This window comes from Anabaena sp. FACHB-83, assembly GCF_014697485.1.
Classification (GTDB): Bacteria; Cyanobacteriota; Cyanobacteriia; order Cyanobacteriales; family Nostocaceae; genus Nostoc_B.
The window spans coordinates 403,700-461,370 of sequence record NZ_JACJRY010000002.1 but is presented as its reverse complement, the minus strand read 5'-3'; the positions used below and the strand labels follow the sequence as shown (position 1 = coordinate 461,370).

The 57,671-nt window shown below is 40.2% G+C and carries 51 protein-coding genes, 2 pseudogenes and 1 CRISPR repeat array (2 of these 54 running past the window's edge); of the genes and pseudogenes, 18 read left to right on the top strand and 35 right to left on the bottom strand.

All coding sequences use genetic code 11. The annotated features are described in order from the left end of the window. The 3 genes from H6G79_RS04150 to H6G79_RS04140 form a co-directional block, all read left to right on the top strand. Positions 1-1,049, top strand: the 3' portion of a protein-coding gene (locus H6G79_RS04150) for a hypothetical protein (protein ID WP_190589718.1). It extends 1,165 nt beyond the left edge of the window; the window shows 1,049 of its 2,214 coding nt (coding positions 1,166-2,214); the start codon falls outside the window, past its left edge; the stop codon is at positions 1,047-1,049. A gap of 392 nt (positions 1,050-1,441) precedes the next feature. Then, entirely contained in the window at positions 1,442-2,227 is a 786-nt protein-coding gene (locus H6G79_RS04145) for a PIG-L deacetylase family protein (protein ID WP_190589719.1), read from the top strand. 127 nt (positions 2,228-2,354) lie between these two features. Next, positions 2,355-3,494, top strand: coding sequence for a glycosyltransferase family 4 protein (locus H6G79_RS04140; RefSeq protein WP_190589720.1), 1,140 nt, complete (start codon positions 2,355-2,357; stop codon positions 3,492-3,494). Positions 3,495-3,560: 66 nt separating this feature from the next. Here H6G79_RS04140 and H6G79_RS36310 read toward each other — a convergent pair whose 3' ends face one another. After that, positions 3,561-3,734 carry a hypothetical protein gene (locus tag H6G79_RS36310; protein ID WP_199333954.1) on the bottom strand — a complete coding sequence of 58 codons (174 nt, stop codon included), beginning with the start codon at positions 3,732-3,734 and terminating at the stop codon, positions 3,561-3,563. 240 nt (positions 3,735-3,974) lie between these two features. Here H6G79_RS36310 and H6G79_RS04130 point away from each other — a divergent pair, with 240 nt between their 5' ends. Then, positions 3,975-5,159 (top strand): AGE family epimerase/isomerase, encoded by a 1,185-nt coding sequence (locus H6G79_RS04130; protein ID WP_190589721.1) that lies wholly within the window; start codon positions 3,975-3,977, stop codon positions 5,157-5,159. Positions 5,160-5,178: 19 nt separating this feature from the next. Here H6G79_RS04130 and H6G79_RS04125 read toward each other — a convergent pair whose 3' ends face one another. Next, positions 5,179-5,787 carry a transposase gene (locus H6G79_RS04125; protein ID WP_190589722.1) on the bottom strand — a complete coding sequence of 203 codons (609 nt, stop codon included), beginning with the start codon at positions 5,785-5,787 and terminating at the stop codon, positions 5,179-5,181. Between the two features lie 42 nt (positions 5,788-5,829). On the opposite strand from H6G79_RS04125, the pseudogene H6G79_RS04120 reads away from it, so the two are divergent. Next, positions 5,830-6,069, top strand: a pseudogene (locus H6G79_RS04120) (cytochrome c oxidase subunit 3); the annotation flags it as partial. Between the two features lie 392 nt (positions 6,070-6,461). On the opposite strand, the gene H6G79_RS04115 reads toward H6G79_RS04120, so the two are convergent. Beyond that, positions 6,462-8,453 (bottom strand): AarF/ABC1/UbiB kinase family protein, encoded by a 1,992-nt coding sequence (locus H6G79_RS04115; protein WP_190589723.1) that lies wholly within the window; start codon positions 8,451-8,453, stop codon positions 6,462-6,464. Between the two features lie 382 nt (positions 8,454-8,835). Here H6G79_RS04115 and recN point away from each other — a divergent pair, with 382 nt between their 5' ends. From recN to H6G79_RS04100, 3 genes are read left to right on the top strand one after another with little or no spacing between them, the layout of a single operon-like run. Then, on the top strand, positions 8,836-10,581 hold the full coding sequence (gene recN, locus H6G79_RS04110; RefSeq protein WP_190589724.1) for a DNA repair protein RecN: 1,746 nt from the start codon (positions 8,836-8,838) through the stop codon (positions 10,579-10,581). Positions 10,582-10,628: 47 nt separating this feature from the next. Then, complete coding sequence (locus H6G79_RS04105) at positions 10,629-10,913, top strand: hypothetical protein (RefSeq protein ID WP_190589725.1); 285 nt, start codon at positions 10,629-10,631, stop codon at positions 10,911-10,913. Beyond that, a complete protein-coding gene (locus H6G79_RS04100; protein WP_190589726.1) occupies positions 10,910-11,362 on the top strand; it encodes a PIN domain-containing protein in 453 nt (150 codons plus the stop codon). The genes H6G79_RS04105 and H6G79_RS04100 overlap by 4 nt, the downstream gene beginning before the upstream one ends. Before the next feature lie 529 nt (positions 11,363-11,891). Beyond that, positions 11,892-12,907: direct repeats of the CRISPR family, unit length 37 nt; unit sequence ATTGCAATTCAAACTAATCCCTATTAGGGATTGAAAC. 180 nt (positions 12,908-13,087) lie between these two features. Here the strand turns inward: H6G79_RS04100 and ahcY are convergent. The 3 genes and pseudogenes from ahcY to H6G79_RS04085 all read right to left on the bottom strand — a co-directional run bounded on the left by ahcY (position 13,088) and on the right by H6G79_RS04085 (position 14,950). Next, positions 13,088-14,365 (bottom strand): adenosylhomocysteinase, encoded by a 1,278-nt coding sequence (ahcY, locus tag H6G79_RS04095; protein WP_190589727.1) that lies wholly within the window; start codon positions 14,363-14,365, stop codon positions 13,088-13,090. Between the two features lie 140 nt (positions 14,366-14,505). Beyond that, positions 14,506-14,652, bottom strand: a pseudogene (locus tag H6G79_RS04090) (DUF4351 domain-containing protein); the annotation flags it as partial. Between the two features lie 25 nt (positions 14,653-14,677). After that, entirely contained in the window at positions 14,678-14,950 is a 273-nt protein-coding gene (locus H6G79_RS04085) for a hypothetical protein (protein WP_396019786.1), read from the bottom strand. 103 nt (positions 14,951-15,053) lie between these two features. On the opposite strand from H6G79_RS04085, the gene H6G79_RS04080 reads away from it, so the two are divergent. Further along, on the top strand, positions 15,054-15,707 hold the full coding sequence (locus tag H6G79_RS04080) for a glycoside hydrolase (RefSeq protein WP_396019787.1): 654 nt from the start codon (positions 15,054-15,056) through the stop codon (positions 15,705-15,707). A gap of 49 nt (positions 15,708-15,756) precedes the next feature. Then, positions 15,757-16,335 carry a Uma2 family endonuclease gene (locus H6G79_RS04075; RefSeq protein WP_190589729.1) on the top strand — a complete coding sequence of 193 codons (579 nt, stop codon included), beginning with the start codon at positions 15,757-15,759 and terminating at the stop codon, positions 16,333-16,335. A 140-nt stretch (positions 16,336-16,475) separates the two neighbouring features. Here the strand turns inward: H6G79_RS04075 and menH are convergent, their stop codons facing one another. Next, entirely contained in the window at positions 16,476-17,285 is an 810-nt protein-coding gene (gene menH, locus H6G79_RS04070; protein WP_190589730.1) for a 2-succinyl-6-hydroxy-2,4-cyclohexadiene-1-carboxylate synthase, read from the bottom strand. A 23-nt stretch (positions 17,286-17,308) separates the two neighbouring features. Between menH and H6G79_RS04065 the strand changes: the two genes are divergently transcribed. Further along, positions 17,309-17,827: a dihydrofolate reductase family protein gene (locus tag H6G79_RS04065; protein ID WP_190589731.1), complete on the top strand. Its 519-nt coding sequence runs from the start codon at positions 17,309-17,311 to the stop codon at positions 17,825-17,827. A 30-nt stretch (positions 17,828-17,857) separates the two neighbouring features. Here H6G79_RS04065 and H6G79_RS04060 read toward each other — a convergent pair whose 3' ends face one another. The 10 genes from H6G79_RS04060 to H6G79_RS04015 form a co-directional block, all read right to left on the bottom strand. Continuing rightward, entirely contained in the window at positions 17,858-18,310 is a 453-nt protein-coding gene (locus H6G79_RS04060; RefSeq protein ID WP_190589732.1) for a DUF3592 domain-containing protein, read from the bottom strand. Between the two features lie 24 nt (positions 18,311-18,334). Continuing rightward, positions 18,335-19,303 (bottom strand): glutathione S-transferase family protein, encoded by a 969-nt coding sequence (locus H6G79_RS04055; protein WP_190589733.1) that lies wholly within the window; start codon positions 19,301-19,303, stop codon positions 18,335-18,337. 62 nt (positions 19,304-19,365) lie between these two features. After that, positions 19,366-20,526 carry a hybrid sensor histidine kinase/response regulator gene (locus tag H6G79_RS04050; protein ID WP_190589734.1) on the bottom strand — a complete coding sequence of 387 codons (1,161 nt, stop codon included), beginning with the start codon at positions 20,524-20,526 and terminating at the stop codon, positions 19,366-19,368. 135 nt (positions 20,527-20,661) lie between these two features. Further along, positions 20,662-21,108, bottom strand: coding sequence for a response regulator (locus tag H6G79_RS04045; RefSeq protein ID WP_190589735.1), 447 nt, complete (start codon positions 21,106-21,108; stop codon positions 20,662-20,664). Further along, positions 21,056-23,359, bottom strand: coding sequence for an ATP-binding protein (locus H6G79_RS04040; RefSeq protein WP_190589736.1), 2,304 nt, complete (start codon positions 23,357-23,359; stop codon positions 21,056-21,058). Before H6G79_RS04040 ends, H6G79_RS04045 begins: the two co-directional genes overlap by 53 nt. Positions 23,360-23,764: 405 nt before the next feature. After that, complete coding sequence (locus H6G79_RS04035) at positions 23,765-25,216, bottom strand: dolichyl-phosphate-mannose--protein mannosyltransferase (RefSeq protein ID WP_190589737.1); 1,452 nt, start codon at positions 25,214-25,216, stop codon at positions 23,765-23,767. 479 nt (positions 25,217-25,695) lie between these two features. Next, the gene (locus tag H6G79_RS04030) at positions 25,696-26,055 is read right to left on the bottom strand and encodes a XisI protein (RefSeq protein ID WP_190589738.1); all 360 of its coding nucleotides are present in this window, start codon (positions 26,053-26,055) and stop codon (positions 25,696-25,698) included. Next, the gene (locus H6G79_RS04025) at positions 26,025-26,462 is read right to left on the bottom strand and encodes a XisH family protein (RefSeq protein ID WP_190589739.1); all 438 of its coding nucleotides are present in this window, start codon (positions 26,460-26,462) and stop codon (positions 26,025-26,027) included. Before H6G79_RS04025 ends, H6G79_RS04030 begins: the two co-directional genes overlap by 31 nt. Before the next feature lie 458 nt (positions 26,463-26,920). After that, positions 26,921-29,485, bottom strand: a complete 2,565-nt coding sequence (ppsA, locus tag H6G79_RS04020) for a phosphoenolpyruvate synthase (protein WP_190589740.1) — start codon at positions 29,483-29,485, stop codon at positions 26,921-26,923. 41 nt (positions 29,486-29,526) lie between these two features. After that, on the bottom strand, positions 29,527-29,871 hold the full coding sequence (locus H6G79_RS04015; protein WP_190589741.1) for a hypothetical protein: 345 nt from the start codon (positions 29,869-29,871) through the stop codon (positions 29,527-29,529). Positions 29,872-29,873: 2 nt separating this feature from the next. On the opposite strand from H6G79_RS04015, the gene H6G79_RS04010 reads away from it, so the two are divergent. After that, a complete protein-coding gene (locus H6G79_RS04010) occupies positions 29,874-30,029 on the top strand; it encodes a hypothetical protein (protein ID WP_190589742.1) in 156 nt (51 codons plus the stop codon). Between the two features lie 666 nt (positions 30,030-30,695). On the opposite strand, the gene H6G79_RS04005 is transcribed toward H6G79_RS04010, so the two are convergent. From H6G79_RS04005 to H6G79_RS03970, 8 genes are all read right to left on the bottom strand, one after another. Beyond that, positions 30,696-32,606, bottom strand: coding sequence for a CHASE2 domain-containing protein (locus H6G79_RS04005; protein WP_190589743.1), 1,911 nt, complete (start codon positions 32,604-32,606; stop codon positions 30,696-30,698). Between the two features lie 286 nt (positions 32,607-32,892). Further along, positions 32,893-33,570, bottom strand: a complete 678-nt coding sequence (locus tag H6G79_RS04000) for a response regulator transcription factor (protein ID WP_190589744.1) — start codon at positions 33,568-33,570, stop codon at positions 32,893-32,895. Positions 33,571-33,751: 181 nt separating this feature from the next. After that, complete coding sequence (locus H6G79_RS03995) at positions 33,752-34,459, bottom strand: hypothetical protein (RefSeq protein ID WP_396019785.1); 708 nt, start codon at positions 34,457-34,459, stop codon at positions 33,752-33,754. 12 nt (positions 34,460-34,471) lie between these two features. Then, positions 34,472-35,884, bottom strand: a complete 1,413-nt coding sequence (locus H6G79_RS03990; protein WP_190589745.1) for an HlyD family secretion protein — start codon at positions 35,882-35,884, stop codon at positions 34,472-34,474. 24 nt (positions 35,885-35,908) lie between these two features. Further along, positions 35,909-38,059 (bottom strand): peptidase domain-containing ABC transporter, encoded by a 2,151-nt coding sequence (locus tag H6G79_RS03985; protein WP_190589746.1) that lies wholly within the window; start codon positions 38,057-38,059, stop codon positions 35,909-35,911. 121 nt (positions 38,060-38,180) lie between these two features. Further along, positions 38,181-38,510, bottom strand: coding sequence for a hypothetical protein (locus H6G79_RS03980; protein ID WP_190589747.1), 330 nt, complete (start codon positions 38,508-38,510; stop codon positions 38,181-38,183). A 154-nt stretch (positions 38,511-38,664) separates the two neighbouring features. Further along, complete coding sequence (locus H6G79_RS03975; protein ID WP_190589748.1) at positions 38,665-38,901, bottom strand: CTB family bacteriocin; 237 nt, start codon at positions 38,899-38,901, stop codon at positions 38,665-38,667. 130 nt (positions 38,902-39,031) lie between these two features. Beyond that, on the bottom strand, positions 39,032-39,268 hold the full coding sequence (locus tag H6G79_RS03970; protein WP_190589749.1) for a CTB family bacteriocin: 237 nt from the start codon (positions 39,266-39,268) through the stop codon (positions 39,032-39,034). Positions 39,269-39,675: 407 nt separating this feature from the next. Between H6G79_RS03970 and H6G79_RS03965 the strand changes: the two genes are divergently transcribed. After that, the gene (locus H6G79_RS03965; protein WP_190589750.1) at positions 39,676-42,246 is read left to right on the top strand and encodes a PAS domain S-box protein; all 2,571 of its coding nucleotides are present in this window, start codon (positions 39,676-39,678) and stop codon (positions 42,244-42,246) included. Here the strand turns inward: H6G79_RS03965 and H6G79_RS03960 are convergent. Continuing rightward, positions 42,227-42,529: a hypothetical protein gene (locus H6G79_RS03960; protein WP_242048188.1), complete on the bottom strand. Its 303-nt coding sequence runs from the start codon at positions 42,527-42,529 to the stop codon at positions 42,227-42,229. The two genes, H6G79_RS03965 and H6G79_RS03960, sit on opposite strands and share 20 nt — an antisense overlap. 59 nt (positions 42,530-42,588) lie before the next feature. On the opposite strand from H6G79_RS03960, the gene rnhA reads away from it, so the two are divergent. After that, positions 42,589-43,497 carry a ribonuclease HI gene (gene rnhA / locus H6G79_RS03955; protein WP_190589752.1) on the top strand — a complete coding sequence of 303 codons (909 nt, stop codon included), beginning with the start codon at positions 42,589-42,591 and terminating at the stop codon, positions 43,495-43,497. Between the two features lie 376 nt (positions 43,498-43,873). Here the strand turns inward: rnhA and cruG are convergent, their stop codons facing one another. Continuing rightward, positions 43,874-45,061 carry a 2'-O-glycosyltransferase CruG gene (gene cruG, locus H6G79_RS03950; RefSeq protein ID WP_190589753.1) on the bottom strand — a complete coding sequence of 396 codons (1,188 nt, stop codon included), beginning with the start codon at positions 45,059-45,061 and terminating at the stop codon, positions 43,874-43,876. Positions 45,062-45,269: 208 nt separating this feature from the next. Here cruG and pstS point away from each other — a divergent pair, with 208 nt between their 5' ends. The 4 genes from pstS (at position 45,270) to pstB (ending at position 49,424) form a co-directional block, all read left to right on the top strand. Beyond that, the gene (gene pstS / locus H6G79_RS03945) at positions 45,270-46,454 is read left to right on the top strand and encodes a phosphate ABC transporter substrate-binding protein PstS (protein ID WP_190589754.1); all 1,185 of its coding nucleotides are present in this window, start codon (positions 45,270-45,272) and stop codon (positions 46,452-46,454) included. 180 nt (positions 46,455-46,634) lie between these two features. Continuing rightward, entirely contained in the window at positions 46,635-47,585 is a 951-nt protein-coding gene (gene pstC, locus H6G79_RS03940; protein WP_190589755.1) for a phosphate ABC transporter permease subunit PstC, read from the top strand. 20 nt (positions 47,586-47,605) lie between these two features. Next, on the top strand, positions 47,606-48,487 hold the full coding sequence (gene pstA / locus H6G79_RS03935) for a phosphate ABC transporter permease PstA (RefSeq protein WP_190589756.1): 882 nt from the start codon (positions 47,606-47,608) through the stop codon (positions 48,485-48,487). Positions 48,488-48,617: 130 nt separating this feature from the next. Beyond that, positions 48,618-49,424 (top strand): phosphate ABC transporter ATP-binding protein PstB, encoded by an 807-nt coding sequence (gene pstB / locus H6G79_RS03930; RefSeq protein WP_190589757.1) that lies wholly within the window; start codon positions 48,618-48,620, stop codon positions 49,422-49,424. A 166-nt stretch (positions 49,425-49,590) separates the two neighbouring features. On the opposite strand, the gene H6G79_RS03925 is transcribed toward pstB, so the two are convergent. From H6G79_RS03925 to H6G79_RS03890, 8 genes are all read right to left on the bottom strand, one after another. After that, positions 49,591-52,164 (bottom strand): bifunctional serine/threonine-protein kinase/ABC transporter substrate-binding protein, encoded by a 2,574-nt coding sequence (locus H6G79_RS03925; RefSeq protein WP_190589758.1) that lies wholly within the window; start codon positions 52,162-52,164, stop codon positions 49,591-49,593. Between the two features lie 343 nt (positions 52,165-52,507). Next, the gene (locus H6G79_RS03920) at positions 52,508-53,275 is read right to left on the bottom strand and encodes a phycobilisome rod-core linker polypeptide (RefSeq protein WP_190589759.1); all 768 of its coding nucleotides are present in this window, start codon (positions 53,273-53,275) and stop codon (positions 52,508-52,510) included. A 111-nt stretch (positions 53,276-53,386) separates the two neighbouring features. Next, on the bottom strand, positions 53,387-54,100 hold the full coding sequence (locus H6G79_RS03915; RefSeq protein ID WP_190589760.1) for a phycobilisome rod-core linker polypeptide: 714 nt from the start codon (positions 54,098-54,100) through the stop codon (positions 53,387-53,389). 316 nt (positions 54,101-54,416) lie between these two features. After that, positions 54,417-55,160, bottom strand: coding sequence for a phycobilisome rod-core linker polypeptide (locus H6G79_RS03910; RefSeq protein ID WP_190589761.1), 744 nt, complete (start codon positions 55,158-55,160; stop codon positions 54,417-54,419). A 56-nt stretch (positions 55,161-55,216) separates the two neighbouring features. Further along, the gene (locus H6G79_RS03905) at positions 55,217-56,056 is read right to left on the bottom strand and encodes a phycobilisome rod-core linker polypeptide (RefSeq protein WP_190589762.1); all 840 of its coding nucleotides are present in this window, start codon (positions 56,054-56,056) and stop codon (positions 55,217-55,219) included. Positions 56,057-56,097: 41 nt separating this feature from the next. Then, positions 56,098-56,697: a HEAT repeat domain-containing protein gene (locus H6G79_RS03900; RefSeq protein ID WP_190589763.1), complete on the bottom strand. Its 600-nt coding sequence runs from the start codon at positions 56,695-56,697 to the stop codon at positions 56,098-56,100. Between the two features lie 73 nt (positions 56,698-56,770). Beyond that, entirely contained in the window at positions 56,771-57,601 is an 831-nt protein-coding gene (locus tag H6G79_RS03895) for a HEAT repeat domain-containing protein (RefSeq protein ID WP_190589764.1), read from the bottom strand. 10 nt (positions 57,602-57,611) lie between these two features. Further along, positions 57,612-57,671 carry the 3' end of a phycobilisome linker polypeptide gene (locus H6G79_RS03890; protein ID WP_062292420.1) on the bottom strand. Its footprint extends 183 nt past the window's final position, so 60 of the gene's 243 nt are visible here — the last part of the coding sequence; the start codon falls outside the window, past its right edge; its stop codon occupies positions 57,612-57,614.

Sequence of the window (57,671 nt, the reverse complement as noted above, 5' to 3'; positions counted from 1 at the left end):
ATCCCCAAACCGATGGTTTAGAAGTGTTCACCAAACAAGAACACTACTTGATTGACTATAACCAACCAGCAGGGAAGCAATGGACTTACAAAGCTTACACCTTAAATCCCTTTAAATATCCCCAAGATCCCCGCTTACATACTTCCCCAGATGCTACCTTTGTTCGCCGCATTCAAGGTAAGCGATTTTTGTTTGTGACAAATATGTATGCTAGTTTTATGCAAATTTACCGCTTTGACTCTGCAAAGGATGGTAAGATTGCGATTCCGGCTGGGATGTTTGCTGGGACAAATGGCGGTGGAGAAAAATCAGTTAGCGGAACTTGGCCGCCTTATCAACCAAATAAAGGAGAATGGATTTGGGGCGATCGCAACGGTAACGGTAAATTTGATCAAGGTGAGTATGATCAAAGTGAAGATTATCCCTACTTAGGTGGTTGGTGGGTTGATAGTAAAGGTGATATTTGGAAAACTTTACGCACTCAAGATGGAATTGGGATTCGCCACTATCCCCTACAAGGACTTGATAAGTATGGAAATCCCATCTATAGCTATAGTTCTATGGAGAAGCAGAAAACTCCTAGCATGATTACCGATGTCCGCCGCATCGAATACTTTCCCGAAACTGATACGATGTATTTATCAGGCTTTACGGTTGATCATCCTGCGATCGGTGATGATGCTGGAGTCGTTGGTTCCGAAATTCTCCGCTTTGATAATTGGCGTAAAGGAAATAATCCCACACTGCGTTGGCGCGTTGTTGTTCCCCACGACACCACAGGTAAGCGCGAAGTTTCTACCGCCGCTATGAGTGTTGCTGGTGATTATGTATTTGCGGTGAAAATGAAAACCGCCGAGGTTTATGTTTACAATGCCAAAACAGGTGCTACTGTCAAAACATTAAAACCAGGCGCAGAAGTCGCAGGCGAAAGTGGTTGGATTGATATACCCCAAGGTATCCGCGCTTTTCGTCGTTCTAATGGGGAATATGTAGTGTTTGTAGAAGAAGATTGGAAAGGGAAAGTAATTATGTATCGCTTCAAAAGTTAGCTTCTCTGCTCAAAATTAGTGTTTTTTAGATACCCGACTTCTTGAAGAAGTCGGGTATCTGTTTATGCAAACCAATCTAGAAAAATTGTATTACATTGCTACCACAATTCAATATTTATTAATAATAGAAATTGCTTTATATTGAATGCTATTTTTTCATCAAATAAATAAACAAATTACCTTCCCTCTAGATCAGAAGTGAATTATCATACTAAATATATTTCACTAGAAACACCGCATAAAGTTTATGTACAGTTGCCAAAAACAAGCTGAAAAAGCAGAAATAAAAAGTATAGAGAATATAGCTCTAATTTAATTGGCTAATCATCATAGATTATCAGTTATTGAAAGCATCAAAAATTAATATGCCCAGATTATTTACCTAAATGTATATGAAAATTAAACCTTATTTACAACAATTACAAAAACTAGTACCGAGTATTTTGCTGGAACGGATGCAATATATTCATTCCAACTTAATAACTCGTTGGATTTTACTGCAAGGCAGTCAGCAATTAAAATTTAACCAAAAATCTGTGATGGTATTTTCTCCCCACCAAGATGATGAAACATTTGGTTGTGGAGGGATGATTGCTTATAAACGTGAGCAAAATATTCCAGTAATAGTAGTGTTTCTCACCAATGGTCAAGGTTCAAAAGATATAGATACAGAATCGAGAAATAAAATTATTCAAACCCGTAAACAAGAAGCAATTAAAGCCTTAAATATATTGGGTGTAGAGACATCAGCAATTCACTTTTTAGATAAAGCTGATGGGTATTTACAAGCTTTAAACGGTGACGAAAAACAAACAGCGATCGCCCAAATAGCTGAACTCCTCAAACATTATCAACCAGAGGAAGTTTATTTACCCCATCAAAAAGACTGTCACCGAGATCATGAGGCGACATATCCTTTAGTAACAGCAGCAATTAACCAAGCAGAAATTCAAGTCGAACTATTCCAATATCCTATTTGGTTATTTTGGCGATCGCCATTATTTATCATGCTCAAATTATCAGATATAGCCGCCGCGTATAGCTTTTCCATTACCTCAGTACAGCAGAAGAAAAATCAGGCGATCGCAGCCTATACCTCTCAGCTTGAAAGCTTACCGTCTGGCTTTGTTAATCGCTTCTTAGGTGCTTATGAGATATTTTTTAAAGTTGAATCTTAATTATTTTGGCTTATTTCTGTCCGTTTTATGTCAGGAAAAATAATATTTTTACTCCTGCTTCCGGTTGGTGAGTGCAGCCGAACCACTGCCTTCTAACTATCAATTACATCTATAGAGAAAAAATCCTATGAAAATCTTACATATTACAAATCACGTCGAAAAAATTGGTAATGGCATTGTTAACGTAGCCGTAGATTTAGCCTGTCTACAATCACAAGATGGACATGATGTAGCTGTTGCTTCGGCTGGCGGTGGATTTGAAATTTTACTAACACAACATAACGTCAAACATTTTCATCTCAATCAATGCAGACAACCCCTCAACTTAATTAAAGCTGCTTGGCGTTTTAAAGAGATTATCCAGCAATTTCAGCCAGATATTATCCATGCACACATGATGACAGGCGTTGTACTCGCCGGAGTTTTACGCAAAGCTTACAACTATCATTTAGTCTCTACAGTTCACAACGAGTTTCAACGTAGTGCCGTATTAATGGGATTGGCAGATCGAGTCATCGCCGTCAGCCAAGCCGTATATAATTCTATGGTGCGTCGTGGTATCCCTGAGAATAAATTATGCGTAGTTGCCAACGGCACATTAGGTAGTCCCCGCCACCCCAGCATTCAAGATTACCAACCCCTACCCTTACATCGTCCAGCCATCACCACCGTTGCCGGGATGTATACTCGTAAAGGCATTGCAGAGTTAATCACCGCATTTACCAAAATTGCTCCCAACTTTCCCGCAGCACACTTATATTTAGTTGGTGATGGCCCAGATCGTTCTATCTTTGAAGCAATAGTAAACAACATACCCTGCGGCAAACTACGTCAACGCATTCATTTTGAAGGTTTTCAGCCAGAACCCCAACGTTATATGCTGGCTAGTGATATCTTTGTTTTGGCTTCCTACTGCGAATCTTTTGGTTTAGTCTTAACAGAAGCGCGAGAAGCGGGTTGTGCCATTGTTGCCAGCGATGTAGACGGCATTCCCGAAACATTAGATCATCGTCAAGCTGGCATTCTTGTACCACCAAAAGACAGTCAAACCTTAGCCAATGTTCTCACGCAATTACTTGGTGATCCTGTGCAACTCCAATATTGGCAAAACCGCGCCAAACAAAATTTAGAACGCTTCAAAGCAGCAAGAGTGTATGAAGAAACAATGAATGTGTACCGTGAATTAGTCAAAAACTATAGCACCCGTACCGTTATGAATACACAAGAAGTCTTACTCATCAAAACTCCCACCGCCCCAATGCGTTAAATTAACTGGGAAGTTCTGGTGATGTTGCGATCGCCACGCAATTAGGCTAATTTTGTGGAGACTCATTCAGTTGTTGTTGAAGTGTTGTTGAAGTTGTTGGACTTCTGCGATCGATAATCCAGTAATACGAGCCACAACTTCAACTGGAAAACCTTCTCGTAAAGAATTATTGGCAATTTCTCTTTGCTTTCTTGCCTCTGCTTCTTCCTGAATTGAACGGTAAATCACAGATTCTTGCATAATGTCTCTCCGTACTAGACTATAAATTACGTTTTGCTCTAATCTTAACCCAGCCAAAATTGCTGAGGCTGCTATCAGATTTGCCTGTATCGTTGAGTCTTCAATTTTTATTGTGAGTAAATCTAAAGTTTGATGAGGTATGGTAGGGCGATCGCTCCCATACTCCCACCGATCATGCTTAATTCACTCTCTGCATGAGATAATTTAACCCTGTTGGTGTTGATACAAGAGCGGAAATTTATGGAGTACGACTTCAAAGCATTGGCGGAACTGTACAAAAACGCACTCCTGAATGACGTACTCCCATTTTGGGAAAACCACTCCTTAGACTCGGAACAAGGAGGTTACTTTACCTGCTTAAATCGGGAAGGCCAAGTTTACGACACCGACAAATTTATCTGGTTGCAAAACCGCCAAGTCTGGACTTTTTCAATGTTGTGCAACCAATTAGAAAAACGCGAAAATTGGCTTGAAATTGCCAGTAATGGTGCAAAGTTCCTCGCCCAAAATGGCAGAGATGACAAAGGAAATTGGTATTTTGCCCTGACGCGCGAAGGTCAACCCCTAGTTCAGCCTTACAATATTTTCTCTGATTGCTTTGCGGCGATGGCATTCAGCCAATATGCTTTAGCCTCCGGTGAAGAGTGGGCAAAAGATGTGGCAATGCAAGCTTACAATAATGTCTTGCGTCGTAAAGATAATCCCAAAGGTAAATATACTAAAACTTATCCCGGTACAAGACCAATGAAAGCTTTGGCTGTGCCGATGATTTTAGCTAACCTGACTCTCGAAATGGAATGGTTACTTCCCAGTGAAACTTTAGAGAGTGTTTTAGCCACAACCGTTCAGGAAGTGATGAGTGATTTCCTCGACCAAAAACGAGGATTAATGTATGAAAATGTTGCCCCCGATGGTTCCCACATCAATTGTTTTGAAGGCAGATTAATTAATCCCGGTCACGGTATTGAAGCGATGTGGTTTATTATGGATATCGCCCGCCGGAAAAATGATCTTCAGACAATTAACCAAGCTGTTGATGTGGTGCTGAACATTTTAAATTTTGCGTGGGATGAAGAATACGGCGGCTTATATTACTTTATGGATGCAGATGGACATCCACCACAACAATTGGAATGGGATCAAAAGTTGTGGTGGGTACATCTAGAATCGTTAGTTGCATTAGCAATGGGTTATCGCCTGACAAAACGCGCAGCCTGCTGGGAATGGTATCAAAAAATGCACGATTATGCCTGGAAGCACTTTGCAGATCCCGAATATGGGGAGTGGTTCGGCTATCTCAATCGGCGTGGAGAAGTATTATTAAATCTCAAAGGCGGTAAATGGAAGGGATGTTTTCATGTACCCCGCGCTTTATACCTATGTTGGCAGCAATTTGCGGCTTTGAGTTCTGAGTCTGTCAAATAGTGCTAAGTACAGCTTTGCATTAATTCGTAGCGAATTTCTCCATCATCTGCGCCACTGTATATGACCATTTTATGGGTTGTGCAGAGTCATTGTGGCGAATAATAAAATCGGTGATACGTTGCTGTAATGTATTAAGGTCAGGAAAATCATTCGGAGTCAGTAATTTTCGCTGTAAAACGCTGAACCAAATTTCGATTTGGTCTAACCAAGAAGCGTATTTTGGCAGCCAGACAACTTCGACCGTAAAATTCCAACCTTCCTCTTTTTGTTTCTGATTCAACCAAGCCTGTAATTGTTTTGGTGCATGAGTAGAGCCATTGTCAAGGATTAAATAGATATGGCGTACACCACGACGAATGGCTTCTGGGATTAATCCGGATAGTAGAAAAGTCTGAAAATCGATAAATGTTTTCGTGGGACTACAATAACCATAAATCAAACCCTCAGCAACACTTAAAGCTGCAAAAAGATGTGTTGCTCCTTCCCTGATATATCGGGCTGCAAAATGAACTGGTTGTTCTGCACCTGCTGGTTTATTCGGACGCTTGAAAAAGACTTGGACGACCAGAACGTGGTGCTTCTTCCAGACTACGGGTTTGACACCAACGTTTACGCCACTTACGTACAAGACCTGATGAACACCCTATTTCTCCGGCTATTTGAGCATCCGTCCAATCTGGGTTTTCGTCAACTTTTATCAAAATTTTTGCTCGTCTGGCTTTGCTTTGCCCTGTTTGGTCTACACGTTCTGACTGGTGTGATTCTTCAAATTACGATGCTGGTTCGTTCTTTCCTTCCAGGTAACTATGAAAAAGGTCACTTTGGGGTGAGTGCTGCTACTTTGTTTTGGCACTTTGTTGATATTGTTTGGGTTTTTCTATTCTCGCTTCTCTATGTTTGGCAAGCTTAAAAAGTCTTACTCATACCATTTTGGATTTTAGATTTTGGATTTTGGATTGGGAAATTGCTTACTGGTGAGCTTTTCAGTAACCCATTTGTCGCAATCATTTTTCAAATTGGTATCACATAGCAGTTATAAATAATTATTGAACTAAAAGATCCCCGACTTCTTCAAGAAGTCGGGGATCTGCGCCTCTCGATTTTCACAAATCAAATAGGATGGCCATACAACCAGGACTTACGTAAGTGTCACAATTGGTAGTTGGTGCGTGACGCTACCAATGTTATGACTACGTTCAAAGCTTCTCGTTGCGTCACACACCCTACAGAAACAATATGCCAGTTGCGTAAGTCCCAACAACATCTCTACAGGATTTATGGAGTGTATGGCGTATATGCGAGTTAAGCTTTAATTCCTGCTCTTGGCGTTCTGATTTGTTCGATATCTTCTGCTGCTAATAACTCCCGAATTAGATGTGCTAAAGATTTTTGAACTAAACGTGTCCCGATTTGTTGACCTAAACGCTGCACGCCAGGGTTGAATAATAATTGAGCCAACTGAGGAGCCATTTGCATGGGGTCAAAGCCACGGGTTTCTTGCAGAATTTTCAAGATATTTTTGATATGCTCTAAGGTCTGCTGTTGTTCGACTGTGGCGGCTGGTGTTTCGTTGACTGCTGTTAAACCTACCTGTTCGCGCAGTAAATAGGTGAAGTTGTGCATCACGTTTTTACCGACAGCGTTAACTCCGTTGACAAATTCATCTACTAATCTGTCACGAATAAATGCACCTCGTTCAGAAGAGAGAAAATCTAAACCTTGATTTAACACTAAATTAAAGTCGTAATCTTCATTATTTCGCGCATTTCGTAACAAGTTTTCTAAACGATTCCAACGGAATTTGCCTTCTTTAAACAGTAAATCTCTCAGTGATGTTCTCAGTTGTGGTGCGGGGTCGGTTAACAGGCGCTTGGAAACGTAAGGATAAGCTTCGCTGAGAACTTTGAAGTTAGGATCAATAAAGATTGCTATTCCTTCTAAAGTTACCAGAGAGCGAATAATTAAAGCGTAGTAGGGAGGAACGCGGAAGGGATATTCATACATTAAAGCTGAGAGTTCATCGGTGATGCTTTTAATGTTGAGTTCGGCGACACTCGCACCTTGAGCATCAGCAAATACTCTGGCAAATGCGGGGATAATTGGGGTTAAGTCTGTATCTGGTGTTAAAAAGTCTAGTTTGACGTAATCTTGCGCTAAACCTTCAAAATCACGGTTGACGACGTGAACGATCGCCTCAATTAAACCATATCTCTGGGGCGGCTGAATCTCGCTCATCATCCCAAAGTCGAGATAGGCTAATTTTCCATCGGGTGTGGCTAACAAGTTCCCTGGATGGGGGTCAGCATGGAAAAAGCCATGTTCTAAAAGTTGCCGCAGCGAACACTGCACCCCAACTTCAATTAAATAACGTGCATCTATACCTTGAGCAGCAATTTCGGCTGCTTGCGTTAATTTTGTACCGTTAATCCATTCCATCGTCAGTACACGACGATTGGTATATTCCCAGTAAATTTTCGGGATATATATGTCTCTAATATGACCATATAACTGAAAGAAACGCTCGGCATTTTCACCTTCATGGATATAATCCATTTCTTCAAAAATGCGATCGCCTAATTCATCTAAAATACCAACTAAATCACTCCGCACTCGTTTGACGTTTCTTTGTACCCAACCAGCAATGCGGCGCAAAATATACAAATCAATCGTAATTCTTTCTCTTAAATCCGGGCGTTGCACTTTGACAGCAACTTCTTCACCAGTTTTCAGTTTACCTTTATAAACTTGTCCCAAGGAAGCGGCGGCAATGGGCTGTGCGGATAATTCTACATAAATTTCTTCTGGTGGTGCGCCCAGTTCTTCTTCAATAAACTGGTAAGCAATTTCATTAGGGAATGGCGGTAACTGGTCTTGGAGTCTGGTTAGTTCTTCTAAATATGTCGGCGGAACTAAATCAGGTCTGGTAGATAAGGCTTGACCAATTTTGATGTAAGCAGGCCCTAGTCGCGTTAATAACTCCCGTAACTGCACAGCGCGACGACGGTCATTTTTGATGACGACTCCGCGTTTGCTGTCCCACCACAAACCGAAGAAAAAAGCCAAGGTCGGACGCAGTACAGTAATAATTCGTTGTAAAACCTGTAGAGGTCGGCTTTGATAATGTTCCGCTATTTCTGCGGCGTTATATTTCACTGCTTCCGGTTCGGTACTTGGAATCAGCCGATTGGGCGATCGCACAACTAAAGCTGGTGTACCATTGTCTGATACTACTTCAGTCTTATATATTTCACCCTCAATCGTTTGGGAGGTTGGGGGAAGTGTCTTAACCATCATGAAGAAAGCCACCAGTCAAATGAAACATGTTAAGTATTGTAACAATATGTTTTGCTGTCCACATCCCTAAAATTGGGGATCAGCTTAATTAGCATTTTCCGCATAATATAGCTGTGGCTACTAAGACTCAAAATATTTATTTACACCAGCAGAGGCAAAGGCTAGGTTTGCTACACTGAAAACGTACTAGTTCCATTTTAAGTGCTGAGTAGAAAGTGCTGAGGAGCCAGTGCGTTGCGGAGGTTCCCTCCGTTGTAGCAACTGGCGTTGCTGAGTCAGGGCAATGAGCGCCTACGGCACTTTTGATTATTAATATTATTCTGGCTAACAAAACACTCAGCACTCAAAACTCAGCACTCAGCACTAACGAGGGAGAAGCTTGATGTTGCTTGGTCTGCGAATTGAAAACTTTGCCCTAATTGACCAACTGGAACTAGAATTTGGCGTTGGGTTAAATGTTTTGACAGGTGAAACCGGCGCGGGAAAATCGATTATTTTAGATGCGATTGATGCAGCCTTGGGTGGTAAAGTTTCCAGTCGAGTTATCCGCACTGGAACAACTCGCGCAATGGTAGAAGCAACCTTTAAATCTCATCATGCCCTAGCCGCTTGGTTAACGGAACAGGAAATAGATTTAATTGATGATCACTCAGTAGTAATTAGTAGAGAAATTACCGCCACAGGTAGTAATGTCCGCAGCCGATCGCGGGTGAATGGTGTATTAGTGAATCGGCAAATCATGGTAGGATTACGCGATCGCCTCGTGGAAATTACCGCCCAAGGTCAAACAGTCCAAGTCGGACAACCAGCCCAAGTCCGGGAATGGTTAGATGTGTATGGTGGCGATGCTTTAATTCATCAGCGTCAAGTGATTGCCACAGCTTATCATGCTTACCAACAAGCCCATCTTGCCCTAGAAAAACGCCGCACATCCGAACGGGAACGTCTGCAACAACTCGACTTGCTGACTTATCAAGTGCAGGAATTATCCACCGCCAACCTCAGCGAACCGCAAGAATTAGAACAACTGACCCAAGAACGGGAACGCTTAAATCATGTTGTTGACTTGCAACAGATGAGTTACAAAATCTATCAGGCTTTGTATCAAAACGACGGTGATACACCAGCCGCCGCCGACTTACTCGGAGATAGTGAAGCCACCTTAAATGATATGGTGGAATATGATAGCCAACTGCAATCATTATTAGAATTGGTCAGAGATGCTCAAACGGCAGTTGTGGAAGTTGGCAGACAAATTAACGCCTACGGGGATAGTTTAGAAGCCGACCCCCAAAGATTGGAAGAAGTCGAAGAAAGAATCCGAGAATTAAAGCAAATTTGCCGCAAGTATGGGCCGACGCTGACAGAAGCGATCGCTTATTATCAACGTATCCAACAAGAATTAGCCGAACTCAACGATAGTGAACAATCAATTGAAAGTTTAGAACAGCAAGAAAAAACTTGTTTTGATAAACTAACCCAAGCTTGTCAAAAATTAACCAAATTGCGCCGTCAAGCTGCGAATAATTTAGAATCGCGGTTGATTGCAGAACTCAAACCATTGGCGATGGAAAAAGTACAATTCCAAGTGGAAATAGTACCCATCGTTCCCACTGCGGCGGGTGCAGATAAAATTACCTTTGTGTTCAGTCCCAACCCTGGCGAACCATTGCAACCATTGACCGAAATTGCCTCTGGTGGTGAAATGAGCCGCTTTTTACTAGCACTGAAAGCTTGTTTTTCGCAAGCAGACTCCGCCGAAACATTGGTGTTTGATGAAATCGATGTCGGTGTTTCTGGGAGAGTTGCCCAAGCGATCGCTGAAAAATTATACCAACTCGGTCAACACCATCAAGTATTGTGCGTGACGCACCAACCCTTAGTAGCAGCAATGGCTGACCGTCATTTCCGGGTAGATAAGCAAATTATTACCCAAGGTAAAGGTAAAAAAGCTAACAATGGCAGCACAGAACAGCGTACCGTTGTCCGAGTTACTTATTTAGATAATATTAGTACGCGCCGGGAAGAACTAGCGCAGTTAGCTGGGGGTAAATCTGCCACAGATGCGATCGCATTTGCTGAGTCTTTGTTATTGCAAGCCGCTAACCACCGCCGCCGCGAAAGTTGACCATGAAATTTAACGCACCTGCATATAGTAGTCAAAATTAGGAATGTATGACATTAACCCTTAATCTCTCACCAGAGTTAGAACAGTATCTTGCACAAGAAGCCACTCAGCAAGGGCTTTCAGTAGAAGCATTAGCATTGCAGCTTTTGACAAATTCTATCCTACTGAAGCAAAAACAAGCCCAAGCAGTTAACTTACTTCAGTCGTGGATAGATGATGAGGATGGAGAGGAACAGCAGGAAACAGGTCAATATTTGATTCATGCTTTAGATAATGATCGGCTGTCAGAACGCAAGTTATTTCCGTCTGAGCTCAAAGGTATAACTTGGTGAGTCGAGTTATTGTGTTAGATACAGGAGTGCTTGGTTTAGTTACCAATCCCAAGCTTTCTAATGAGGGTGTTGCTTGTACTCAATGGCTCCAATCTCATGTTACATTGGGAAGCCGTATTATTATTCCAGAGATTGCAGATTACGAGGTGCGCCGCGAATTATTACGAGCGAATAAGACCAAAGGTATTGCTCGTCTAGATAATTTAGCTAAATTTCTTGAGTATTTGCCACTGACAACAACTGCAATGCGTCAAGCAGCTGAATTTTGGGCGCAAGCTCGTCAGCAAGGACAGCCAACAGCAGGTGACAAAACGATTGACGGTGATATGATTCTAGTGGCTCAAGCAATAGTTCTCGGAATTCCAGATATTGTAATTGCGACAACAAATGTGGGTCACTTGTCGAGATTTGTAGTAGCCGAGTTGTGGCAAAACATTACTTGCAGTTGATTACTACCTAATACTGCTTTAGCACAGACAATACATAATCCTCTATCTTAAGAGAAGTTGAGGCGATCGCTTTTGCTGAGTCTTTGTTATTGCAAGCAGCCAACCACCGCCGCCGCGAAAGTTAACTCAGCAGCAATTGTAGGAACTGGCTTGATTTTTGAAATTATCTTTAAAGGCTGGGAGTAGGAAAGAGGATTTTTTTGGTGTACTGTATTTTTTATGCAAATCCAATGTTGTTCCTAATAGATACCCGACTTTTTGAAAAAGTCGGGTATCTGAGCAGCACGACAAAATTAGTCAAAATGCGCGGATGGGTAGGTGTACAAAATCGCCCTTGAATCAGAATGGCTGGATTCCTTGGAGAGTAAGGTTTTGCAGAAAAATTTAATTAAAATCGTCCGCGCACCTTACGCAGTATGAGTTTCAGCGATTTCATGTAAATCAATTGACATTCCACCATGTTAAAATTATCCCATCCGCGAAACCGCACCTTGAAAACTAAATATAGTAAGCTTTTCCGGCTCCCGCGATTGCAATTCAAACTAATCCCTATTAGGGATTGAAACAAAGACTATATTTCGACCTTCTGGAAATTTGCCTATTGCAATTCAAACTAATCCCTATTAGGGATTGAAACCAAACACTAAATCTAGATGAGCATTTACCCACACATCATTGCAATTCAAACTAATCCCTATTAGGGATTGAAACAGAAAATACAGTAAATAAGGTTAACTACATTAAACCCGATTGCAATTCAAACTAATCCCTATTAGGGATTGAAACGATTTAGTAAGTTTATCTAATTCAAGATTACAACTAATATTGCAATTCAAACTAATCCCTATTAGGGATTGAAACATTAGGAGTAAATAAATAAAGTTCTTTATCATGTTATTGCAATTCAAACTAATCCCTATTAGGGATTGAAACCATAGTCGTATCTTGTGATATAGTGACAAACATAGTTTACAGCAATTGCAATTCAAACTAATCCCTATTAGGGATTGAAACAGCTTTGATAATGCTTGGCAGTGGTTAGGGTATAGCATTGCAATTCAAACTAATCCCTATTAGGGATTGAAACCTTTGTATCTATCCTAGCTCTATATCCAATTCCGTTATCCGGTATTGCAATTCAAACTAATCCCTATTAGGGATTGAAACATAATTACAGCCTACTGAGTGTTATACTTGGTAGGCATTGCAATTCAAACTAATCCCTATTAGGGATTGAAACATGCTTTTTCTCCAATAAAAAAGGAGGTGAGTATACCTCCTGAAATTGCAATTCAAACTAATCCCTATTAGGGATTGAAACCTTTAAATTAGATGGTTGTTTGCCCCATTCATAGCGAACATTGCAATTCAAACTAATCCCTATTAGGGATTGAAACCTCGCCTTCAACAACTTATCCACAGGCGCGATCGCAAATTGCAATTCAAACTAATCCCTATTAGGGATTGAAACATTATCGCTCATGGAAATTTTCAAGAGTTAGTAAATGATTGCAATTTAAACGATGAATTGTCTCACACAGAGGCACAGACGCGACAAGGCGTTTTATGTTTGAGTCCATGAAATTTCATCTCTTGATTCAGCAATACCAAGTCTTTATTAGTCAGACGATGGAGTTAATTATTCAAGGTGTTGGCAAAAATTAAAACGGGATAGGCGAACCTATCCCGTCAACATATACTAGCGTTTAAACTTTAACGCTGAGTTTAAGTTCCACTAGTCCAAGAGTTGATGTACTCAATTTGATCTGGTGTCAAGCTATCGATATAAATGCCAATAGCTTCCAACTTCAACCGCGCAATTTCTTGATCTACCTCAGTAGGAATCGAGTGTAAACCAGGTTCCAATTTACCTTGATTCTTCACCAAGTATTCACACGCCAAGGCTTGGTTTGCAAAACTCATATCCATTACCGCGCTAGGATGTCCTTCGGCTGCGGCGAGGTTGACTAAGCGTCCTTCACCCAAAACAATCACTGATTTACCACTCTTCAGTTTATATTGTTCGGTAAAGGGGCGGACTAGCTTAATTTCTTCAGCTTGACCAGCCAAATATTTCAGGTCAAGTTCGATATCAAAGTGACCGGAGTTACAAACGATCGCACCGTCTTTCATAACATCGAAATGTTCACCGCGAATGACGTGCTTGTTACCGGTTACGGTAATAAACAAATCACCTTGGGGTGCAGCTTCAGCCATTGGTAAAACGCGGAAGCCATCCATCACCGCTTCAATTGCTTTGATGGGGTCAATTTCGGTGACAATCACGTTTGCACCCAAACCACGGGCGCGTAATGCAGTACCTTTACCGCACCAGCCATAACCAGCAACAACAATAGTTTTGCCAGCTAAGAGAATATTTGTCGCACGGATAATCCCATCCAGGGTTGATTGTCCTGTACCGTAGCGATTATCAAAGAAATGCTTGGTGTCTGCGTCGTTAACATTCACAGCCGGGAAGGTGAGAACGCCATCTTTGAACATCGCGCGTAAGCGCACAATTCCGGTTGTGGTTTCTTCTGTTGTCCCAATTAAATCAGCAATTTGATGTTGACGCTGCTGAACTAGAGTAGCAACCACATCACTACCATCATCAATAATAATGTTAGGACGGTGGTCTAAAGCAATTTGGACGTGGCGGTTATAGGTTTCGTTGTCTTCGCCTTTGATAGCAAAAACGGGAATTTCATGATCAACAACAAGACTAGCAGCTACATCATCTTGAGTTGATAAGGGGTTACTCGCAATTAACACTGCATCTGCACCGCCAGCTTTGAGCGCAATGGCTAGATGTGCTGTTTCGGTGGTGACGTGGGCGCAAGCAACAAGACGCAGCCCAGCAAAAGGTTTTTCTTGGGCAAAGCGATCGCGGATTTGCCGTAAAACTGGCATTTCCCGTCCAGCCCATTCAATGCGCTGTCTTCCCAAGGGAGCGAGGGCGAGGTCTTTAACCTCGTGCTTTAATCGGGGAGAAGTTGCGGTCATAAGTTCCTCAAAAACGTAAAAAATGTACGTAAATATCGGTTACGTACTTTATTTAGTTTATTGTACGACTAGGATTTTTGGGTTGTTTAGTTCGGATTTAGAATTGGAGGGGATGAAGGGCGATCGCTCCTGAGTTTCATCTATCGCTTGTCTAACCAAGCCTGTAAATCAGCCAAATTAGTAAAATCTAACAATGCTTCGCTTACCTCTTCCAGAACAGGCAAAGACAAACCAGCAATTTTAGAGCGCATTTCTTCTGATAATTCGCCAAACCGCTTGGTTAAGTAGTTAAACATAATTAATTACACAAAGTCATTGCGAATGGAGCGAAGCGAAATGAAGCAATCGCAAGGGCTGGGATTGCTTCGCTTCGCTCGCAATGACTGTAATTAATTTTGCGTGGTTACTTAGCAATCGAAGAATCAGATTAACTGTTGCTTGTTCTCGACCTTCTTCACGCCCTTGTTCTCTACCCTCTTCCAGTCCTTCTTCTTTAATTTCTCGGTAAACTCTGGTTTCTTTGAGTGTAATTCCCAGCATTGGCTCAACCTCCGTTCTGGTTAATTGTTCAAACTTGTACACCATAATCGTGAGAAATGTAACCAGTGTTGCATTAGTTAGTATTGAAGAAAGTCAAGTGAGGAGTCGGATTCTGAAAAAGTTTGAATTGAAAGGGGTTGAAAAATTAATTGGGCCGATCGCGGCGCTATTGGCTTTTATATGCTTGTTACAGTGGTATATCTTTGGAGACTTGCGATCGCCTTCTGATCCTGTCTTTAATGATAATCAACCACCCCTAGTCATGAAAGGCGGCGACCCCTATATTCGCGCCTTGATGCGAACCATTTCCGCCAGCGAAGCTAATGGGAACCGTCCCTACTCTCTGTTGTATGGTGGACAACAAGTTACAGACTTAAGTCGTCACCCAGAAATCTGCGTCACTATCGTTACCGGGCCAAACACAGGTAATTGTTCTACAGCTGCGGGCAGATATCAAATTATCAATACTACTTGGTTTAATATCGCACCCCGATATCATCCCAGCCCAGCGAGAATGGTGTTTTGGACTTCTTATAGTTTTGAACCAGAATTTCAAGATGTAGTAGTTTATCGTTGGTTAAACGATAATCAAGTTTGGGGTGTGGATATTTCTAAACTTTTGCGTCAAGGCAAAATAAATGATGTTTTACGCCGTTTATCTCCGACTTGGACAAGTTTAGGATATGGAATTGAAACAAATTCTATCAGTAGTTCTTTACCTAAGATTTATCAGAAAATGTTAAAAGAAGAATTAGCCGCAGCTAATCAATCAACATCAGTAAATGTCGCACCAACTCCTTAAGTAAACGTCTTAAATTTCTCAGTAAATAAATGAAAATGGTAATTTTCCAATGACAGCAATAACATTAAATCTTGATTCTGTAATTAAACTCACAAGAGAGGAATTTTACCGCCTATGTACAGAAAATCCAGATTTAAAATTAGAACGCAATGTTCAGGGAGAATTAATTATTATGCCCCCAACGGGAGGAGAAACAGGCAGAAGTAATGTTAATTTAATTCTGCAAGTCGCTTTGTGGAATGAACAAACACGAGCTGGAGAAGTTTTTGATTCTTCTACTGGATTTACTTTACCAAATGGTGCTGACCGTTCTCCTGATGTTTCTTGGGTAGAAAAATCTCGTTGGGATGCTTTGAGTAAAGAACAAAGAGAAAGGTTTATTCCCTTGTGTCCAGATTTTGTCATTGAGATTATGTCACCATCTGATTCTTTGGCAAAAATTCAAGCTAAAATGACTGAATATATGGCAAATGGCTGCCGATTAGGTTGGTTATTTAATCGCAAGCAACAAGAAGTAGAAATATATCGTCCAGGACGAGAGGTGGAAGTTTTAAAATCGCCTCAAGTTCTTTCTGGTGAAAATGTATTATCTGGATTTGTCATCAATCTGCAAAAAATTTGGTCTTAAAGATATTCCTGGACAAATAAAGAGTAATTAACCGCCGATAGACGCAGCGAAAAGTTGCGTGGGCGGCTCTGCCGACTTGAGCAAACTTTTCAAGACAGATGGACGCAGATATTTTTTACATCAACAGGCTATAAATTTAATTATCCTGCTAAAAAGTCTTGAATATACTGCACAAATTCTGGAGTATTTTCTAAATGAATATTATGAGCAGAATTACTAATTATTTTTAATTGAGCAACTGGGCATATCCCGGACATTTGGATATTGATATTGATAAACTTTTCATCATTATGACCTACTAGTAAAAGCAAAGGTACTGTATTATCTTTAAGTTTATGCCATAACGACAGTTGACTACCTGTCCCCATAATTCTGAGTGATTTAGCTAACTCCAGTGGTTGATTTTGTAATCGGCTGGCTAACATTCTGTCAAATCCTGGATGATTTTTGATAGAACCAAAAATTGGCTGATTATACCAGTTTAATAAAAATTCTCGAAATTCACTCTTAGAAACACATCTTAAGAGTTTTCTGGCTATTTGTTCATCTTTTTTAATTCTTTCTATTCGTTCTTGTTCTGTAACTAAACCTGGAGATGCTGATTCTAAGATAACTTTGTCAAAACGCTCAGGAAAATATAAAGTTAGGTATAAGGCTAATCTTCCACCCATTGAATAACCAACTAAAAAGCATTTGGGTATATGCAATTCATCTAATAAATTAATTAATGCTTGAGCAGTTTGTTCAATGTTATAGTATTTATCTTCACCAAATACTTGAGTTTTACCATGTCCGGGAAGGTCAACAGTGAGATAAGAAAATTCTGTACCCAGAAGTTGTAGAACTTCGTCAAATTCATCTAGCTGACCAATAAAACCATGTAGAAAAATAATATATGGTTTATTTGGATGGCTAACTAATTGATAGTGAAATTTATAATTTTCTCCCATACTATTAAATTTATACAAATTTTATGCGAAAAATTAGTTTATTTATTGCGTCTAGCCTTGATGGATATATTGCTAGAGAATCAGGGGAAATAGATTGGCTATTTACAGACCAAGACTATGGTTACTCTGAGTTTATTGCTGAAGTTGATACATTAATTATGGGTCACAAGACTTATCAGCAAGTACTGGGTTTTGATGAATATCCATACAGTGAACAAGAAGTTTTTGTACTTTCTCATACTCTGCAAGGTAAAGCAGAGAATAACGCAATATTTATCAATGATGATTGGGTTAATTTTATAACAAATTTACGTCAATCTCGTGGTGGTGTGATTTGGTTAGTTGGCGGAGGGCAGACAATTCATTATTTTTTACAGCATAATTTGATTGATGAGATAATTCTCTCAATTCATCCCATTATTTTAGGCAGTGGGATTCCATTAATTATTAAGGACTCAAGTATCGCTACAAAACTGGAGTTGCGAAATGTGAAAAGTTATGATTCAGGGTTAGTGCAAGTTACGTATAATGTGAAAACTTAAGATTAATATTATCAGCGATCGCTCTCTGTTTTAGCTTCTAGGTAGGAATGATTTTATTAATGGGATTCCCCCAATTACAACAAACAGTGAACCCATACCAATAAACATTGTAGGTAAAAACCATAAATCAAACCAAGAGTGAATAGCAGCAGATTCTGGCTCTTGGGGATTGTAGAGAATTTTTACTTGTTGTCCTGGAGAATATGCTGGGGGGTTGCTGCCACTACCAGCTTCAAATTCTACTACTTTACCAGAATTTGCTGTAAATTTGATGACTGGATAATAAATAGTAGAAGAACGCCCTTTACTATCTCTAGATTTATGTTTGACTACGTTAATCACAGTTCCTTGGGCGGGGATAGAATTTTTAGAGAAACTGCGAGTATCTATAGCAATGATGATACCTGTGATCAAAAAAATACTACCAATCCCCGCAAATATAGAACCAAATATGCGAAAAAAGGTGACATCTTGATTTGGCATATATTTGAGACTTGAGTAAAATATCTAGATTTGGCGATCGCGGCATTTATAAGGTAAGTCAAAATTAATTATCGGGCCTACTGGCATCACTCCACTCGGATTTAATTCTGGTAGACCTACATAATACAGTTGTTTGATATGACTAATATTACACCATTGTTTCACACCAGGATATTGATATAGCTCCCGGCAATAATTCCAGAGATTGGGATATTCCACTAACCGCTTCAAGTTACACTTAAACAAGCTATAATATGCTAAATCATATCTAAACAAAGTCGTAAACATACACCAATCGGCTAAGGTAATTTCTTCACCGCAGAGATATGGCTGTTTACCTAAAACATTTTCCCAATGTTCCATAGCCAAGAATAATTCTTTCATGGCTTGTTCATAAGCCGTTTGGGTTGTGGCAAAACCAACGCGATACACACCATTATTGATCGGCTGGTAAATAGCATCAATGGTTTTATCAATGACAGCTTGTAGGGATTTGGGATAAAAATCAACCATTTTCTCAGCAAAGAAATTAAATTCTGTATTTAATATTTGGATAATTTGCCGAGATTCATTATTGATAATGCTGTTTGTATGTTTATCCCACAGTACTGGAACGGTAACTCTTCCGGTATAAGTGGGATTTGCCTTGGTGTAAATTTGCCAAAGATAATCAGCTTGGTTAACTTTGTCTCGAATACATCCTTGTTTATCAGAAAATTTCCATCCTTGTTCACTAATTACAGGGTCAACGATAGAAAGACCAATCACTTTTTCTAACCCTTTTAAAGCACGTAATAAAACAGTGCGATGCGCCCAAGGACAACCTAAAGAAACATACAAATGATATCTATCGGCTTCTGCTCTAAATCCACTAGCGCCATCTGCGGTAATTTTATGATGAAACTGTGTTGGCATTCGCTGAAATTCGCCTTTCTCATTCCGTTCTGTCCAGACAGTTGTCCATTGTCCGTTAACTAATCTACCTAATGCCATATTTTTTCCCTATATTAATTGATGGAATGATTTGGCGATAGTTTAACAGACTTTTTTGGCGTTTACAGCTTAATCAAAGGTAGAGTGACGATAAAAGTTGTGCCGACTCCTACCTCGCTGTTGAGCATAATTTCGCCGTTATGGGCATCGACACACTTTTTTACAATTGCCAAACCTAAGCCAGTCCCAGGAATTCCCCCGACGTTTTCGGCACGTTGGAAAGGTTGGAACATCCGCTTTTGGTCTTGTTTCGGGATACCGATTCCCCAATCTTGAAACCGGAACATGACGGAGTTTTCTTGGCTAATTAGTTCAAACTGAATTTTGCCATTAGGTAGAGAATATTTAATGGCATTGCCTAATAAATTGCCTAGAATGTGGCGTAGTAGAGTTTCATCCCAAACTGCTTCAGCTAATTCTCCATAACTGGTAAATACCAGATTTAAATTTTTTTCTTTGATATTTAATTGCGCTTCATAAACTAATTGGCGACAAAATCCTTCTAAATCTAATGGCTCAAGGTCACAGGGAAATTTCCCAGAGTCAACCCTATCAATTACAGACACTTCGTCTAACATTCGCGCCATGTTCTTAATAGCTGCGCGAATCATTTGTAAATGATTGCGTTTTTTTTCTTGAGTTAATTTATCTTCGTTATTTTGAAGTAATCCGGCGGCTAAGAGGATAGTATTTAGCGGTTGACGAATATCATGAGAAAGCATGGAAACTAATTCTGATCTGAACTGGTTAATTTCGTTAGCTTTCACTAGTTCGGCGGTACTTTCTTTAACTTGTACTTGTAATGTTTGATTAACTTGGCGTAATGTTTCTAAAAGCTGTTTACGCTCGATCGCATAACAGATAGAACGAACTAAGGTATGAACATTGACTTGGCGCTTGACTAAATAATCTTGCGCTCCTTCTCTGACTGCTTCAATCGCTAGTTCTTCGTCGTTAGTATTTGTGAGTACCACAATTGGCACGCTGGGCGCACAATTAATCAAGACTGGCAAAGATGATAATCCTTGACTGTCGGGTAGAGTCAAGTCAAGTAATATGATGTCGTAATCGCTGCTTTTGAGTTTATTGATTGCTTCTTGTAATCGCTTGACATGAACTAGCACAAATTCTTTAGCGTCGGCTTGCTGCAAAAACTCTTGCAATAACCTAGCTTCTGCCAGATTGTCTTCAATTAACAAGATTTTTACTAAGCTTCCAGCCATAGTTTTTTATTTCAAGCCCTGGGAAGTGGGAGGGGGAGTAGGGAGTGGGGAGTAGGGAGTGGGGAGTAGGGAGTAGGGAGTAGGGTAAATTTCTCCTCTGCACCCATGCACCCTTACACCCTTACACCCATCTAATTACTCTGAAGGTAAGGTGACGGTAGATAGCCAAAAATCTTCGATACCTTTGACGATTTGGAAGAGTTGGCTGAGGTTGCGAGATTTTGTAATGTAGCAGTTAACGTGTAAGTCGTAGCTGTGAAAAATATCATCCTCGTTTTTTGAGGTTGTCAGCACAACTACGGGGATACGTTTCAGGAGTGGGTCGTTTTTAATTTCTGCTAAGACTTCTCGACCATCTTTTCTAGGCAAGTTTAAATCTAGCAGAATCAGGTCGGGGCGGGGAGCATCGGCGTATTCACCTTCTTGGCGTAAAAAGGCCATTGCATCCACACCGTCCCTGACTATCACGACTTCGTGCGGGACTGCGCTATTTTTCAATGCTTCTTGAATTAAGCGGATATCGGCTTTATTATCCTCGACCAAAAAGATGGTTTTGGGCTTGTCTTCCGTTTCTACGCTCACGCTCGCGCCCTCCAACTGGAATTGTAAAGTAGAAGGTAGCTCCCTCACCAAGTTGTGATTCTACCCAGATGCGACCTCGATGACATTCGGCAATTTTTTTACATATAGCTAAACCCATACCCGTACCAGGATACTCGTCTCTGGTGTGTAGGCGTTGGAAGATGACAAAAATGCGATCGCTAAATTTGGGTTCTATACCGATACCATTATCGCGTACCCAGAACAACCATTCATCTTCTAATCTTTCTGCACCTACATGAATGCGGGGTGGTTGGTCGCTACGGAATTTGATGGCGTTAGCAATCAAGTTCTGGAATAGTTGCATTAACTGGGTACTACCAGCCATGACTGTGGGTAAGGGATCATAGGTAATTACCGTACCAGTTTCAGCAATGCGCTGTCGTAAGTTGCTGAGGGCGTGTTCTAAGGCGGTTTCGACTTCTGTTAGTTGAAATGCGATCGCTTGAGTATCAACTTTGGAGTATGCTAGTACGTCATCAATCAAAGTCTGCATTAAACTCACACCCTGAACGGCGAAGCCAATAAATTCTTTCGCATCTTCGTCCAGTTCTTCGTTGTAGCGCATTTCCAATAACTGCACATAATTCGCCACTTGATTGAGTGGTTCTTGCAAGTCATGAGAAGCAACGTAGGCAAACTTTTTCAATTCGGCGTTAGAACGTTCTAAATCTTGGGCTAATTGAGCCAGTTCATCGGCTTGGCGCAAGACAATATTTACAATTGCTTTTCGCAATTCCAATGCGGCTTTAATTTCCACATATTGCCAAGGTAAAGATGTCAGTTTGACTGTTTCTTTCCACAATTCAAAAGATTTGCGGGGACACAGACGCACATTACCATCTGTTTGACTAACTTCAAACGCTTTATTAGGATCACCACCCCAATTCACGGTCTGAATGACTTCGGGACGGAACCACAAAACATAATTGCGTTTAGAAATGGGAATTGCTAATAAACCACTCGCAACGTTTTTAAATCTTTCGGCATCGGGATAAACTTCTGGCAAAGAATTGGTATAGAAAACTTCTTCATCGACGTTATTCTTTAACCACTGCACCAAAAAATTCAAGTCTTCTTCGGCGGGAGTCTCACCTATAAGTGTACAGCGATCGCCAAAACAAACAGCCGCACCTTGGGCGCTGGTTAAATCTAATAAATTCGGCTGATGTTTAACTAAACCATCAATGAAGTTTTCTTCCTGAGACATATATTCAACCAACAGCGATTGAATATGTGTCAAATTCATCCGATAGTCGTAATCTTCTGTTTCTTCTCTGGCAGAAATTTCTGCAAATATCACTCGTCCTAAAAATTCGCAGGCTTTCCGCAATTCATAGGAGACAAATTTTGGTGTTTGATGATGACAAGCAATCAATCCCCAGAGTTTTTGGTCTTTAATTAAGGAGATAGTTAAAGAAGCACCCACACCCATATTATGTAAATATTCCAGATGGCAAGATGCCGCACTTCTCAAAATAGAATTGGTTAAATCTACAGAACGCTGACTAACTGGATTGATGGCGGGAATCAGTTGTACTGGTTCGGCTTTGGCATCCGGGATAATTCTAATAGAATTAGATGCAAATAACTTTCTTGCTGGTTTAGGAATATCTGATTCAGGATAATGTAAACCTAAATAAGGCTCTAGGGTTTCTAGCTTTTCTTCGGCAATCACTGAACCATGTCCATCATGATCAAATTTATATAACATTACCCGGTCAAAACCAGTTACCTTCCGCACTTCTTGAACAATGATTTGGCAAAAGTCCCGCAGGTTTGAAGTTTTTTCTAACTGGTTAATAGAAGCCTTCGCTAGATGGTAAAAACTTAAGAATGGGATGTTTTCTTGGGAAAAAGTTGGTTCTAGCTCCAGAATTAAACATCCTTCTGAGTTGCGGTGAAAAACTGCATCAAAAACTATGTATTCATCACCCTTCTTGCGGAACCAAAGTTTTGTCGGGTTGATAAACTCTAGATTAGCTTCGGCTAACCCTGCTTTAATTCTTTCGAGTTGATAAGAGTCTAATAAATCTTCCAGTTTCTTTTGTAACATTGCTTCGGGTTCTATCCCGAACACAGACCAAGTATTATTACTTACTTGTAAGATTTGTAATTCCGGTTCTGCCAAAACTAACAATATTCCGTGGGGCTGAATTTGGCGAGAATTATGAATTGGCGCTTCTTTTAAGCTAGTAATATTAATGCTAGGAAGTTGTACATTTAATTCCATTGGGCTTCTCCTCTATATCCTAGGGAGCATCAAAAGCAGGCTCTATATTAGGTGTTACATATAGTGTGGATAACTTTGTGACACTTCCTAGATGTAAGCTGATATAATTGTGATTCTATAAATCCGGTAATTACGGAATTCTTACAGTAAAAAAATAGAATGATGAATTATAAAATCTTTCTTTATTTTTCTTCATCATTTCTGATTTTTCGATACTTAATTTTTTGCTACCTCAGTTGTGCTACTTAGCTCTATTTTTAGCTTGACTTGCGTTTTTAGTCTAACAGCCAGACTCTATAAATACAGATAAGAAATGTAAAAAAGATGTGATTAGTTACCCTGCATATATGTAGCAGTATTAAGGAGATTAGAGGTGATAGGTGACAGGTTAGAGGTATTTTAGATTTAAATCCAAGAGTTAAACCACATTCTGAGGCGATAAAGTTCGATTTTCAGTGGTAAACCTAAATAAATCGGCAACCAAAACACAAAAGCCACCAAAATAATTACAGAAAGGCTGACACCGATCGCCTGCAATGGATAATAATAACTCCGTAGGCATTGATCTACAAACCAAGCGATCGCTAAAAATGCAAATACCACAGCCGTCATATAGTGGTAAATAAACGCGCAGCGCGATACTCTCATCCAAGGTACTAAATTAGTGGCATAATTTACCACTAGGTACAAAGCAATCCAGGTATCGACAGTAAAGTTTTTCGGTAAGGTAAATTGTTTTTTTTGCTGCAAAAACATTACCATTGAAACAATGAGCATTCCGATTAAAAATAACATGGCAGCAACACTAAACCACCATAAAAAAGGATTGCCCATTGCATGAACATCATAAATAATTTTTCCAGCATTCGCAGGCAAATCTGGCCCCAAAACAGGCAATGGCTCATGAATACTGTAGGCAGTTTTGTAATAATATGCCATTGGTCTGATTAACAACGGCCATTTATACCAAGCAGCACAGTAGGGATGCACGTTAGCATTATTTCCCCCCAACCGTTCATGAAAACTCAAAATTTGCTTGTGGACTTCAATAAATCCATATTTGGTATCTAGTTGTAAATGGGGAATCCAAATCAAGCTATAAACAATAAGTGGGATAACTCCTAAAAATAATATTATTTGCCAAGCATAGATTTGAGTGAGCTTTTGTAGTGGTGATTCAGTCTGCTGATGAATTTCTTCAGAATTATGATTGATTTTTTTGCCGATTATTTGCCATATCCAAGCAAATAGCCACAAACAATAAACACCTGCTAGAAAAAATAAACCATTCCACTTGGTCGCAATTGAGCAACCAAAAGCAATACCAGCAATAATTAAAAATAATTTACGTTGTTGTTTTTGATGATTTAAGGCTAAAAGAAACAACCAATGACCTAATAACCCAAATATTACGATATATATATTAATCAAAGCATAGCGGGATTCAACAATAAAAATGCCATCAACAGCCGTAAATAACCCAGCAATTAAAGCAAAGCTACGCCGTGAACTTAGTTGATAAGCAATCCCAGCATTTAATAAAGGGATAAATGAACCTAAAAAAGCATTAATCCAACGATAATCCCAAGGCGATCGCAGTGAACCCGTAAGCCCATTCACATTCTCATATAAAAATTTTACATGGCTACCCAGCCATATACCGAGAGCAATGATCAGTTTTCCCAATGGTGGATGACCATCGAAAAACGGAACATGGGTAAGATAGTTATTTCCAAACTTAGCGTAATAAACTTCATCGAAGACTAAGGTGTTAAACCTGTCTAGTCCCCAAAACCTGACAGCAAGTGAGAGTAAAAAGATACTCACTAACCCAATGCGAAACCAGTTTTTACTCATTAGTCAATGGTCATCAGTCAATAGTCTTTAGCTATTTTCCCCTTTGTGTTGCTTTCTGTGGAAAAATTTTTTAAGGTGAGCATTGACAACCCTAATAGTACTGAATAATGCCAACGTAAATTTGATGAACCTCTCCCCAACCCCTCTCCGACGCGGAGAGGGACTTCAAGATTAATAGTTTTGAAAGGTGAAATGAAGCTTTCAAAGGAAACCCGCGCAACGCAGGGGCTACGGTGTACACACAAATATTCGTGTGGTGCATCTGTCCCGCCTCGGAATGAATTCCGCGTCTCATAGCGCAAGTCATCTTCAGATGACTCAACAAGAAACTCATTCCAGTCCACTTGAGTGGACTTTGGCTATCAGCCTGGAACTTTAGTTCTAGGGGGGATGCGTTTCATAATGCCTATTTTCAACTTATATGTACAAGGTAGCCTTGCAGAGGAGAGGTTTGGAGAAGGGTTTTGATTAACCTAATATTAAGCGATCGCAAATTCTGAATCTTGTCGCAGTTCCTCAGACCAAAATCCCAACACAATCTGATTTTTCGGTACGCCAGCATTGACGAGTTCTTTAGCAATTCCGTCTTCCGTACCATCACGCTGAATCCAAATCTTACCATCAATAATATCAACGTGAATTAGACAGCCGTGAACCCGGCGAGTTGCAGTTGGCGAGAGTTCTGGTACTGGTTCTCGACCCAAAATCATCACTAAATATCGGTCTTGTTCTTTATCAAAGATAGTTTCGTGCTGAATATTACCGTAAGAGTAAGGAATTTTTGTATGTTCAGTCAGAATACGGCAAATTAGCTGTCTGTATTGTTCCAACGTACCCATCGGACGATTACCTCCCGTTTTGGATGAAAAACAATGAGAGGAATTTTATAGTCTTCCAATATGAGTTTACCAAGTGGCTCTTCCTCAAAAATATCAGTAAAAACATCCTCATGCACAGCAATATACAAAACCCTATCTGGATAATTGCGAGACATCACAGCAAGGTAGGTGAAATACTGACCAATTGCTTGTTCGAGGTCTGCAACTTCTGAGTCTCCACCAAAAGTTTTAATTTCAACTGCGATTTTTTGCGTTCCTTTGTTGGCTACAAGCAACTTTTCTGCACCCAAGTCAGCATATAAGTCTTTTTTACCCCATTTCAAATGAAATGGATCATCAGTAATCGTCCAGCCATCTTTAATTAAGGCATTTTTTACGTTTTGATGGTAGCGGTCTCTAACTGGCATATATGGCTTAAGTTATCGATTGTGATGATTGTAATACCAAGACGTTAAAGGCGTACTAGTATGACAGTACAGTATTTGCTGCAAAAAAATCGAGTCACCTGATGGCGACAAAAGGAAGGGAAAAAGAACAAGTGTAAAGTGTAAAAGGGTAATAAGTATAAAGGGCTACCGGAGAATCCTCCCAACACCGCAGACAACACGAAAACCAACAAGGCCGTAGATGCTGTCGCGCCCCGCCCTATGACTCATATTTGATTTTGAAATAGACTTAGGGTGTATTAGCTTTGTGTGGTGCGTTACTGCTTCCGCTTAACACACCACACACATAATTTATAAATTGTCTCATAATCAACCGGAAATAATATAGTAGTCATAAATTATTCGTGAACAAGAAGATCCCCGACTTCTCAAAGAAGTCGGGGATCTGAGTCTCTACAATCTAAACTTTATCGCTTTACTTAAGACTCAGGATTTTCTACTTTAGCAATTTCCAGCATTGTTTTTAATACCGAATCGGGATTTAGACTAATCGAATCAATTCCTTGTTCAACTAAAAACTGAGCAAATTCTGGATAATCGCTGGGTGCTTGTCCGCATATACCGATTTTCCGGTGGCGTTTTTTAGCGGCTTCAATAGCCATTTTCACCATTTGCTTGACGGCGGGACTGCGTTCATCAAATAATCTGGCGACTAAAGCTGAATCTCTGTCTAAACCCAAGGTTAGCTGTGTCAAATCATTAGAACCTATAGAGAAACCATCAAAAACATCAGCAAATTCTTCTGCCAAAATTACATTACTTGGTAACTCGCACATCACATAAACTTGCAAGTTATTCACACCTTGTTGCAAGCCATTTTTTGCCATCTCTGCTAATACTAACCTGCCTTCTTCGGGCGTGCGGCAAAATGGAATCATCGGGATGACATTTGTTAAACCCATTTCATCCCTGACTCGTTTGATAGCTTGACATTCTAAGGCAAAAGCAGCTTTATAACCTTCATCATAATAACGTGCGGCACCACGCCAACCCAACATCGGGTTTTCTTCATTCGGTTCAAATTGTTTACCACCTAATAAATTGGCGTATTCATTACTCTTAAAATCTGACATTCGCACAATCACAGGTTTGGGATAAAATGCGGCGGCAATTCTGGCTATACCTTGGGCTAATTTATCCACAAAATACTGTGGTTTATGATGATAAAGTGCGGTGATTTCTGCTATTTGGAGTTTGACTTTTTCATCTTGCAATTGGTCGTAATGAATTAACGCCATTGGATGAATTTGAATTTGATTAGCAATAATAAATTCTGTCCGCGCTAAACCTACGCCGTCGTTGGGAATTGCAGATAAGCTAAAAGCCTCCTGGGGATTACCAACATTCATTAAAATTTGTGTACGAGTGCGGGGTAAGTTTTCTAAGGGGACTTCTTTGACTTCAAAGGGTAACAAGCCAGGATAAACTTTACCGTCTTCGCCTTCAGCACAGGAAACGGTGACTGCTTGACCATTTTGCAAGACTTGTGTCGCATTCCCGCAACCAACGATCGCCGGCACACCCAATTCTCGTGCAATAATCGCTGCATGACAGGTACGACCACCCGCATTGGTAATAATTGCACTGGCGCGTTTCATAATTGGTTCCCAGTCGGGGTCGGTTCTCTCGGTAACTAACACATCCCCTGGCTGGAATTTATCAAGGTTGTGAACATCGACAATGACACTCACTTTACCTTGGCTGATGGCTTCACCTATGGCGCGTCCGGTTACTAGAGGGAGTGGGGAGTTGGGAGTGGGGAGTTGGGGGGAATTTTGCCCATTCCCTACTCCCGATTCACTATTCCCTAACATTAGGCGATAGCTGCGTAAGACATTGCCTTTTTTCTGTGACTGCACAGTTTCAGGACGCGCTTGCACTATAAATAGTTGATTGGTAATGCCATCTTTTGCCCACTCAATATCCATTGGGGTGTAATTACTGTGGACTTGGGAATAATGGTCTTCGATGACGCAAGCCCAATGCCCTAATTGTAAAATTTCTGCGTCATTGAGGGCAAATTTGGTGCGATCGCTTTCCGAAACCGGGACATTTTTGGTTAACTTGCAATTATCATCTGATTTAACTGTTAATGTATGGGCATTGTCAGCAGCACAAGCGACTAAATCAATTTCGGAAGCTGACACATAAATCATTTTGATTTCTTTACTGCCTAATTTTTTATCCAAAATCGGCCGAAAACCTGTTTTTAATGTGGGTTTAAATACTACATATTCATCAGGATTCACTGCACCTTGGACAACGTTTTCCCCTAAACCGTAGGCGGCGGTAATTAAAGCTGCATCCTTAAATCCGGTTTCGGTATCAATTGAAAACATCACCCCAGATGTAGCTAAATCAGAACGCACCATTTTTTGGACACCAACTGATAAAGCTACATTAAAGTGATCAAATCCTTTTGTATGACGATAAGAAATAGCGCGGTCAGTAAATATAGAAGCAAAACATTTATGACAAGCTGTAATTACTTCATCAACACCAACAATATTTAAATAAGTTTCTTGCTGTCCGGCAAAACTCGCATCAGGTAAGTCTTCCGCCGTGGCGCTAGAACGAACTGCAACATCAGTTTGGGTTTGATATTTATCACATAAATTTTCGTAGGCTTGGGCAATGGCTTGGCGTAAATCGTTGGGGAATGGTGTGTGTAATAATAGCGATCGCGCTTTTTCTCCACGTTCGCGTAAATTGTTCACATCCTCAACATTTAAATCAGCAAAAAGTTGCCGTAACTGGATTTCTAACCCAGCCGATTGAATAAAATAACGATAAGCATAAGCTGTAGTTGCAAACCCCGTTGGTACATTCACACCTTTGGGGGTTAATTGTTGAATCATCTCTCCCAAAGAGGCATTTTTTCCACCTACTAGGTGTATGTCTTGAATGCCTACTTCATCAAACCAAAGAATCAGCGATTGTTCTTTAGAAAGTGAAGACAAAATTTGATGAGATGCTGTAACCATAGTTGTTACCTCCCCATATAGATACTCTGAATTAATGAGCTTTAAATTTTAGTGATTAATTTCATATCTCGCACCCAGCAGGCATTTCGGCGCTGATTTAGCGTCTGGTCTATCTTGTTGGTGCTTAATAATTCCTTTGGGATCACGATAACAAATAAATTCAGATTTTGGGTAAGATATGCAGCATTCCTTAAGATATTGCTGGCAATTTCTCCAGGTATTGCAAGCATTCGGAACTCTCTGAGACTATGAGAAAGAATGTAAAGAAAAATAAAGAGACGTTGCATTGCAATGTCTCTAGTAAGGTTTGGCATAGATGTAATATTTTCATAAAGTATGAAGTTAGCGAGTTTGATTTCGCCGTGGCTGACTGGAGGAGGTAACACTGTTGGATGGTTGTGTACGAGTCACAGCAGAACCGATCATTAGTGATGGCGATCGCGTATTATTAGTTTTGCATCCTACCCTGATACCTGATGAATCCGAATGGCCTGTCGGGGGTTTTTGGTCTTTTGGCGGTTCATATCCAGCTAGTACTATTTGATTCATGCCTAAGATAATACTTAAAACACAAGTTGTGCAAATCTTTTTCTGCCAAAAGTAGTAATTTTCTGTCTGAAATACTAAAGATTTAATCATCATTTTTCTCCGTCAGTAAATTACTAAAAAATCAAAAATCTATTTAATATTCAATCCAAGCAATTCAGGTCTTTTCTACTTAAATTATATTAGAATTTAGGCTGGTTATATAGCTGTTTAGCAATTTTTAACCAATATATTTAGGTGTCACCCTAAATATATTGCAACCTGTAAATCATTAAATTTATCAAAACAAAATTCAGAATTCTGAATTAACTTATGTGTAAATAAGAAGAATTCAGAATCGATTAGTATGGGATTCAACCCTACCACTAATTGAAGACCACTAAATCAGGAATTTAGTGAGGGTATTAAACCAACTTATTCATTCGCTAGTCACACATAATTCTATTTCTATAAATAATAAACTCATCAGACTGGAAATAGAGGCTATACAAACAAAGCCTGCTTTTGCAGGCTAATTATATGCTTCTTCATATAGGAATACGATTTGATTTCTGAATTTATTTGTGTAGGTAGGGAATAGGGAATGGGGAGTCGGGAGTAGGAAAGAAGCCTGATCTGAGTGTACTGATTTTTTTCCCAAATCAAATATGAGTCCTATATTGATTTAGTATGACTTAGGAATTTTTCTTAAATACCAAAGATAAAACTTATTCATAGGCCAAGATAACTCACACAGAGTTCCTCTCGGAGAAAGTGGAATGCGGCGAAATTTTCCTTTAAATTGTCGTGCTAAATTTCTAAACTGTTGTGTTCCCCGTCCTTCTATTGAAGAGTTAATTCCTAAACCATCATCGATAATACTTAAAGTGTACCAACCTTCCGATGCTGAACAAGTTACTTCTAAGCGGGTGACTCCTGTGGCGTGTTTACCGACATTACATAAAGCTTCTTCTAAAAACCGACAAAGGTCACGCTTATGATCAAGATTTAAGCAGCGTTCATTTATTGGTTCAAAATTTCTGATTTTAACTTTGATAGTTTTAAAACAAGGTAACTCTCGCTCTAAGGTAAAATTATAAACTTGGTAGAGCAGCTCATGTAGAGGGTCACGCAAATTTAAAACGATGTTTTTTCCTAAATATAAGCTAGTTTCTTGGTCTATTGGTTCTCGTTGTAAAAATTCATAAATTCCTCGTAAATCATAGTTCAATTTTTCCAGTTCTTTTTCGAGTTCGATGAGTAATTCATTAACTGGTAAGTCGTTATCTCGCACTAATTTTAAAACTTTAGCGAGGCTTTGCAAGGGGCCATTATGAATTTTGGCAAATGTGCGTTCAATGATGGCTTGTCTGACTCTAATTCCCGAACCTAAAGCTTGCTCATATTGATATAAAGCTGTAATTTCCATACAATTTAAACTTAAAACTAAAAATGCAGGAATTAACGGAACCCACCAACCAAAAAGCAGCAAGAAATAACATAATATCAATAAGCTACAACTCGCAACAAGCACAACTAATAAACTAAGTAAAGGTGATTTTGTCAGCCTGGCGATCGCAATTCCAACTAATCCCCAACTAAAAATCCATAAATATTCCCAACCTTCTGACCAAGTATTTAAAAGCGGTCGAGAGTCAAGGACGGCGCTGATAATTTGGCTAACAACGTGTGCTTGAATTTCTACGCCATAAACGCGCCCTGGTGGAGACTCCAAAGATTCAATTGCAGAAGTGGGAATAAAATCTTTCCGACTGGGGGAAGTGATACCGATAATTACAATGCGATCGCGTATCCAGTCTGGGTTAAATTGATCATTTTTCAGTGCGGATAAGGATAAAAAGCGAAAGCGGTCTCGACCACTGCGAAAATTGAGTAAGACTTGCACTCCTCCCGCATCGGTTCGCACATATCCCCCAGAATTGGGGAAGACTCTGGGTATCTCGGTGTGACCAAATCTAATCGCCGCGCGATCGCGTATGCCATTTTCTAGATGAAGCTGATAATGATTTAAATATGCTGCTGCTAACTTAAGAGACAACGAAAATTTATAGCCTTGATTGGTAGGCGTACCTAATAAACTACGGCGTAATTTACCATCACTATCCATAATTTGATCAGCAAAACCAATTTGTTCTGGTGACAATACTGGCGGTGGTGCAATTTCATCAGGTAATACTTTATCAATTCCAATAATATTTTTAAAATTTTGCAAAACTGCGACTAATTCATTATTACCGGGATTTATTGGTGTATCTCGATAAATATCCAGTCCAATAACTCTTGGTTGATAAGTTTGCAATTTTAATAACAACTGTGCTAAATCATGATCTGAAAACGTAAAATCTGTACCATTATTAATATCATCTTCATTAATGCCGATCAGTAAAATTCGTTCATCTTTGGGTTCTTCAGGGCGTATCCGTAGCAAACTATCAAAAGCCAGCCACTCTAAAGATTGCATCACACCAGACAGACGAGCAATGATCACTAATCCAATAACTGCAATCCCTGGTAATATACCTACACGCCAAATACTAATTTCCTGTTTAATTTTTTTCCAATGTTCAGGCTGCATAAACCTTCGCTTGCATTTTTGCTGTTGATTAGCCCTGAACTTTAGCAGGTTGATTTATCGCCTTTCTTACCTAAGATACAAATAACAATAATTAATCACATTAGACACAGAGCAACTTCCCGTATGGTTAGACACAGATTAATCCCAATAAATTTGTATCTCAGCAGACTGGAAACCGCTATAAATCAATTTATAGATATCAGAATAGGGAACAAAGAATCAACAATGATTTTTATCTACTTTTTAACAAAAATACTCTTAGAGATTTAATTTATCCTGTTCAGTATTAATCAATTAAACCTTCTTCTCTAGCTTGCATTTCAGTTTGAATACGGATATTCTTACCCTCTTCAGGATAGACATTTAACGCATCTTGTAGTTTACTCCAGTAATGACGCACCATCCTCTCAGAGATACACATCCGTTCGGCAATTGTTTTATCTTGCAATCCTTCTTCAAATGCTAAAGCTAATACCCTCAGCCATTCTGGTTTAACTTCTAATACAGAATGGATACCTTTAATATCTTTTGTATGTGTTAAACCTTGCAAAGCCCAATCAACTCTCGTGAGCATTTCTTGGGTGGAAAGGCTTTTATCTGCAACAGTAAAACCTCCTTTATGACTGTCAATATCAGGTCTAATTCTCACTAAAGTTCTCACATTAGCACTCTGCACAACAATATTTAAGTGCGGATAATTTTTCATCAGAGTTCGCAACAGTTGAACTCCGATATCGGGTCTGGCTGTCATCCCTGAGTTATCAGGAATCGACAAATCCATCACAATTAAATCTGGTTGTACAGCACTAATTTGATTGAGTGCATTCTTAGCATTTACCGCAATCAGAAATTCAGCATCGGGGTAACGCTTTTGTAATACATTAACAGTTCCAGCTAAAACTGATTCATGATCATCAATTACTAAAATTTTGAGTAATGCTTTCTCTGTTAACGCTTGTTTCATAATCAATAACCCACTAATTTCCGAAGTCACGATTAACTACATCAAGCACAATCAATAAATAGGTTTCTCATATTATAATTATATGACTTATTACGCATATTTACGCAAATATTACATATTCTTAATCTAAAAACATTTAGTGACACAATTCAGCGAAACAGCAAGCAAGTTTCCACAAATCTTACCAATAAAATTCACAGGTAATGCTGAGATGATGCTGACGACAAGAACATTTCCCAGAAGTTAAAAATTCAAAGCTTTCGCAGAGATAATCTAATTCTTTTAATGTAGAATAAAACCTCACAGTAGATAGATCAGGATATGTGATATGTACCCTGAGTTGAGCTAAATATGTTTGTTGTTTGAGGCTGATCAAAATAGATGTATTAATTGCACAATTGGGCAAGATTAAGATAAGTAATTCTTCTAAAGACCGCAGAACTATCAAACTGCGTTCAACTGTCTCAAATCGCCAGTAAGCTGGAATATCTAAATGGAATTGGAGATGAGAATTTGAGGTTAACCAAGGTTCTAATAAGCACTCAATTGCTAAGGGCAGGCTATCTTGAATATAGGTAGGAAATAAGCGATCGCTCAATTGCATGAGAGCATGATGAAAGTTATCAGCTTGTTGGAGATATTCATGAGTTTTGTTGATTGTCAAATTTAAATTATCCTGAGTTAATAAATCTAAGCTGCGTCGAATTGCGAAGGATTCTTGTAATAATCCATCACGAATTTCTTTAGCTTCTAGATAAAGTTTCAGCGATTGTCGAGCAAACCACCATTGCAATGCTTGTTGAAATTTAGAAAAGTTTTTGACAAACATTAACGAGGTGATAACGTATAGCAGCACCAATATAATTTGTGTGTAAAATTTCCAAAGCACATATTTATCCCCTTATAAATCTGTGGTTAATCTAGCCTTACGCAACATAAATTGTAATGCAGTTTCTTCTTGGGAAATAATGTTAGCTTTTGCCTCCATACCAGCTTGGATATGACATTGGCGATCGCTATTACCAAAAATGATTCTTTCTGGTTGAATAGTAGCTTCAAAATAGCTCCCTCCAGGAGTGAGAGAAGTTGATGAGGGAATATCTGCATTACTCGTTTTAGTTGAAATTGCATCAGGAGAAATTGCTGTCACCACACCTTTCAGAGTTCCGTAATCAGGATAGGGACAAGCATCAATTCGCATCTGTACTTTTTGACCAACGGCGACATTTTTAATTTCTTGGGGTGGAATCATCGCTTTCACAACTAAAGGTGCATTAGTCGGTGCAATTTCCGCAATTGGTTCACTTACCCGCAACACTTGACCGGGGTTGCGTAAATTCAGCTTCAGAATTACCCCATTACTACTAGCTCGCAAAATTGTATCTTGCAACTGACTAATAACTTGTAAAAGTTCTTTTTGCGATTGTCCGAGTTGATTTTGCATTTCTACACGTCTTTGAATTAACGCTTGTTTTTCCTTTTTTAAAGTAGCGATATTAGCCTCGCCTCTAGCAATTTCTTGGGCGATTCTCGCCTGGGCGATCGCAATTGAGGCGCTGCTAGGATTTACAGATGCTTGGGCGACTTGCACTTTAGCTTTTGCAATATCTACGGATTTTTTTTCAGCTTCTAAAATGGCTTGGGTTTGAATCACAACCAACTTTTTTTGTTCAAATTCGCGCTTACCAATTGCGCCAACTTGCGCTAATTGTCCATAGCGATCGCGATCCACCTCGGCAAAACTTAAATCAGCTTGGGCTTTATGCAAATCTGCTTCCGCCTTTTGCGAACTGGCTTGTGCTGCGAGTAATTCGCTGCTGGTGGTAATTTGGCGTTCTTGATATTCTCTTTGATTGCGGGCTAAATCGGCTTCAGCAGAAGCGACAGTGCGTTCTGCTACCGTAGTTTCTGCGACAATTTGCGTATCTAAAGTCCTGATTTGAGCGTCAATTTGGATAATTTGCAGCCTAGCTTGCTGAATGTTGTCTTGTAATTGACTTTTTTTGATTTGCAATTGTTCGTCATCTAAACGTGCGATCGCATCGCCTTGTTTGACGATTTGATTTTCTTGCACAAAAATACTTTTAACAGTCCCTTCAATTTTGGGTTGAACAAAGCGAATTTCTCCCGTTGGACGCACAGATGCAGAAGTTTTCACCGTCACATTATATTTCACCCATGAAGCTAAACTCATCCCCGCACCCAAACTTCCAACTAAAAAAATTCCGGCTAGAGATGTCCAACGACTCACAGGCGGAAGAAAATCATCACTTTGTACTGATGGCAGAGTTTGTTTAGTATATGTGTAAAGCATAATTACCTGTAAAATTCTGAATGATTAAGGATTTAAAAATTCCCAATGCTCTCCAGGTTGGGAGCGTAATTCTGCCAACGAACCTTGTGTTTTTAACTTACCTTGATCTAGTAAAACTATCCAATCTGCCCGATTAACTACTCTAGGACGATGAGTAATTAAAATTGTGGTTTTACCTTGACGATGTTTAAATAATTTATCTAAAACCTGTGCTTCACTTACTGGGTCAAGTCCACCAGTTGATTCATCTAAAATCAAAATTGGCGGGTCTGTAACAATCGCCCTGGCTATTGCTAATCTTTGACGTTGCCCACCAGAAATATTTGCGCCAAATTCCCCTAAAATAGTTTGATATTTATCTGGTAACTTACTAATAAAATCGTCAGCTTCTGCTACCTGACAAGCTCTGACAATTTGCTCAAATGTGACATGAGGAGCGCCCAAACGAAAATTTTCTACAATTGAACGACTCCAAAAATGTGGCTCTTGGGGAACAAGTACTACTTGTTGACGCAGACATTCTAGAGATAAATCCTGCAAGTTATACAGCCCAATGCGAATATTACCTGATTGCAAAGGATATAAGCCAGCAATTAGTTTAGCTAATGTACTTTTCCCACAACCAGATTTACCAATTAAAGCCACAACTTGACCGCCAGGAATGGTCAACGAAAAATCATCAATTAAATCTAGTCGCCCAGCATAATGAAAATTTAAATTTGTACAAACAATGTCAGCATCACCAACAATTTTGGCGTAAGGTTTGATTTCATCACCTGCATTTTCTGGCGTTGCGTCTATAACTTCAGTGAGTCGTTGAGTAGCAGTTTTAGCGCGGGTAATTTCATCTACAAAGCTAATAATTGTAGCAATTAAACCTAAAAAATTACCATTCATTGAGTTGAAAGCAAAAAGTTGCCCAATACTCAAATTTTCGGCTGGATTAATTACTAAATTTCCCCCAAACCACAACAAAATTACACCCCCAACTCCCGAAACAAAGCCCGAAAAAGTATGATTTATAATACCAATTTGAATTGTGCGATAGGTAACATTCGCTAACCGACCAAAGCGGCTTTGTAATTCATCCCAAAATTGCAACCCAGAAGTTGTAGTTTTGAGGGTGAGTGCGCCTTTAAAAGTTTCGACTAAAACGCCTTGTGTTTCTGCTTCTTGGACTAAAAGCTCACGAGTTTTTTGTTGTAAAGTCGGCTGAAAAACTACTGTTGATATGCTCATCACTATACCAATCAATGCAGCTACTAGTGTGAGTTTCCAGCTATAGAAAACCATAAAGCTGAAAGATATCAAAGCAATAAAAAATTGACTGGGTAAACCAACAACTAGTTGAGCAACTAACTGATTAATTTGGTCAATATCTTGTAACCGACTGACAATTTCTCCACTGCGCCGTGATTCGTAATAAGAAAGCGGTAAACGCAAAATTTGCCTACCAAATTCCAAGACTAAACCTAATTGCAGACGTTGAGCAAAGTGAGCAATTAAGTTAGACTGAACAAAGGAAAGACTGTGGGAAATTAAATTCATCACTACAACTGCGATCGCTACAGTAGTAAGTAACTGTGTATCACCTCTAACTAGCACATCATCAGTCAGAATCTGCATTAAAAATGGGGAAGCTAAAGAGAGCAATCCCAACATCAAATTCAGAGGTAATGCTTGCGCTAAAATCGCGCGATAAATCCAGACGCGCTGAAAGAAACGCCAAAATCCGCCAACTTTTTCATCTGCTTGCGCGAAAAACCTAATTGGATCAGGTTCTAATAACAGCATCAACCAATCAGCCCAACCTTCTGCTATCTCTTGTTTAGAAAGATAGCGAATACCAACAGCCGGATCAGCAACTAAACATTTTTGACCTTTTCTGCCATATAATACAACCCAATGATTACCTTTCCAATGAATAATGGCTGGCAAAGGTGCTTCATTAATCCGGTTTAAAACTTCTGGTGAAGTTTTCACAGGACGCACATTAAAGCCTAGTGTTTCTGCTCCTCTTTTTAGCCCTAATAAAGTAGTGCCAAATTGTCCAGTCCCAACAGCTTCACGAATCCGACTGAGAGTAAAAGTACGTCCATAATATTTAGAAATAGCAGCCAAACAAGCAGCCCCACAGTCTTCTTCACTGTGCTGTTTCACAAATTGGTGTTTCATAAGTAAATTACCCTAAATCATGACAACTAGCATTTCAAATGTTGTCAATCTGCTGGTATGTTTTTTGAATTAGTAAAAACTAATAATTGTAGGTGCTATCAACATCTCAAAAATTTAAGGCTTAATCAAAGGAAGAAATCAGACTAAATAAAATATCCAATAAACCAAGGCTCTTCTTCGATATACGCCTGCTTCTTCTACCACCTAAGCTCAATCCCAGGGTGATTTGTGAAAATTTATAGCCAGTTTGTTGAACAGAAGAAATACCACCATTACTACCAGATATAGTAATGGCGCTATTAGCAAAAGTTTCTATATCTGTTTTCTGAAAAAATAAATTGTAAATAGATAAACCTGAATAACGTGAACGACCTCCAGATATTATTTCCTGTTGTTGTTCAGATATATCAAGGAATAGTTCTGGTTTTTGTGTTTGGATATCGCTAGACATAATTGTTATTAGGTTTGATAACTAGAATTGGGAAAGCTTGTCAAAACCTTAAACTGACTCTAAAAAATCTAGAGTCAGAGAGGAGAGTGCTAATTACTCTCCTCCTAACGTCGCTTCGAGAGATGATCATCCTCATCCCTATCTGTGGCGCAAACTAGCCTACTAAAGCTTTAAAGTAAGTACCTGTTTGAATAGCTTCTATGGTTGTTTTTTGTACTCCACCAGCTACTATGCTGCTACCGCCAAGACCAGACGTACTACCTACTGGCCCGATAACTTCAGTTTGGCTAAAAAACTTAGAATATGCAGTGCTAAAATCTAAAACTCCTACACCACCTGCTACAATTGCTTGTTGTTCAACAGATAAATCGGTAAATAATTCGTGTGACATAGTTGAAAAGTTCCTTGATTTGAATTGGATAATCTTGATAATTGGGATATTGAAGTCAAACATTAGTTGACTTCAAATTTCCCTGTACATTAAACCTTTAACCAGCTTCTCGGTTATTCGTTATCTTGAATTAGCTAACTAATCCTAAAAATGAAGAAGCTGTTTCCAGAGTTTCTAAAAATGTTTTCTGTATACCACCAGCTATAATGGTGCTACCGCCAGGCCCTGAACTAGCTGCAACTGGCCCAATAGTTTCAGTTACTTGCAAGAAGTGTTTATAGAAGGTTGATAAGTTAAGAGCTTCTGCGCCACCGCTTACAATCGCTTGTTGCTCTTCGTTTACATCAATAAACAATTCGTAGTTCATGATAGTAATCCTCTTGATTTTGAGTTAAATTAGGTTTTAGCTATTTAGTTGATTCCCTGTTTTTGGGGTCTCAACTCCTTGCTTAATTAATACAATAAGGCGGATACCTAAGCTGTGTCATTTACAGTTTCAGTAAACTTAATTACCAAATTTAGAAACATCAATTGCATAATTACGTCAGGTTATATTTCCGAAAAATACATAGCTTTTCCTAGTCTGCGGAGGCAAAAATTTATCTGTGTTCATCTGCGTAGCCTGCGGCAAGCCGAATTTCGCTTCACTAAAATAAGAACCGCTATATGTATCTAGTGAGAGATTGTATTTTTCACCAAAAAAATCCATACTCATTCCAAAGATAGGGCCTCTGCCGGTTCAACTGAGATTGTTTATTGCAAGTGGTTTTCAACATGCCAGACCATGATCAAGATGAATTAGCAGCTTTACGGCAGCGTGTTGCAGAGTTGGAAGAATTAGAAATTAAATATCAATGTCAGCAGGTTGCATTAGAGGCGCAATTAACTGAACTACAAACAAAACTGACAACAGCCAGGATTAATTCTGATCATCAGGCAGATATAGCATTAACGCTGCAACAACTCCAGCAAGAAAAAGCGGAACGACAACAAATTGAAGTCGCCTTGCAAGAAAGCGAACAACTCTTGAGACTGGCTATTGATGCTGCTTGGATGGGTTTTTGGGATTGGAATATTTTGCCTGATAAATTAATTTGGTCAGAAAGTCATGAACTGCTGTTTGGTTTAACTCCAGGTAGCTTTGAAAATACTTACGCGGCTTTTTTAGCTTGTGTGCATCCTGAAGATAGACAATCTGTCACAACAAATATTACCACTGCCTTAACCAATAAAACTAACTATAAAGACGAATTTCGCGTTATTTGGCCTGACCAAAGTTTGCATTGGATTTCTTCTCAAGGAAAATTTTACTATGACCAGCAAGGACAGGCGACGCGGATGTTTGGCGTATGTCTGGATATTACTGGGCGGAAGCAAACAGAAGAAAACACCCGTCAATTAACTAGCCAAGTCCAAGAACAAGCCAATTTGTTAAATGCGATTCTGGCTACCTCTGTAGATCATATCTGTATATTCGATCGCGCTGGTCGCCATAGGTATATTAGTCACGGTGGCGCGGCTATCTTAGGTTTTCAACCGCAGGAAGTTGTGGGTAAAACATTGCGAGAGTTGAATTTACCTAATGATTTTGTTGAACAGGTGGAAATTCAGCAACAAGCGGTGATCATTTCTGGGGAACCAATTAAAGATGAATGTCAATTAGTGACAATTGAAGGATTGCGTGACTACGAATATATTCTTACACCCCTACGCAATCACACCCAAAGCATTGAAGGTGTAATTGTCGTTTCCCGTGATATCACCGCCCATAAAAAAGTAGAACAGTCATTACGGGAAAGTGAAGCCAGATTCCGCCGCTTGTTTGAGTCTAACTTGGTTGGGGTGGCGTTTTGGAATACGGAAGGTTTCATCACTGATGCTAACGATGCTTATTTACAGTTAGTTGGTTATACCCGTGATGAGTTTGCAGTTGTCGGGAAAATTGACTGGCGAGAACTCACACCACCAGAATATCTAGATTTAGATGATCGCGCTCTTGCAGATGTCCAAGTTAGCGGAGTTTCGCAGATTTACGAAAAAGAATATGTCCAACGCAACGGTAAACGGGTGGCGGTGGTTTTAGGGATAGCCTTGTTAACTGACTGTCAAGATAGAGGTGTGGCTTTTGTTTTAGATATTAGCGATCGCAAACGCGCCGAACAAGAACGCGATCGACTTTTACAAACTGAACGCATCGCCCGTCAAGAAGCAGAAATCGCCAACCGCATCAAAGATGAATTTCTTGCTGTTCTCTCCCATGAATTGCGAACGCCACTCAACCCGATTTTAGGTTGGGCGAAATTGCTGCGAAATCGCAAATTTGATGAAGAAACTACAAAACAAGCTTTAGAAACAATTGAACGCAACGCCAAATTACAAACTCAACTAATCGAAGATTTATTAGATGTTTCGCGCATCCTCCAAGGAAAATTAAGCTTAAATGTCTGTCCCGTCAGTTTGGTAATGGTTGTGCAAGCTGCCTTAGAAACAGTACGCTTGGCAGCAGAAGCTAAATCGATTCAAATTCATACCATATTTGACCCCAATATCGGGCAAGTTATGGGTGATGCTAATCGCTTACAACAAGTGATGTGGAATTTACTTTCCAACGCCGTGAAATTTACCCCAAATGCTGGACAGGTAGAAATTCAAGTTAAAGAAATTGATCATCAAGCACAAATACAAGTCAGTGATACAGGTAAAGGTATTTCACCAGAATTTTTGCCTTATGTGTTTGATTACTTTCGCCAAGCAGATGGTACAACAACTCGTAAATTTGGCGGCTTGGGTTTAGGACTGGCGATTGTCCGTCAAGTCGTAGAAATGCACGGCGGTACAGTCAAGGCAGACAGCCCTGGTGAAGGGTTGGGTGCTATTTTTACAGTGAGGATACCTTTGATTGTGATTAACGAACCAGTCAGACGACAAGAAAATGAATCTTTAACAAGTGAATCTGAGTTTGGTAATCTTTCTGATATCAAAGTTTTAATGGTGGATGACGAACCAGATATCCGCGACTTAATCACATTTATTTTGCATGATTATGGTGTGGCTGTTACCGCCGTCACATCCGCCACCGCCGCCCTCGCTGAACTGTCGCAGTCATTACCAGATATTTTAATTAGTGATATTGGAATGCCCGACGTAGATGGTTATATGCTAATTCGCCAGATCCGCCAACTTACACCCGCACAAGGCGGAAATGTCCCCGCGATCGCCCTCACAGCCTACGCTGGCGAAATTAACCAACAACAAGCACTCACCGCCGGCTTCCAATTACACATACCCAAACCAGTTGATCCTGACGCATTGGTAAAAGCGATCGCTAGTTTATTAAAGTGCTGAGTGCTGAGTGCTGAGTGCTGAGTTGGGTTAGACAAGGTAGAGAAGATGCTGAGTGCTGAGTTGGATTAGACAAGGTAGAAATATTGCTTCCTTGTCTCCTTTGTCCCCCTTGTCCCCCTTGTCCCCCTTGTCTCCCTTGTCCCCCTTGTCCCCCTTGTCTCCCTTGTCGCCCTTGTCTCCCTTGTCGCCCTTGTCTCCCTTGTCCCCCTTGTCCCCCCCAAAGACTAGCCCCTTCCCAAAAATACTTGCTTTTTCCGTCAGTAACATATATATTGCTACCCATCTTTTGCCGCTAAATTTTTTGTCACCTCTACGTAACCATGCGGTTTCAATATCTTTATCATGTCTAGTCAAAGCATAATTCAAAGTATATATACTGATGGCGCTTGTACTGGGAATCCTGGCCCTGGTGGTTGGGGTGTTGTAGTTTATTTCCAGGATGGGGGAGTTCACGAAATGGGTGATACAGCCTCCCATACAACAAATAATAAAATGGAGATGCAAGCGGCGATCGCTGCCTTAAAATATTTCCATGCCTCAAAACAATCCCAACCCATCACCCTTTATACCGATAGTGAATATCTCATCAACTGTGTTACCAAATGGGTGAAAAACTGGAAGAAAAAAGGCTGGAAAAAAGCCGATGGTAATCCCGTACAAAATCAAGACCTGTTGGAAATTTTAGATGAATTAAATACCCGTCAAGTTACTTGGCAGCATGTTCGTGGTCATGCAGGTAACGTCGGTAACGAACGCTGTGATGCGATCGCTCGGAGTTTTGCTGCTGGTAAAGTCCCTGCACTCAAAGAATTATCTTCTACCAATGCTCACAAAACTTTACCTAGTTCTCATGAACTAAAGGTAGCGGAAGTTTCTCAATATAAGGCAAACTCGACAATAATTAACAAAGAAAAGTCGGAACCCATTACATCTGCATCAGACATAACAGCTATGGAACCATCCACCGCACAGAATGCGGCCGCAATTGACACAACAACGCCTGGAATCCGGGTTGAACAACTCCGCAACTTAGTTGAAACTCTCCGCATCGCTGATGAAATTGCTGAAAAAGGCTATCTAATTACTAGTTCTGAATTAGCAGACTTAATGGATGTCCACGCCAGCGCCGTCACTAGTCGCGGGGATCAATGGCGCTGGCGGAACTGGATTGTGTCACGAGTCCGCCGTGAAGGTAATCAAATTCTCTGGGAACTGGAACGCGGCGATCGCGTGGGAGGTGAGGAGGAGTAGGGGTAGATGGGGGCAGGGGTGCAAAGGGGCAGGGGTGGGAGGCTTTCAAGGGCAGGTTTTTAAACCTTCGATAAATAGTTGAGAATATTCTCAATTATGAAACGTAGTTTTAACTGTTCAGACAATAATTTTGGTTTTAAAAGCCCAAAAATTTGTCTAATAAAAAAAGCCTGCCCTTGAAAGGGGGTGGGAGGGGGGACAAGGGAGACAAGGAAGGCAAGGAAGACAAGGGAGACAAGGAAGCAATATTTCTACCTTGTCTACTTCCACTCAGCACTCAGCACTCAGCACTCCCCTCTACCTTGTCTACCCCCTCAACCTTGTCTACCTTGTCTAATCAAACTCCCCATTCCCCACTCCCCACTCCCCACTCCCCTCACGCACCATACTTCCGCCCCCGCCATTCTTTAGGGGTGCGGGATGCAGAGAGAAAGATGCGTAAGACAGCGATGGGATCTGCTAAAGGAGACAGCCAAAATAACCAGCCACCTTTAGCCGTTTGGCGATTATAAGATGGTGCGATCGCTAGTAACATAGCAAAGCGAATCAGCAGCAAAAATCCATTCAACCCCAGCAATAAAATCTGCGGCAGCGAGACAGGCACAGGCAGAACAATCAAGTAAGTTAGTAAAATTAGCAAGGGTAAACCCTGAACTGCCGAAAGTAGCCATAAATCTCCCCAAATTTGCCCAGAATTGGATGCGTCTTTCAAATCAAGGCTGCGCCCCCATTCCTTCCAAGTTTCCAGCGCCCCTTCATACATTCGCACCTTCAGCACCTTTGCACCATCTAAAAAGCCTACATTGTACCCCTGTGCCGCAATATACCGTGCCAAAGTCACATCATCACAAAAAGAACTACTAGCACTGCTATAGCCACCCACAGCCGCTAACACAGAACGACGACACAAAAAGCATTGACCATTAGCCATTACCCTTTCTGGTTGTTCAGTTCTAATTCCTGCCGGGTCGAAGCGATACAGCAATGTCATCAATAAAGCTGGTTGCAATAAACACTCACCAGGATACTGAAGAATAAACTGGGGTGATAACGACACCAAATCATAGCCTTGGGCGACGGCGGTTTTGACTAAACCCGCCACCAAACCCGGATGTGGTTGAGTATCCGCATCCATCCCCAAAAACCACTCACTATCCTCAGAACTATGTAAAAAGCCATTATGTAAAGCCCAAGGACGACCCACCCAATTAGTCGGTAGGGGATCATCTGTCATCACACGAAAGCGAGGATCTTTTTGCTGTGCAGCTTTGACTAAATCAGGAGTTCCATCTTGGGAATTACTGTCTACAACAATAATTTCTCGCACTTCATAACTTTGCTGACTCAAGCCCGATAATAAAGGAGAAATCCGACCAGCTTCGTTTAATGTCGGAATAACAACGCTGACATTACCAAAAATGTCTGGTGTAGGCTGTTGGGGTTGAATTGGCGGTAATCTTCCCGGCCCCTTCAAAAGACGCGACAGTAAAATTGCCGTGGCTGGTAGTTGAATAAGTAGTAATATAAGCGGTATAACGCTTTCTACTGTCAAAGCGTTGTTCATAAATCTGTATTAGCTTTATTCAGGCTCATCTGTAACTTCAAACAAGGTAAAGTATAAATTTTATCAATTCACAAAGTGAGAGAATTGTAAAATTTAGTTAAAATAATACACTTTTTTTCTTGCTCTTAACCTTCCGTTTACCTATACATCGCTCCTTTAGGATTATCGTAGAGGCGCTAACCTGGAAAGTTACTGAAAATTAACACCGATGCGCTCACGACTAAATGTAATCAAAAATAACCGATTAGCCTCTTCAACAGCAGTGTTATTACTGACATTAAGTCTAGCTGCTTGTGGCGGACAGCAAGGTTCTGACAGTTCTGCTACCAAAGAAACACCTAGTGGTACGGCTCAAGATGCTACAGCCTCCAGCCCTGCTAAATTGGATCTTGGCGGTAACGTAGAATTAATCGGTGCAGGCGCTTCTTTTCCAGCGCCATTGTATACAACTTGGTTCACTGAATTAAACAAAAAATATCCCAGTTTACAAGTTAACTATCAGTCTGTGGGTAGCGGTGCTGGGGTTGAGCAGTTCATCAAAGGTACTGTTGATTTTGGTGCCAGCGATGTGGCAATGAAAGATGACGAAATTCAGAAAGTGCCTCAAGATAAAGGCGTAATTTTGTTACCAATGACAGCCGGTAGCATTGTTCTTGCTTATAACTTGCCAGATGTTGCTGAACTCAAATTACCACGGGCAGTTTACACCGATATCTTATTAGGCAAAATCAAAACCTGGAACGACCCCAAAATCAAAGCAGCCAACCCAGACGCTAAATTACCAGACCAAGCAATTACAGTTGTACATCGCTCTGATGGTAGCGGGACTACTGGCGTATTTACCAAACACCTCAGCACCATCAGTTCTGAATGGAAAACTAAAATTGGTGATGGCAAAACAGTTAACTGGCCAGTCGGTGTTGGTGGTAAAGGTAATGAAGGTGTAACCGCCCAAATTCAACAAACTCAAGGCTCTATTGGTTACGTTGAGTATGGTTATGCAAAACAAAATCAACTTAAATATGCTGCTTTAGAAAACAAAGGTGGCAAATTTGTTGTACCTACAGAAGAATCAGCAGCCAAAACCTTAGAAGCAGTAACTTTACCTGAAAACTTGCGTGCCTTTATCACCGACCCAGAAGGTGCAGACTCTTATCCCATTGTTACCTACTCTTGGATTATGGCTTACAAGAAATATGCTGATCCTGCTAAAGCTAAAGCAGTCGAAGCTATGATTGAGTATGGTTTAACTGAAGGTCAAAAATTGGCTCCCGAATTGGGTTATGTGCCTTTACCACAAAACGTTGTGCAGAAAGTAGCAACTGCGGCTGACCAAATTAGTCCAGATTACAAAATTGCAGTTAGTGGTAGTAGTACTAGTGCTAGTAAATAGCATTCAAAAATCACTAATACTAGTGAGGCATCGATAGTCAAAAATTGCTTGAATTAATATTAGAATCACAAATTTCTTTTATTAAGAATGACTTGTTGATGTCTCAAGTTCTCAAAGTCATGTCACTAAGCTGGTTTGCTCTCACATTTTTCTCTGATTTCATCTATAAAGTCAGTATTCATGGCTACAAATTCTCAAAATTTGTCATCAGCAATTAAAGAGCGTTCCGAACTCGGTAGGTCTTTAGACCGGAGTTTTATTTTACTGACTAGGGTGTTTGCCCTAGCGGTGGCAGCAACTTTATTATGGATTGCGATACAGGTTGCCATTGGTGCTTGGCCTGCCATTCAAAAGTTTGGTGTTGGCTTTTTAGCACAAAGCACTTGGAACCCCGTGAAGGATGAGTATGGAGTACTACCTCAAGTTTATGGAACTATAGTTAGTTCTTTGATTGGGTTACTCATTGCTGTACCCATTGGTGTTGGGACTGCGGTTTTATTGAGTGAAAATTTTCTGCCCTCCCAAGCTAGAGTTGTGCTGGTGTTCTTGGTAGAACTGCTGGCAGCAATTCCCAGCGTTGTTTATGGAGTCTGGGGAATTTTTGTCTTAATCCCGATTTTAAACAATGTCGGTAAATGGTTGAATGCTTACTTTGGTTGGCTACCACTGTTCAGCACTTCTCCTACAGGGCCAGGGATGTTACCTGCTGGGATCATCTTGGCAATTATGACTTTGCCAATTATCACAGCAATTTCTAGAGATGCTTTGATTTCTGTTCCATCTACTTTACGTCAAGCATCTATAGGCTTGGGCGCAACAAGGTGGGAAACGATTTTTCAAGTTTTGATTCCTGCGGCTTTTTCGGGAATCGTGAGTGCTGTGATGTTAGCACTCGGTCGGGCAATGGGAGAGACAATGGCGGTGACGATGTTGATTGGTAACTCCAACAAAATTAGTGCATCGCTATTCGCACCAGCCAACACAATTTCTTCTTTGTTAGCCAATCAATTTGCAGAAGCCAGTGGTTTGCAAGTTGCAGCTTTAATGTACGCTGCTTTAGTTTTATTTGTCTTAACTTTGATTGTCAATATTTTGGCAGAGTTGATCGTTATTCGAGTCAAGCGAGTGTAGATTAGTTTTGGGTTAATTTTATGACTTCTCATTATCAAGAAAGAAGTTTAACTCGTAGTGCTATGTCTCCTCGGACGCTGTTCAATACAGTGATGACTGGGGTGGCAATTCTCTGCGGAGTTTTGGCATTAGTGCCTTTAATAGCAGTACTTTCTTACGTTTTAATTCGAGGATTTAGTAGTCTCAATCTCAGCATATTTACAGAACTGCCACCCGCGCCTCTTCGTCCAGGTGGTGGTTTTGGGAATGCGATTGTGGGGACTTTGCTGATGGTGGGAATTGCAGCGTTAATCAGCATTCCTTTTGGTGTGATTGCAGCTATCTATCTAACTGAGTTTAGTTCTGGTATAATAGCTAGGTGGGTACGTTTTGCTACGAACGTCTTGAGTGGAGTACCTTCGATTATTGCCGGGGTATTCGCTTATGGAATTGTAGTTTTAACGTTAGTAAGGCTGAATTTAGGCTCATATTCAGCGATTGGCGGAGGATTTGCTTTGGCAATTTTGATGTTGCCAATTATTGTGAAAACAACTGATGAAGCTTTACAGCTAGTATCGCAGGATTTACGACAAGCATCTGTAGGTTTAGGTGCGACTAACTTTCAAACTGTTACACAGGTCGTATTGCCTGCTGCACTACCAGCTATTGTAACTGGATCAACGTTAGCGATCGCCAGGGCTGCTGGTGAAACAGCACCTTTGTTATTTACTGCTTTATTTTCTACCTTCTGGCCAAATAGCTTATTTAAACCCACTGCTTCTTTAGCTGTTTTGGTTTTTAACTTTGCCATTTCTCCGTTTAAAAATTGGCAGTCATTAGCTTGGGCTGCATCTTTAATCTTGGTGCTAATGGTTTTAATTACCAGTATTATTGCTCGCTGGGCAACTCGCCAAAAATCATAGTCCAAAAATGCGGAAGTCGGAAATCAAGAAGCATGTTGATGATTGGTGCTTTATTGATACCAAAAAGCTCCGTCTAGTAACTGAATAGCAAAGTTGCATTGCCATCCCAAAAACTTACATTAGACCTTTTATGGCTACTAACATTAGTACAGCAAATAGCACAGATACCGTATTACGTACAGAAGAATTGAACGTTTATTACGGCAAGTACTTAGCATTAAAGAACATTTGGCTAGATATCCCCAGAAATAAGGTGACAGCCTTTATTGGCCCTTCTGGCTGTGGTAAAAGCACATTACTCAGATGCTATAACCGTCTCAACGACTTAATTGATTCATTTAGAGCCGAAGGAAAGGTTTTTTATTACGGTAAAAACTTATATGCACCTGATATTGACCCCGTAGAAGTGCGTCGCCGCATTGGGATGGTGTTTCAAAGACCAAACCCATTCCCCAAATCAATTTATGACAATATTGCTTTCGGAGCCAAAATTAATGGCTACAAAGGTAATATGGATGAATTAGTCGAACGGAGTTTGCGTCAAGCAGCTTTGTGGGATGAAGTTAAAGATAAACTCCGTCAAAGTGGTTCTTCTTTATCTGGTGGACAACAACAAAGATTGTGTATTGCCAGAGCGATCGCAGTTCAACCAGAAATCATCTTAATGGATGAACCATGCTCGGCGCTTGATCCGATCTCTACATTGCGGGTTGAAGAGCTAATTCATGAACTGAAAGAGCAATATACAATTGTGATTGTTACCCACAATATGCAGCAAGCGGCGCGGGTTTCTGATAAAACAGCCTTTTTCAATGTGCGTCCTACAGAATCAGGCGGACGTATCGGTTATCTCGTAGAATATGACGCGACAGAAGTAATTTTCAATAATCCGAAGCAAGAAGATACCCGCGATTACGTTAGCGGTAGATTTGGTTAATTATTGTCACTCAATTTAATATTTTCCACATCTAGAATTAGGTATGCGGTGCATATCTAATTTTATTTTTTTAGGACTACGCAAAAAACTTCTCAAACTCTCCTTTCTCCGCGTCCTATTTTTGTGTGAGAAGTATGAGCTACTCATACCTTAGCAACCTCCCTTTTTATTTAATTACTTGAAACTCACCATCTTTAGGTGAAACCAAGATAACTAAGCCTTGAATATTTTGCTCGTTAACTAGGCGATCGTGATTCTGATCAAACCTTACTTTGGTTTGAGCACCTTCCACTACAAAATTAGGCTTGCTAAGTTCTTCATATAAACGTTTACGGGTTAAATTATTCCCACTTCTCCGTAATCCTTCCACCAGTGCTTGAGTTGCATCGTATGTCATTGCAGTTGCAAAGTTAATATCTGTATTGTCTGTAATTTCCCAAAGTTCTCGCGATTTCTGCTCAAATATAGACAAATTATTACCATCATTTCTGTGCCAATGAACAGCAATAATTAAATTGCTAAATATATCTTTTCTTTTTGATATACTTTCTAAGTAAGCAGTAGTTCCAGATAAAATAATTACATCTTTGGTACTTGCAAATATTTTATCAATTTCCCGACTTAAAATATCATTACTAATTGGTAAAAAAATCGCATCAGCTTGTTTACTACTAGCTTCTTGTAAACATTGTGTCATGACAATAGGATTATTGATTTGATATTCAGCAAAATCACATTCTTTCACAATGCTTCCCTGTGGAGAAATTGCATTTTTAAATGCTTGCCGAAAAGACTCGCTATAAGGATCGAAATGATTAAAAAATATAGCAACTTTATTACGATTTTGCTGCAAACTATATTTTGCTAAAGCTTTAGCAAAATGTGAATCTACAGGAGATACTCGAAAAACATATTTGTCGATATTGAAAATCTCTGTTTTATTAAAGATGGTACCTCGAAGTGCTGTGCTAGTAGGAGAAATACTAACTAATCTGTTATCACCCAGTTTTGCATCGCCGTAAATTTTTCCTGCTTCCCAGGTCATTAAGCTGTAGTAATGACCGATAACTCCTAAAATGCTTTTATCTTTTACGATTTTTTCGGCAACTTCATGAGTAGTATCTACATTTTGTTCATCATTACAAAGCTGGATTAATAATAATTTGCCATTAATTTTGTTTTGAGGTTGTTTATTAATTTCGTTTTGAACAACAGCAACTCCGCGCAAATAATTCTCTATGCCAACACCATTATTTTGGAGGATTGGAACACATATTGCGACTTTAATAAACTTGCCATTTTTAGCTGCGATCGCATTATTCAAATAAATTCTTACTTCTGGTTTATTTGGGTCATTTTTGAGATAATCAGAAAAGTTTTGAATTGCTAAATCATATTCTCCCTGTTTAAAAGCTGCCGTTCCTTGGTGAAAATTTCTTTGTCCTAAAATAGTTGGTTTAGACTCTGGCTGTAAAAGTGATTTTTCTCCACAGCTAAACAGAGGATCGTCAATACAAAGCGATGTAGGCTTCAAGACAAAATACGCCCAAACAGCCAATCCTAAAATTACACTTCCAAAACCTCCCATCAGTACTTTTGTCCATAATCTTACAGGTTTCAATGATGAATTTTTGGATGGCTGTTGTACAGAAGTTTCCGGTGTTAATAAATTGTGAGGTGGGTTTGATGATGAATTTTGATCTGGTATCTGTACAGGTTTTTCTGATATCAATAATGGCGGAGGTTGAGTATTAAAACTAGTTTCTGGTAGGGGTGTTGGTGCAGATATTTTTTCATTATCTAACGCCATCATAACTTGACGCGCCGACTGGAAACGATAAGTGATTTCCGCCGCCAGCATAGTATCTAAAATGGTAGCTAGTTGGTCACTGACATTAACATATCTTCGCCAACTCCACATATCACCAATTCGCAAGCTCTCTGGAGTTTTTAAGGTGAGCAAACAAACACAAGTTGCAGCGATAGAATATAAATCTGAAGATGGAGAGACAGCTAAACCTGCTCGTTGTTCTGGTGAGGCGTATCCAGGCGTTGATATGGCGATAGATTGTTCGGCGGGTACACCTGCGATCGCTTGTTTTACAGCCCCAAAATCTATAAGATAAGGTACGCCTCTTTGTTCGAGAATTATATTTTCTGGTTTAATATCCCTATGAATTAACATCAGAGGTTGTTGACTATGAATGTAATCTAAAACTGGTAAAATTTGCCGCAAAAAGTTAACAACTTCCTCTTCTGACCATTGTGTGTTTTTTATTTGTCTGAGATTATTACCATGAATATAATCTTGTACTAAATAAAATACTGTTTGTGATGAGTCTAATGATTGCTCAGATTCTTCTAAATTTGGCGCAGAGATTTCAAAAGAATCCCATAATCTAGGAATTTGTGGATGATTTAACTTACGTAAAATTTGTGCTTCTTTTTTAAAAGAATTTTGGATGTATTGTAACTGTGCAGGTGTCCACGGCGCATTAGAAATATTTGTCAATCTTAATTGCTTAATTAAACATTCATGTTCTAAATGAGAATCCCAGGCGCGAAAAGTTCTCCCAAATCCCCCACTACCGATTTGTTCTAAAGCTAAGTAGCGAGTCTTTAAAACAAGTCGCATTCCACAATTACTACAAAATTTCTGTTTACCTTTAGCGGAACGAAATTCATCAGGAATATCATTTTCTGGGGCGCGGCAGTTAGGATTTGTACAGTAAACTTTCATAGATTAGCTTAGAGGTAGAACAAAGTAATAAATTTCCACCTGTGTTGAATGTTAGCAATTTGACAATTTCCAGAACTCACCAGAAAAATCGAAACTACACTAGTTCCTTACTGAGTAAACTATAAAAAACAGACCTAACCCCTAAATTTCAAACATTAGGGATGTGGTACTAGACATTACGGTATAGCTATTATTGCATTTTTGTTTTGAGATGAATACCATTCAAAGCTACTGGGTCTAGCTTTTACTCAATGAAACATCCAACTACATATCAGCTGTTGGTTATTGCATCAACGCAAAAACTAGACCCAGTATAAAATTTTAGACTACTAAATTTTTAATCTTAGCGTCTGTTACCACCACGGTAAGGCACTGCGGCTAGATAATCAATATCAAAGGATGATATTCTTTGAGCATAGTTACCGCTAGGATTGATTGCTGCTGCCAAATCTGCATATTTGCGTGGGTCGCCTTCGGCCAGACGTTTTTCTTGGAACTTGCGGGTATAGAATTTTTCCAAGGTAAAGCGCCAGTCGGTTTGAACTGTACCTGCTTTTTCTTGGAAGTCTTCGCCGTAGCGAGGTGTCACCAAGTTGTGAGGACGGCCTGCCAAGCGTTTGCGTTGGTAGGGGACAGTGTTCTCACCAAAGGCTTGATTGTATTCTTCGCTGTCTAAAATAGCATCAACAAAGCCGCCAAAACCTTTGGTAGCAATGACAATTGACCAAGCGATTTCTTCTTCTTTGTTGTAAGAAGAACGACCTAATAAACGTTTGAGGGTGATGTCAACTAAACGGTAGTTATTGTTGACAGAAACAACCAAACGATAGAAGGCTTCAGATTTTGCTAAACCACGGATAAAGTCACGTACAGAAATCGCGCCAGTTTTCAGCTGAGATTCTAAAGTTACTTGGCGGTTGAACTTAAGAATTTCATGTTCGCTGAAAACTTGGCGGTAAGCTGCCCAAATGATGTTTTGGATATCAGTATAAGAACTGACATCTTCTATGCGATAGATATATGGTGTATTTTCGTTTTGGTCAGCAATACCAAAGCTTTTAACACGGTGGTTTTGACTGCTGGGTTTGTATTCAAGTAATGGCAATGCCATGCTGATTTCTTCCTCTTATTAAAAGATTACACAGAGATTTAGCTGGTGATTAATGAGGAGGTTTGATGACTCAAATCCTCACTCATGCTTTATCTATTGTCCCGCATTCGGTTAGAACCCAGTATGAATTCCTAGCCAATTTAGTACCAACAAGAAAGTTATTCCTGCGGACACTACAAGCAGTACACCTAATAGTGCAGCCCCATCAACATTTTGACTAGGTAGAGATGATAAGGAGCGATAACCGCCACCTTTCACAATACCTGCGCGTTCTCGATAGTCAGCACCATAGCGGGGAGTAAAGCTGAATGGTCGGTCTACAGTCATACGTTTGCGCTGATAAGGTACAGTGTAGTCACCAAAGGCTTCGGTATATTCTTCACTGTCAATCAAAGCATCCACAAATCCATGCCAACCACGAGTAGCAATTTGAATAGACCAAGCTATTTCTTCTTCACGATTGTAAGGAGAGCGACCTAACAACCGTTTTAAACACATTTCTACCAGCCGATAGTTATTATTGGGTGTGACTACTAGCTGATAAAATCGCTCTGATTTAGCCAAACCTCGGATAAAATCTTTAACCGTGATTGACCGATTTTTAAGTTGGGTTTCTAAGGCAATTTGGCGGTTAAATTTCAGAATTTCCTGCTCGTTGAAGACTTGGCGATAAGCTGCCCAAATGAGTCTTTCAATTTCGCTAGGAGAGTTGGCGATTTCTGTACGGTAGATATAAGGTGTATCTTCGTTGGTATCTGCCGCACCAAAACTACTAACTCTTTGATTTTGAGTTGTGGGTTTGTATTCAAGTAAAGGTAATGCCATACTAAAGACCGCCTTAAGAATAAAGTTGGCATCTTATAATTAGTCCGTTTTTACCATTTTGGATTTGAAACCCATGATTGTTCCAATTGGTATGAGTTACTTGCTCTTGATGATTTGGTAACTCGACGGAAAAACATTTAGAAGGTTATGAGTTAGCTTTTGCAGAGCTTATAGCATTTCTTATTCTAGTGAAGTACAAGCAAGAATAATTAACCGCAGATGGACGCAGATAGACGCAGATAAATTTGTACCTCAGCAGACTAGGAAAGGCTATATATCCTTCTTATACTTTTATCAAACCACTGAAAAACAGTCCTTAGCGCACGGGGAAGTTAGCACTGGAACTAATCGACACCGGGATACCTTGGGGTACGGTTTCTCTGGTGGTGTCGGGAATTTTGATGTTAGTGAGGTTAACTGGCGTGTAAGTAACTTGTCTGATGCTGAGGGAGTTAGCCAAAGCCAAGAAGTTTTTGATGTCTCCTTCTTTGTAGCGAGCATCTTCTAGCTTGTCGCGCCAGTAGTTACCGTAGCGGGGGGTAACTAGGTTGAAGGGTCTATCTTTATAGCGGCGGCGTTGGAAAGGAACGATGTTTTCGCCAAAGTTGGTGAGATATTCTTCTGAGTCAATTAAAGCGTCAACAAAACCATCCCAACCAGCTGTTGCTATTTTGATTGACCAAGCAATCTCTTCGTCTTTATTATAAGGCGCACGACCTAAAAAGCGTTTCAGGGCAATTTCTACTAAACGGTAGTTAGAATTTGTCTCGATGACTAAACCCCGAAAGGCTTCAGATTTGGCTAAACCGCGAATAAAGTCACGTACAGTAATGGCGCGATTTTTTACCTGAGACTCTAAATTGCCTTGGCGATGAAATTTTAAAATTTCATGTTCGCTAAATAATTGACGATAAGCTGCCCAAATTAATTCCTGAACATCGCCATCACTAGCACAGTTTTCGATGCGATAAGGTCTGGGGGTATTTTCGTTGGGGATTTCGTAACCTGGGACGCGCTGGTTTTGAGAGCTGGGTTTGTATTCTAGTAAAGGTATTGCCATAGTTTTAGGGTTTGTCCTTTGTCATTTGTTAATACTGACTTTTGACGACTGACTACTCAGGTTGTCTTAGTGCCAGGAAGATAACGGTAAGGTAAGGCAACGGCTGTGGGTTTAACTGTTGGTTGGGGAGTACCACCTTCACGGCTGTTGTCGGGGATATTCATATCTCTAATTTGGGAGACAACGGTCGCGGTTATACGTTGATAATTACGTTCGTTGGTAATTATGTTCCCAGCCATTGCTAAGAAGTTGCTAGGAATTACGCGCCGAATTTCTTCTTTGCTGGCATAACCTGTGGTGCGGGCGCTGTAGAAGGAACGACCACCTAGGTAGTTGAGGGTTTGACGATCGCGCCAGTAACTGTTGTAGCGTGGATTAACTAAGTTAAAGGGTCTGTCTTTGAAGCGACGGCGTTGGTAAGGTACGATATCATCTCCAAAGTTCTGCTGATATTCGTCGCTGTCTAGCAATGCGTCAATAAACCCGTGTAAACCTTTGGTGGCAATGACAATTGACCAGGCAATTTCTTCATCTTTGTTATAGGCAGCCCGCCCCAAAAACCGCTTTAAGGTGATGTCTACTAAGCGGTAGTTGGAGTTAATATCTGCTACTTGGGTGCGGTAAACTTCAGATTTGCCCAAGCCGCGAATGAAATCCCGGATGTTAATTGCCCGATTCCGCAATTGAGATTCTAAGAAGGTTTGGCGATTGCTTTTGATAATGAGTTGTTCGCTGAAAATTTGCCGATAAGCTGCCCAGATAATTGCATCAATATCTTTATCGTCAACCGCAGCAGATAAGCGATAAATAGTTGGGGTATCTTCGTTGGGGACTTCGTAACCTTCTACCCGTTGGTTTTGGGAACTTGGTGAATATTCAAGTAGTGGTATTGACATATTTACTTTTACCTTGTTTTATGGTAAACAAATAGCTTTATTTAAAGATAAGCTAGTTGCACACGAGCGCGGACGGCTTTTTCGGTATCGGTTGTGAGCATTTCGTTGAGTCTGGCGAAAATAGGTTGTTGTAAATCGCTATTTTTTGCCAAGGCTTGTAAACCCACAACGGCAGCATAACGAATTGACCATTCAGAGTCTTGAGAAATAAATATAAGGGTTTCTAAGGCTCTTTTGGGTGCTGTATGGCTTTGGGGCAAATCTAGCTTATGCCAGTGCAAGTTTCCTAAACCTTTGGCAGCAGCGCGGCGGACACTAGGGGCAAAGTCTGTGGCAGCTGCACTAACTAATAACTCTAAAGCACGAGGGTCTGCGATCGCAGCTATTGTGCGAATCGAATAAGCCCGCGCGCCATAGTTATAGTCATCAATTTGAGATATTAGCTGCGGTACTGCCGCTTCTCCCATTTCTGTGAGGGCGGTGGCTGCTACTGCGGCGGCGGCTGGATTGTTATATCCAAACACAGCAATCAAAGTAGGAATTGCAGCTATATCTTTTTTGGCTGCCAAGTTCTGCACTGCTGTCACCATTTTTGCTGGTGTATCTGCTAAGGCGACGGCACGAATTAGTTCTTCAGTCATTGGTCGTTAGTCATTGGTCAATAGTCACTTGTCATCAGCTTTTGACCAAGGACAAATAACAAATGACAAGTGACTATAAAAGTGAATCCATCAAGTTCATTACCCGAATTGCGTCATCAGATACAGCAAGCTCCTCTAACTTGTCTGTTAATTGATGCTCTAGCAATCCTCTGAGGGCAATAAGTTTGAAGCTATTTTCGACCTGAGCTTGAGCGATCGCTTCTGCTGCTGCCAAATACCCAATTGCACCCAAATCCCCTAAGACAACACGGCGTAATTTCAGATCGCCTGTTGCCAACATTTTCACTAACCTTTCTCCGTAGATGGGGTTTTGTGTGAGTTGGTACATGGCTCTGGCGGCGGCACATTGTACTCGTGGTAATGGATGCTCTAGGAAAGGCTCTATGAGTGGAATTGCCTCAGTGGCGTGAATTGCTCCCAAGGCTTCTATGACTGCTTCATAGGGTTGTGTTAGATGAGGGAGTCCCGGTACTTGCACGGCCTCGGCTACACCCCCATCTAACATTTTGATCAGTGCTGATGTGGCAGTGCGATCGCGCAGCATTTCTAAAGACTGAGCAGCAGCTTCGCGCACATAAAAATCAGAACATTCAAGGCATTCAATTAAGCTTGGTACTGCTCTGGCATCACCTAACTTACCTAATGCCCTAGCTGCATTTCGGCGCAGAGGATAACCACCTAGCTCTGTTCTATCAGCTTCATCTTTTAATGCGGCAATCAAACCATCCACAGCATCTGCTCTGTTAACCCGGAACTTGCCCAGCCACCAAGCTGCATAATAGCGGAGACTCAAATCTGGTGATTGCAGGTTAGCGATCGCTATATCTGGTGTGAGCTGAGGCCCGTTCTCTGGGGCAAATTGCTCCCCACTGGGTTCTATCATTGCCAGGGGATTATTCCTCGTCAGCAGTTAATGGCTCAATCTTGACGATTTTGCCACCCAGACGGGTAAT

What these genes read in the sequence shown, in the direction of transcription:
- pstA (WP_190589756.1), top strand. Translation starts at nt 47,606, where the DNA reads ATGACTTCTCATTATCAAGAAAGAAGTTTAACTCGTAGTGCTATGTCT.
- H6G79_RS04060 (WP_190589732.1), bottom strand. Translation starts at nt 18,310, where the DNA reads ATGCCAAATCAAGATGTCACCTTTTTTCGCATATTTGGTTCTATATTT.
- H6G79_RS04085 (WP_396019786.1), bottom strand. Translation starts at nt 14,950, where the DNA reads ATGGTGTACAAGTTTGAACAATTAACCAGAACGGAGGTTGAGCCAATG.
- H6G79_RS04000 (WP_190589744.1), bottom strand. Translation starts at nt 33,570, where the DNA reads ATGAAACAAGCGTTAACAGAGAAAGCATTACTCAAAATTTTAGTAATT.
- H6G79_RS03925 (WP_190589758.1), bottom strand. Translation starts at nt 52,164, where the DNA reads ATGAAAGTTTACTGTACAAATCCTAACTGCCGCGCCCCAGAAAATGAT.
- pstC (WP_190589755.1), top strand. Translation starts at nt 46,635, where the DNA reads ATGGCTACAAATTCTCAAAATTTGTCATCAGCAATTAAAGAGCGTTCC.
- H6G79_RS03900 (WP_190589763.1), bottom strand. Translation starts at nt 56,697, where the DNA reads ATGACTGAAGAACTAATTCGTGCCGTCGCCTTAGCAGATACACCAGCA.
- H6G79_RS04040 (WP_190589736.1), bottom strand. Translation starts at nt 23,359, where the DNA reads ATGGAATTAAATGTACAACTTCCTAGCATTAATATTACTAGCTTAAAA.
- H6G79_RS03905 (WP_190589762.1), bottom strand. Translation starts at nt 56,056, where the DNA reads ATGTCAATACCACTACTTGAATATTCACCAAGTTCCCAAAACCAACGG.
- ppsA (WP_190589740.1), bottom strand. Translation starts at nt 29,485, where the DNA reads ATGGTTACAGCATCTCATCAAATTTTGTCTTCACTTTCTAAAGAACAA.
- H6G79_RS03895 (WP_190589764.1), bottom strand. Translation starts at nt 57,601, where the DNA reads ATGATAGAACCCAGTGGGGAGCAATTTGCCCCAGAGAACGGGCCTCAG.
- H6G79_RS03920 (WP_190589759.1), bottom strand. Translation starts at nt 53,275, where the DNA reads ATGGCATTGCCATTACTTGAATACAAACCCAGCAGTCAAAACCACCGT.
- pstS (WP_190589754.1), top strand. Translation starts at nt 45,270, where the DNA reads ATGCGCTCACGACTAAATGTAATCAAAAATAACCGATTAGCCTCTTCA.
- H6G79_RS03980 (WP_190589747.1), bottom strand. Translation starts at nt 38,510, where the DNA reads ATGTCTAGCGATATCCAAACACAAAAACCAGAACTATTCCTTGATATA.
- ahcY (WP_190589727.1), bottom strand. Translation starts at nt 14,365, where the DNA reads ATGACCGCAACTTCTCCCCGATTAAAGCACGAGGTTAAAGACCTCGCC.
- H6G79_RS04050 (WP_190589734.1), bottom strand. Translation starts at nt 20,526, where the DNA reads ATGGCTGGAAGCTTAGTAAAAATCTTGTTAATTGAAGACAATCTGGCA.
- H6G79_RS04025 (WP_190589739.1), bottom strand. Translation starts at nt 26,462, where the DNA reads ATGCCAGTTAGAGACCGCTACCATCAAAACGTAAAAAATGCCTTAATT.
- H6G79_RS03990 (WP_190589745.1), bottom strand. Translation starts at nt 35,884, where the DNA reads ATGCTTTACACATATACTAAACAAACTCTGCCATCAGTACAAAGTGAT.
- cruG (WP_190589753.1), bottom strand. Translation starts at nt 45,061, where the DNA reads ATGAACAACGCTTTGACAGTAGAAAGCGTTATACCGCTTATATTACTA.
- menH (WP_190589730.1), bottom strand. Translation starts at nt 17,285, where the DNA reads ATGGGAGAAAATTATAAATTTCACTATCAATTAGTTAGCCATCCAAAT.
- H6G79_RS04075 (WP_190589729.1), top strand. Translation starts at nt 15,757, where the DNA reads ATGACAGCAATAACATTAAATCTTGATTCTGTAATTAAACTCACAAGA.
- H6G79_RS04030 (WP_190589738.1), bottom strand. Translation starts at nt 26,055, where the DNA reads ATGGGTACGTTGGAACAATACAGACAGCTAATTTGCCGTATTCTGACT.
- H6G79_RS04115 (WP_190589723.1), bottom strand. Translation starts at nt 8,453, where the DNA reads ATGATGGTTAAGACACTTCCCCCAACCTCCCAAACGATTGAGGGTGAA.
- H6G79_RS04105 (WP_190589725.1), top strand. Translation starts at nt 10,629, where the DNA reads ATGACATTAACCCTTAATCTCTCACCAGAGTTAGAACAGTATCTTGCA.
- H6G79_RS03985 (WP_190589746.1), bottom strand. Translation starts at nt 38,059, where the DNA reads ATGAAACACCAATTTGTGAAACAGCACAGTGAAGAAGACTGTGGGGCT.
- H6G79_RS04065 (WP_190589731.1), top strand. Translation starts at nt 17,309, where the DNA reads ATGCGAAAAATTAGTTTATTTATTGCGTCTAGCCTTGATGGATATATT.
- H6G79_RS03970 (WP_190589749.1), bottom strand. Translation starts at nt 39,268, where the DNA reads ATGAACTACGAATTGTTTATTGATGTAAACGAAGAGCAACAAGCGATT.
- H6G79_RS36310 (WP_199333954.1), bottom strand. Translation starts at nt 3,734, where the DNA reads ATGCAAGAATCTGTGATTTACCGTTCAATTCAGGAAGAAGCAGAGGCA.
- H6G79_RS03975 (WP_190589748.1), bottom strand. Translation starts at nt 38,901, where the DNA reads ATGTCACACGAATTATTTACCGATTTATCTGTTGAACAACAAGCAATT.
- H6G79_RS04005 (WP_190589743.1), bottom strand. Translation starts at nt 32,606, where the DNA reads ATGCAGCCTGAACATTGGAAAAAAATTAAACAGGAAATTAGTATTTGG.
- H6G79_RS03960 (WP_242048188.1), bottom strand. Translation starts at nt 42,529, where the DNA reads ATGGGTAGCAATATATATGTTACTGACGGAAAAAGCAAGTATTTTTGG.
- recN (WP_190589724.1), top strand. Translation starts at nt 8,836, where the DNA reads ATGTTGCTTGGTCTGCGAATTGAAAACTTTGCCCTAATTGACCAACTG.
- rnhA (WP_190589752.1), top strand. Translation starts at nt 42,589, where the DNA reads ATGTCTAGTCAAAGCATAATTCAAAGTATATATACTGATGGCGCTTGT.
- H6G79_RS04140 (WP_190589720.1), top strand. Translation starts at nt 2,355, where the DNA reads ATGAAAATCTTACATATTACAAATCACGTCGAAAAAATTGGTAATGGC.
- H6G79_RS03915 (WP_190589760.1), bottom strand. Translation starts at nt 54,100, where the DNA reads ATGGCATTACCTTTACTTGAATACAAACCCACAACTCAAAATCAAAGA.
- H6G79_RS03965 (WP_190589750.1), top strand. Translation starts at nt 39,676, where the DNA reads ATGCCAGACCATGATCAAGATGAATTAGCAGCTTTACGGCAGCGTGTT.
- H6G79_RS04130 (WP_190589721.1), top strand. Translation starts at nt 3,975, where the DNA reads ATGGAGTACGACTTCAAAGCATTGGCGGAACTGTACAAAAACGCACTC.
- H6G79_RS03910 (WP_190589761.1), bottom strand. Translation starts at nt 55,160, where the DNA reads ATGGCAATACCTTTACTAGAATACAAACCCAGCTCTCAAAACCAGCGC.
- H6G79_RS04055 (WP_190589733.1), bottom strand. Translation starts at nt 19,303, where the DNA reads ATGGCATTAGGTAGATTAGTTAACGGACAATGGACAACTGTCTGGACA.
- H6G79_RS04035 (WP_190589737.1), bottom strand. Translation starts at nt 25,216, where the DNA reads ATGAGTAAAAACTGGTTTCGCATTGGGTTAGTGAGTATCTTTTTACTC.
- H6G79_RS04145 (WP_190589719.1), top strand. Translation starts at nt 1,442, where the DNA reads ATGAAAATTAAACCTTATTTACAACAATTACAAAAACTAGTACCGAGT.
- pstB (WP_190589757.1), top strand. Translation starts at nt 48,618, where the DNA reads ATGGCTACTAACATTAGTACAGCAAATAGCACAGATACCGTATTACGT.